The organism is Akkermansia muciniphila ATCC BAA-835 (assembly GCF_000020225.1).
GTDB lineage: Bacteria > Verrucomicrobiota > Verrucomicrobiia > Verrucomicrobiales > Akkermansiaceae > Akkermansia > Akkermansia muciniphila.
This window is the reverse complement of the sequence record NC_010655.1, coordinates 744,663-801,971: the sequence shown is the minus strand read 5'-3', so window position 1 is coordinate 801,971 and position 57,309 is coordinate 744,663. Positions and strand designations below refer to the sequence as shown.

Below are 57,309 nucleotides of genomic sequence, written 5' to 3'. Positions count from 1 at the left end.
GTTTTGGCCACGGTCAGGCCTACATTGCCGGCCTTCCTGCCCTGGGCGTCCTGAAGATGAACGAAAAACCCCGCATTGGTGGGCGCTTCGTAGGCGGTTTTGATGGGAGCGTCCTCCCGGAGCCGGAAAGCCCCCTCCTCAAACAGAATGCACAAACCGGCTACCGTGGCATCCTGCACTTTAGTTCCGTCCACGAACTTCCTCGCCCCGCGGAAATCCGCCTTGGCGACGGCATCCATGAAGGAACTGACGATGCCCATGGGGTCATTCATCGCCATGGGGGCGACTTTGTCCTTGGCCAGATCCTGCTTGCTGGGCAGAGTGAGGGTATCCAGCGTCCACTGTTGCTTGTCATTGCGCTTCATATCCAGGTAGCCGCGCGCGCCGCTGCTGAAATTGAGCGTGTATCTGGCTGTGGGATTGGCCCCCTGGTTGTTCGCGCCGATGCTGGTGATGCCGGGAGAGGAAAGGCGTATATGGCGGGCTTCCATGAGCTCCCGGATGAGGCGGCTCTGGTTCTCCGTCACGGCCTGCTGGATTTCCAGGGATTTCAGGATGTCCTCATCCCGGTCCTGAATGACTTTGGCAATTGCCTGCGCCAGTGTCTGGGGGGAGCTGAGATTGATCAGGGAGGGCGGCGTAGCCGTCTGCCGGCTGATATCTTCCTTGGTAAGCGGGTCGACGGTGGGTTGGGGCGTTACCGTCTGGCGTGCCGGCACTTCCGTTTGCGCCGCCGGTTCAGCGGCGGCGGGTTCCTCTTCCTTATTGTCAAGGAACAGGAAAACCAGGGCCAGGCTGCCTACGACCAGGAAGCTGATGATGAAGGCGGTGATGGTGGATGCGTTTTTCATTGGAAGTGGATGTATGAAGAAGGGTCAGGCGTTCAGTGCTTCCAGCAATTTGGCGTGAATGCCTTCAAAACCGCCGTTGCTCATTACCAGAATAACATCTCCCGGCTGGGCTTTCTTGCAGACGGCAGAGACGATTTCCTGGGCATGGCCGCCAATCAGAGCGTCCTTGCCCAGCGCGGAAAGGTCGTTGGAAAGTTTGGTGAGGTCCAGGCGTTCCTCCAGAGCTACCTTGTCCGGATGATCCACGGCGGCTACCACAGGGAAATCCGCCGTAGCGAGGGACAACGCCAGTTCATTCTGGAAGATATTTCTGCGTGTGGTGTTGGAGCGCGGTTCGAAAATGGCCCAGATGCGTGATTCCGGATAGCGCTGGCGTAGGCCCAGGATGGCCTGTTTGATGGCTGTTGGGTGGTGGGCGAAGTCGTCCACTACGGAAATGCCGTTGACCACCCCCTTGACTTCCTGGCGGCGGGCCACGCCTTCAAAGCGGCTCATGGAATCCGCCAGCTGCTTGACGTTCAGTCCCGCAAATTGTGCGGCTGCAATTGCCATGGCGGCGTTGCGGATGTTGAACTCTCCAATCATCGGTACGTAGTACCGGGTTCCTTCCAGTGTGAAATGGCTGCCGTCCGTGGAGGTCTCCACATCCAGGATACGGATGTTGGAAGAGTCGGAAAAGCCCACCGTCTTGACGGGGCACGGGGCCCCCTTAACCACGTCCAGGCAGTTGGGATCGTCCGCGTTGACCAGGGCCAGGCCGTTGCGGGGGATGATCTGGGTCAGCCGTCGGAAACTCAATTTGATTTCCTCCAGGGAATTGTAAATATCCGCGTGATCAAATTCAATGTTGTTGATGACCACCAGTTCCGGGAGGTAGTGCAGAAATTTGGAACGTTTGTCGAAAAACGCCGTGTCGTACTCGTCCCCCTCCAGTACGGAAAAATCGGAATCCGTAAAACGGCCCCCGCGTCCGAGATTGCGGGCAATGCCGCCAATCATGAAGCTGGGGTTCAGCCCGGAATCCTCCATCAGCCACGCCAGCATGGATGTGGTGGTGGTTTTTCCGTGGGTGCCTGTTACCACATAGTTGCGCTTGCCGCGCAGGAAGTATTCCTTCATCGTCTCCGGGAGGGAAAGGTAACGCAGGCGCCGTTGGAGCACGGCTTCCACTTCCTCATTGCCGCGGCTCATGGCATTGCCGATGACGATGACGTCCGCATCCGGCGGGATGTTGGAGGCCTTGTAGCCTTCAAACAGCGTGATGCCTTCCTCCTCCAGAAAAGTGGACATGGGGGGATAGACGTTGGCGTCGGAACCGGTGACGGTAAAGCCGCGGCGGGCCATGGCGGCGGCTACTGCGCCCATGGCGGTGCCGCAGATGCCGAGAAAGTGGAAATGGCTGTTCATGACGGGGAGAGGAATGGAGCGGGTTTTATTTGGAAAAGGAAGGAGCCGCAATACAGGAATCCGCCAGAGCCCGGTCCCGGCGGCGCACAATGCCGTTGGCGATATCCGTGACCATGCCGGACAGCAGGCGGGTGAGATGGCTGCCGGGCGTGTAATCCGCCGGGGCGATGAAATTCACGCGGTCGGAATTGGAGGCCAGATTATAGCATTTGCGGAAACTGCGGCCGGTTTCATCTTCCGGATTATATACGGCTACGGCGTGGCCTCCGTTCCGGCGCATGACGGTGAAGCAGGGAACGTCCGTAGGGCCGTCGCCGATGTAAATCATGTTGGCGAAAGGAATGGGGCGCATGTCTTCCGGCATGTGGTCGTTTACGTCCTGGTCGTAATCCAGCATTCCCTTGTTGATGCGGAAAAGGTACTGGGTTTTCGTGGTGTGGGAAATGACTCTCTTGGGAAAATTGATGTAGCCGTTCTCCTCGCTGAATTCGCATCCGAATACGGCCTTGAAATAAGGGCGCAGGGCGGAACCGTCAATCAGGGCTTTCAAACCGGAGGAGATGATATAGTATTCAATGCTGATGCCCAGATCCGTATGAAGGGAGGAGAGGGTCATGGACGGGAACGCGTTAAAAAAGTCCGGCAAACCGGGGTAAAAGGTGAGGCGCTCTCCAAGCTGGGTAAGCCGGGCGTTGCTGACGCGGTCCAGGGAAAGGGCGTCCAGCAGGCTTTTCATGTAAATCAGTTCTCCGTCCCAGCCTTCTCTTTCTCCGGTGGCGTTGCACCTGGTCCAGAATTCCTGCGGAGAAATGCCGAATTCCGGGAAGATGGCCTGATCCTGCATGTAGAAGGGACTCAGGGTCTGGTCGTAGTCGAAAACCAGGGCGATCGTATTCTGCGGGGAGGACATGGGAAAGACGGAAAATAAAATTACATGCGGAACTGGTCGCCCAGATACTGCTTGCGGGCGATGGGGTCGTTGGCGATTTCCTCGGAAGTACCGTGCTTGATCACCTTCCCTTCAAACAAAATGTAGGCGCGGTCCACGATGTGGAGGGTTTCCCGCACATTATGGTCCGTAATCAGGATGGAAAGGCCGTCCGTATCGCGCAGTTCCATAACGATTTTCTGAATGTCTGAAACGGCGATGGGATCCACGCCGCTGAACGGTTCGTCCAGCATCAGCAGTTTGGGGCTGGTAGCCAGGGCACGGGCGATGGTCAGCCTTCTCTTTTCGCCGCCGGAAAGCTGGATGGCCATGGAGCGGCGCAGCTTGGTGATGCCGAAGCGGTCCATCAGCTCTACGGCGCGGTCCTTTTGCTGGCGGGAAGTCATGTCTTTGCGGGTCTGAAGAATGGCCAGAAGATTATCCTCCACGGAAAGCTTGCGGAAAATAGATTCTTCCTGCGGCAGATAACCCATGCCGCGCCTGGCGCGCAGGTTCATCGGCAATTCCGTAATATCTTCGTCCGCAAAAATCACGCGGCCTTCATCCGGGCGTACGAGACCCGCTACCATGTAAAAGGAAGTGGTTTTTCCGGCGCCGTTCGGTCCCAGCAGGCCCACAATTTCGCCATGCCCTACCTTCAGGCTGACCTGGTCCACAACGGTTCGCGTTTTGTAGGTTTTACAGATGCCTTCGGCGCTTAGCAAAGGAGAAGAGTGGAACGAACTCACGGTTTGCGGCTGGTTTTCTGGTTTTCCCGGTCGGAAAGTTTTTTGTCTACGTGGCGGAACGTGGTCTTGGTTCCGCGGCTGCCGTACATGTTTCCGTTGGAGTACACTCGAATGAAAGCATCCTTGTTCGGATTTTTCACGATGACGTCCGGAGTGACGATGACCGGGGCACCCGTCAGGATGATTTCTCCGGTTTTGGCGTTGTAGGTGATTTTTTCAGCCTGGGCGTTGCTTGTTTCTCCCTGTTTGTTGGTGTAACTGGCCTTCACATTTCCGGAAGCCGCAACCGTTTTAATGGAATTGTAGTCGAAATTGCCTCCGTTGGGAAGAGCCACCTGAGTCTGATTTTCTTCTTTCCCCTTTTCCTTCTTGACGTCGGAGGGTTTTTTGTCGCCCGGTTTCTTCGGCACGAATTCCGCATAAATTTTCAGATGATCCGCACAATCCATGGAAAGGCCGGGGTTGCGCACCCGGACATTTTTCATGAACACCAGAACGCCTTCTTCCATATCGAAGTACAAGTCTCCGTCACAATCTACGGTGTACAGGTCTTTTGGGGAATTGGCCTGCAGGAAGCCTTCCTCCGGGCCGGATGCTGCGGAAGAGGGAGTAGTTTCCGCAGCCGGGGCGGGGGTATTTCCGGCAACCTGGTGCTGCTGGCGGAATTCCTGAATCCGCCCGTCTACGGTTTTTTCCTGCGCGCTGTATGTTTGAATCGCCTTTTCCCCGTCTTCCTTCAAGCCTGCGGTCGGAACAGGGGCCAGTTCCCGTTCCCTCCGGGCTGTCTCTTCCTCCGTCAGGGGGCGTACAATATGGGGAGGCGGGGTGAGGGGTTGTTCCAGGCGGGGATCCAGTTCCCTGGGCAGGGGCTGGACAATGTGGGAGGGAACGCTGTTGGCGCCGCTGCAGGCAAGGCTTCCGGCCAGGGCCAGCAGCAGGGAGGAAAGTTTTTTCATAAAAAGGAATGGTTACTTGTTGCGTTGAGCCATGCGGATGGTGGTTTGAACGGGACCCAGAATGATGCCCCTCTTGATATTGGTGTCCAGGTAAAGGCCGGTCCCTTTGGCGGAAAGATTCTCTTCCCTGAGGGTGGTTTCCGTATGGGAGACGGCCAGTTTTTTATCCAGAAAATAAGAGGCGGCCTGCGTGAAAAGGTGGGAGGTCTGGTTGTTTTTTCCGTACAAGTACACGTTCAGGATATTCGCGGCAATTTCCTGCGGGGCGGCCACGGTCACGCTTGAAGCCGTCAGCAGCATGGAAAGGCGCGGCCCTTCATATCGTGACAGGCTGACTTTTGGGAGCACCTGGCCTACGGGCAGAAGCTCCAGCATAGGTAATTTTTTATCTACGCCGGCAAAAGGCGTGGCTGCGGGCAGGCTGGTGTCCGCTTGCGCCTCCGTGCCGTACAGGGCGGCTGTCAAAAAGCATGTGGACAATAATTTCATCATGACTGAACCGCCTGGTGGATGGACTGAAGGCGTTTCAGCACTCCTTCAAGCAGGTGGAGAGGAATTTGGTTGGGGCCGTCGGAAAGCGCTTTGGACGGGTCTTTGTGCACCTCCATGAACACGCCGTCAATGCTGCCCGTCGCCATGGCGGCGGATGCCAGCACGGGGGCCAGCTCGCTGTCTCCTCCCGTGGTTCCTCCCAATCCCCCGGGTTTCTGAACTGCGTGAGTGGCGTCGAATACGACGGGAAAGCCTTCCTGTTTCATCCAGTACAGGGAGCGCATGTCCACCACCAGATTGTTATAACCAAAGGTGGTGCCGCGTTCGCACATCATGAATTCGTCACAGCCGAAGGCGCGCATTTTTTCCCCGATGTTCACGGTATCCCACGGAGCCAGGAACTGCCCTTTTTTGATATTCACGGGCCGGCCGCTCTTGGCGCAGGCTTCCAGAAGATCCGTCTGGCGGCACAAAAAAGCGGGAACCTGGAGCAGATCCACGTATTCGGCGGCAATTTCCGCTTCCTGGGCCGTATGCACATCCGTAACGACGGGCAGTTTCAGCTCCCTGCCGATTTCCGACAGAATGCGGCAGCCTTCCTGCACGCCTGGGCCGCGAAAAGAGGTGACGGAAGTGCGGTTCGCCTTGTCGTAGGAAGCTTTGAAGATCAGCGGGACATCCAGGTTTTCCGCGATGGCCTTGATGGAGCGGGCCATCTCCCATACAAAGGATTCGCATTCCAGAGAGCAGGGGCCCAGAAGGTAGAACGGCCGCGGGCCGCCGATTTCAACGGATTGAATGTAAAACGACATAAAACAAAACCTGTATGTCCTTGTATCATGACGGTTTCAGGCCTTTCGGTCAAGCCGCTATCCTGCCTCCGCGCGGAGATTCGGAGGCGAAGGTTTATTTTTCCGGAAGTATCTTTTTATATTCGATATAATGATTTTGTTATAAATATGGTAAATATTTTTTAGATAGGTGCGTGTAAATGGAGGGGAGCATGGATTGGAAAAAAGCGTATGGAGTTGCCGCCCTCCGGACTTTTTGTTACAAACGGCCATCATGCGTTACTTCCGCATGAATAAATGACAGGATGTTCCGAACGCCGTTCCCCCGCAGTGGTCTTACCGAAATGCCCAGGAAGATTTACAAACTCTTTATTTCCTATGATGAAGCAGGGGCTGAATTGCGGCAGCATGTGGCGGAGCAGTTTCACTGTTCAAGCGACTGTGTCTGGCAGGGGTCTTTCCGCAGCCTGACGGCGGCGGATTTGCCTCCGGGCGATGGTGTAGTCTGGGTTTACCCTGTCTTCATGCAGAGCGGCGTGACGGTGACGGAGACATTGCCGGAATTGCTTCGTGCGCTGTATGCCGGGAGCGGGCAGCATCCGGAACTTGTTTTTAAACCCGTATGGGGAGCGGGATGCGGCGGTGTTGGTTTTAGGGCCGCCGCCTTGCAAAAGGAATTGGAGGGGGAGGCTTCCCTGCTGGTGGTAGCCCACGGGGTAACGGGAAGGGAGGCTGCCCCTGAGCCGGCGCAATTCCTCCAGCAGTTGAAGTTCCGGCTTCCGGAAGGAACGGACATGGCACTTGCATACTTTGGCGCATTTCCTTCTGTGGAAAAGGTATTACCCGGATTAAAGGGGCAAAAGGTGGTAGTGCTGCCGTTCCTGATTGGAAAAGGGAAGCATATGCGGGAGGACATGCCCTCTCCGGAACTGGCCGCAAGGCATGGGAAAACGTTAAAAATCCTGCCTCCGTTCGGTGCGTTTTATTTGCAAGCGGAACGGGAATACTGGAAAACGGGCATGGGAGAGTCTGCCGGGAACGGTTTTGACGGGCCTGCGCGGTAAGATATTCTGCGGAAATGGCAAAGTTCTCCATGAGCTTGCTTGCGACAAGGTTCCGCGAACGGCGGAATAGTTTCGTAAATCAATGATTTATGCTTTGACAAGAGAGGGGGCGGGAAGTATATTGCCCGTCCCTCGCGTGATTCGGCGCAACTAAACAACGGGGATCGGAGGGGTAAAAAGCGTCGAAGTCCCCAAAAACTGCTTTTCCTGCCGCAAGGAAAGCCACCTACATACATATATGATTAATGATCTGATTAACCAGATGGTTGAAGCCGGTGTTCATTTGGGCCACCAGACCCGCAAATGGCACCCCAGCATGAAAAAGTACCTTCTCAAGGACAAGGCCGGTATCCATATCATCAACCTTGAGGAAACGGAAAAATGCCTGGACAAGGCCTGCTCCTTCCTGGCTGATCTGGCCCGCCGCAATAAGAAAATCCTCTTCGTCGGCTGCAAGCGCCAGGCTCAGGAAGCCGTCCGCGAAGCTGCGGAAGCCACTGGTCAGTACTATGTCAACCACCGCTGGCTGGGCGGCATGCTCACCAACATGAGCACAATCCGCAAGAGCATTGAACGCCTTGTCTATCTGGAAGGGATTGAAAAGAGCCCGGAATTCAAGAGCATGTCCAAGAAGGAACTGGCCGCTCTGGACCGCGAACGCCAGAAGCTGGAACGCAACCTTCAGGGCATCCGCAACATGGGCGGCGCTCCGGACGCCATGGTGGCCATCGGCGCCGACCATGAAGACATCGCCATCCGCGAGGCCCACCGCCTGAACATTCCCGTCTGCGTTCTGGTTGATACCAACGCCGACCCGAAGGAAATCGACTTCCCGATTCCCGGCAACGACGACGCCGTCCGTTCCATCCGCCTGATTCTTGACTGCATTGTCAAGGCCATCAACGAAGGCAAGGGCGCATCCGCCGAAGCCTAAACCAACCATTTAGAAAGAACAAAAACACTATGGCAGAAATTACTGCAGCTCTCGTCAAGGCTCTCCGTGACAAAACGGACGCCGGCATGATGGATTGCAAGAAAGCCCTCAACGAATGCAACGGCGACATGGATGCCGCCGTAAAGTATCTTCGTGAGAAGGGAATTGCCAAGGCTGCGGCCAAGGCCGACCGTGACGCCAAGGAAGGCGTGATCCGCGCCGCTGTGGCTCCCTGCGGCTGCTCCGGCATCATCCTTGAACTCAACTGTGAAACGGACTTCTGCGCCAAGGGGGACAAGTTCCAGGGTCTGGTGAATGACGTTGCCAACGCTCTCATGGATTCCAAGGCCTCCACGCTGGAAGAGGCTCTCCAGGTCCCCATGGCGGAAGGCTCCACGGAAGAATATATCAAGGCCATGTGCAGCTCCATTGGCGAAAACATGGCTCTGCGCAAATTCGCCCGCCTGACGGCGGACGGCATCGGCGCCGTGGTCTCCTACATCCACATGGGCGGCAAAGTGGGCGTTCTGCTGTCCATCAAGGCCGGCAAGGAAGAAACCGTCAAGTCTGATGCGTTCAAAGCCCTCGCCAAGGATTTGACCTTGCACATCGCCGCCGCCGCTCCCAAGAGCGTCAGCTCCGATAGCCTGGATCCCGCCTTCGTGGCCGAGGAACAGGAAATCGCCAAGCAGCAGCTCATTCAGGAAGGCAAGCCCGAACACCTGCTGGAAAAGATTCTTCCCGGCAAGCTGAAGGCTCTGTACGCCCAGTCCTGCCTGCTGAACCAGGTATTTGTGAAGGACCCTGCCGGAAAGATGACGGTGGAGGCCCTCCTCAACCAGGTCGGCAAGGAACTCGGCGACGATATCTCCGTCGCCTCCTTCGTCCGCTACCAGCTCGGTGCGTAAGCTCTGAGTCAGAGTATCTCTGGAACCGTTCCCTTTGCGGGGAACGGTTCTTTTGTTTGATATGGCTCCATGGGGGGATTTATCCATAAATTTGATTCAGGGAGGATCCGGAAATCCGGATAGGGGATCATCAAAATATGCGGGATAGAAAAGCTCCGGCCCTGCTGCTGGTTGCGGCCTTCATCCTGTCAGCCGTTTTTGGAGCGCTTTTGGGCTGGAGCATGTTTTTTCCTTGTGTGCGGTCCCTGATATTTCCTGGCGGTATTATGGTTCTTCAAAAAGGCCAATGGACGGTGGAAATGGGGGAACAGCCTCTTTTGCTGTTATCAGCCTCGTGTGTGATGATGAACTCTTCTGGTTCCGGGTGGCTCCGGAAGACATGCGAAATGCCCAGCCGGGGCTGGTGTTCATTGCCGGTTCTGGTTTTTCTGTGGGGGGAACGGCATGGGAGGTGCGCATGGATGTCCTGATATTGGAGGAACTGGCGCGGCTGGGGTCTTGTCTTGCATCGGAAGGCTTGTTAGGGTGGCGGCATGGCTTTTCTGGAACTGGATCATGTGAGCGTTGTCTTTCCTGCGGTGCAGGGGCTGCTCTCTGCCCGCAAATCCGCCCCCGTAGTGGCGGTGGACGGGGTGTCGCTGTCCGTGGAAAAGGGAGAAATCCTGGGGCTGGTGGGTGAATCCGGTTGCGGCAAATCCACGCTGTCCCGCACGGTGATGCTGCTCCAGAAGCCTACGGAGGGCCGCATTTTTCTGGAAGGGGAAGAGTTGACGGCTCTTTCCGCATCCGAAGTCAGGAAGCGTCGTCCGGATTTCCAGATGGTTTTCCAGGACCCTTATGCTTCCCTGAACCCCCGTTTTACGGTATATGCAACATTAAAGGAGGCGTTGCAGAGCCGCCGTAAAAGAACTTTTGCCCAGACGAGGGATGATGTGGCGGAACTGATGGAAAAGGTAGGGCTGAGCCCCTCCCTGATGCGCAAGTATCCCCATGAATTTTCCGGAGGCCAGCGCCAGCGCGTCGCCATTGCGCGCGCATTGGCGCCGGAACCCAGGCTGGTTATCGCGGATGAACCCGTTTCCGCGCTGGACGTTTCCATCCAGTCCCAGATTCTGAACCTTCTTATTGCCCTGGCCCGCGACTTGAGCCTGACCATGATATTCATTTCCCATGATTTGTCCGTGGTCCATTACATCGCGGACCGCATTGCCGTGATGCGCAAAGGCCGCATTGTGGAATACGGGGAGGCGGACAAAGTATTTTCTTCCCCTTCCCACGAATACACGCAGGCGCTTCTCGCCGCCGTACCGCGTCTGTAAATGGGGATGGCCCGGAGTCAGTTTGGACGAATACGGGAAAGTTCCGTTTCCCGCGGAGTTATCCGCACAGGTTTAAAAGGGACGGTTTTCCGGAAGATCCATCCCTGAATTTTCAGCGGAACGCGGCTCCCGGCAGTTTGGTTTTCCAGTGCCTTGCAAAGACGATGAATGGATTTGTTCCCAGGGAGGCATCGTGTCCACTGCCTCCGCATTGTTGACGGATGATCTTCTCTTTGAGGTATCCGGCAGGCTGTTCATGCTTTTTCCTTCATCTTCTTTTTGAAAAAGGAGAAGTAACTCCGGCGCGTTATGAAAAAAGGGGGAGTCGCAAAATGGCTTGCATCATGGGATGCCCGGCAGCACATAATAATGCTGCCCTGCGGGAACTGCCGGAACAGGAGGATATGGAGATTGTGGGAAGGAAAAACGTCGTTGTTTTTTTCATACTGCCGTCCGGCTGGTATTTCTCTGTGATACGCCAGATGGCTTCTGCCTGTTTTCTGACGGGGAGGCGGCAAGGAAAGGGCTGTTATTCCTGAACGGAATATCCGGCGGCTTCCTGCATTTCCCGGATGCATTCCTCCATCAGAGCGGCATCTATCTCATGGACGTCTTTTCCCCGGCCTATTCCGGTAAGCATCAGTACCGTCAGGTGGCCGCCGAGGTGTTCGCGGAAGGCCTCCAGACCTTTCAGCACTTCGCAGGCGCCGTTTTCTGTCCTGCGGGAAAGCAGGGGGTGGAATACGGGCAGTTCCAGGGTTTTCAGCACGGAGATGATTCTTTCCGCCTCCGCGGCAGGCAGCCATCCTTTCCGGACGGAATAAAGGATGTCCAGGCACATGCCCACGGAAACGGCCTCCGCGTGCCCCAGCGTGTAGCCGGACATGGTTTCCATGTAATGGGCGGCCCAATGTCCGAAGTCCAGGGGGCGGCTGGAACCCAGTTCAAAGGCGTCTCCTCCGCATGCAATGTGCGAGGCGTGCAGCAGAGCGGAATGCTCCACGGCATATTCCAGAGCATCCCGTTCGCATACAGCCAGCGCGGAGGCGTTCGTTTCCAGCCAGTTGAAGAAAGAGGCGTCTTTCACCACCGCCACTTTCACTACTTCCGCCAGCCCGGCTCTTTTCAGGGGGAGGGGCTGGGAATGGAGGAACAGGAAGTCGTCAAGCGTGGCCCACGCAACGGCGAAGGTGCCCAGATAGTTTTTCCGGCCCATGAAATTGATCCCGTTTTTGACACCTACTCCGGAGTCTGCCTGGGAGAGGGTGGTGGTGGGGATGCGCAACAGCCGGATGCCGCGATGGGCGGTGGCGGCGGCAAAGCCTGCTACGTCAAGAAACGCTCCGCCGCCCACGGCTATGATATAGGAATGGCGGTCAATGCCTGCTTCCACAATGTGGCGCAGGGCCGTTTCCCATGCGGAAAAACCTGTTTTGGCTTCCTCCCCGCCCGGAACGGAACAACAGCCGGCATAGGCCAGTACCCCGGCATTTTTTTCAAAATAGCGGTCAATGTCTGACGGAAGCTGCGGATAAAACTGTTCCAGCCCTTTTTCCAGGAGAACGAGAACGCGGCTTCCGGGCCTCTGTTCCATCAGGCTGGCCAGAGCATCGTTTTCCGGGCGGAAGGCTCCATGGGTAAAGCCTGTCCTGTAGGGAAAATCAAGCCGGATATTCAGCGTGTGAAGTGACATGCCAGGAGGGCTGCAAGTGAACATGGCTCGCGGATTCCTAGTCCCTGCGGAGCACGGGAACGGCCCTCATCTGGATGAAGCGGTCCGCTTTGGCAGCTTCCTTCTGGGACATGTACATGGTGTACGGCTGCTGGGTCACTTCGATGCGGTGCGTGCCGCCGGGAGCGGGAAGGTCCAGAAGCTGGTTGAGGTGCTTGAAGCTTTTCACCTGCACACCGTTGACTTTTTCCACAATGGAGGGGCTCATCTGGGCGTATCCCAGTGTAGCCTGGGTGGGCAGGGCCATCAGGAAGACCACGATTTCATCCACGCCTTTTTTCCGTATGTCCTCTTTCTTTTGAGTGGCTTCCACCAGGTTGAGGGGGGGATGGTTCTTGCTGAGCTTGTTGATTTCTCCCATCAGGGCTCCCGTCAGCGGGACAAATACCAGACCTCCGTAAATGCGGTAGGGCGGATTGGAGATGAAGGGGGCCGGATTGACCAGGTCCCCTTCAAGGGCGCTCCTGTCCAGTTTGACGTCCAGCGTCATGGGCTGGCTGGAGCCGTCCTTTCCCTTGCGGCGGATGCCCAGCGTAATGGTATCCCCCGGTTTGGCGGAGTCTCGGAACAGAAAGTTGGCGGAAACGGGGCCCAGGGCGGGATCCTTAATTAAACCTTTGCTGTCCAGAGGGATGCCGTTGACGCTTTCCACCACGTCTCCGGGACGTACTCCGGCTTTGTAGAAGGAGCCGTAAACAGGCAGTTTCACCACGTAAAAGCCGCCGCCAGTTTCAGGCAGGCCCAGGAATTTGCGGAAGACGGGGTCGGTCAGTTCCGTGACCTGGGTGCCGTCCGCCGGGAAACCGGTGTAATTGCCGGCCCGGGCCTGTTCCAGGAACCGGGAAATCATGGTATGGGTTACGGCCAGCACTTTCTGTGCGGAGGGATCGCAGCTGGCGCTGAGGCCCACAAGTTCATTGCCCCTCATGACGGGGTTGCCTGCGCCGCCTTTCAGGGGAGTGACGGAGGATTTGACGTTATACAGGACGAACGGTTCCCCGTTCGTGAACGGGCAGGCGCTTTCCGTCGCCAGAAGGGTTCCGGAGGTAGTGATGGGAAGGCCGTCGCCATTGAATTGCCAGAAGGTTACCTTGTCGCCCAGGCGGGGAGCCTTCCCCAGCGCAACGGGGACCAGTTTGTCCAGAAAAGCGGCATCTTTTCCGTTTTTCAGGCGCAGAAGGGCAAGATTGGCTTCCGGGTCAAAGGCGGTTACGGTCACGGGAACCGTCTGGGAGCCGTCTGCGGAGGTCACTTCCACGAAGCTGGCGGAATAAACGATGTTGGCTGCCGTCAGGATATTGCCGTCTCCCAGATAAATGCCGAAGCCCTGGCTGTACGCCGGGTTTTCCTTGCTCCACGGCTGAATCATGGCATAGCCCTGATTGGTGGCGTTAATGCCGACCATGGAGCCGGTGGGGGAGGGAAGCGGGGCCGGCGCGGGCGTTTCCTCCATCTGTTCCGCAGGCGTTTCCGTCTGTTGTTCAGGCTGGGGTTCGGGAGCGGTTCGTCCGGCTTCGCGCGGCTGGCAGCCGCCGAGCAACATCAGGGAACCGAGGAAAAAAGTGGAAAGAATTTTCATGGCGGTTAACGGGCGGGAGTGGTGTTGCGGCCAGGCTGGCGGCCGGGAATGGCGCTGTCCAAGCGGGCGTTTTTCGGGATATTGTAGGTTTTGGAGATACGCTTGTTGGCCGTCTCCATGGCCTTGCCTTCAAAGACGAGGGGGCGCTCTCCGTTTTTCAGTTCGATGACGACGTATTCCGGCATGTTTTCCGGGTAAAGGAGTTCGTAGGCGTGGGTAAGGCCTTTAACCTTTACGCCGTTGATTTTTTCCACAATGGAATTGGAAATGGAGCCGGACAGACGCGCGTTTACCTCATCATCCAGCACTTTGGTGATGATGACCATGTCTTCATGGTCCACGCAGCCGCCGTCTTCCTGGTAATTCCGGATGTCCAGTGCAACGTCCAGCATGGAGATGTCCGCCGCCGCGAGCACGTTGCGCTGGATGGGCTGGAACACCAGGCCTCCAAAGACGACGTAGCGGGGCATTTTATCGTATTCCGCCATCAGAAGGTCTCTGGAGGGGGATGGCTTCATCACCATTTCCACCTTCATGGGCTTGCCGTCGCGAATGATATCCAGCGGGAGCCGGTCGTCTTTAAAACAGCGCTCAATGAGTTCTTTCATACTGATTTTCTGGCCGTCCAGTTCAATCATGGCGGAACTGTCCACATCATAGCCGTCCACTTTCATCAGCAGGTCCCCGTTGCGGAGCACGCCGTCGGCGGAGGACCCCTTGAGCACCTTGCCGATCAGGACGCCTTTTTCGTCGTCCGGCAGGCCGAACGCCTTGCGCATGGCCGGGTTCAGGATGGGCGCAGCCTGAATGCCCATGTCCACGTAACCATCATAGACACCGTCCTTGATGTCTTCCAGAAAGTGGCGGATGACGGGGGTTGGAATCACGTACCCCGTGTTATTGGCGTTGTTCAGGCCCTGGAATGCCACGCCGATGACTTTATTCCCCATCAGGACGGGGCCACCGCTGTTGCCCGGGTTAATGGCGGCGTCCACCTGGATGGTCAGGTGTTCCGTGTTGCGGGGGTGGGCGTACGTGGTGAAATCAATGCGGGAGACCACGCCGCGTGTGACGGAAAGCCTGTTGCCGCCGATGGGGTAGCCGATCACCCTTACTTCGTCTTCCAGATGAGGCAGGTTTTTGCTGAATTCAAAAGGCCGTATTCCTTTGAAGGGCCTGGGATCGTCCGCCTCCAGCAGAGCAAGATCCGCGTCATGGGCGATGAATTTGACCCTGGCGGGAATTTTACGGGAATCTCCGTACATGGAGATATAAATGCGTTCCGCGTTGCTGACTACATGGGCGTTCGTCATGAAGGCGTTTTCCCCGATCAGAAAGCCGGTGCCGATGCCCCCCTGGTAGCGGCCGGTATTCCACGGAGTAGCGTAATCCGGAGTCAGGGAATCCATCTCAATTTTCACGACGCCCTTGTACTGATCATTGATGGAAACGACAGGGCCGGACATGACCTTATCTACCCCGAAGTCCGAAATGGAAACAGCCGGCTCATCCGCGTGGGAAAGAGCGGTGCCGGCCAGGACTGCGCACAGCCCTTGAAAACAGGTGTGGGAATGTATCATACGCAAAGATGAAGATTGTGTTGCCAGGGAAGGTTTTGTTGTTACAGGTTGCTTTTGCGGCTTTGTGTTGCCAGGCTTTCCTGGAAGGAATTGACTTCCTCCAGCAGGGATGAGAAACGTTCCGCTATTTCGCCGTCCATCTGGTAGCCGCGGCTGTCCAGCGCAGCTACCGTCTGGCGCGTTTGTTCCACGCACAGGGCCATGCGGGCGGCCATGGTGCAGTAGTCCGCCGCGTCTTCCTTCTCCTGAAGGAGGCAGGAAAGAATGCGTGGGGTGATGTAGCGGATGCAGTAAAAAATCTGGTTCAGGGGTTCCGGCGGCCCCGTCCTGTTCCTCTGGGCTTTGTTGATTTCTCGGCTGAACCGGTGCTGGCACAGATCCGTCAGCTCCATCACCTGCTGGAAGAGGGGATGAAACATGCAGGACTGCACTTCCCGGGCCTCCTGTTCGTTGAGAATGTCAAACAGGCTGAGCATGCCGGCGCTTTTGCAGGAACAGGGCGTCCCCGTTTCTTCCGACTGGGCGATGTTGTCCAGCACTTCATCCCAGCCCATGACAAAGGCCACACGGATGTCTCCGCTGGGGTTCAGCCTGTATTTCTGGAATACCTCCTGGTAGGCGATGGCGATGGCTTCCGCCTCCCGCAGGCGTTTGTCCCAGTGGTGGTCGGGCAGGCTTCCGTCCTCCTGGTGGTTGGAATAGGCCCTGGACCATTCCTTTACCTGGGTCCGCAGCATCTGCTGGTTCGCCATGATCTGGGCCTGCTCTTCGCAGGAATCCATAATCCATTCGGGGAGGGAGACTTTGATGGAGAAGACCGTACTTTCCAGCAGCACCATGTCATGGTGGCTGGTGAACCATTCCAGGTACAGGGCGTTTTCCATGGTTTTCCTGCCTTTGACAGGCATGCGGCGGCTGGCCGTCATGTCTCCCGCCACTCCCTGGATATGTTCCGGGATCTGGGTAAGTTCCGCGGGAAGGGTCTGGGGAGAGGGATTCCTGAAATCAACCACGCAACCGGCCAGATCCTGGAGGCAGTCCCCCTGCAGGGTGATATTTACCGGATGGGGCATCCCCATGAGCTGCAGCGTAAGGCGGACGGTTCCGCGTTCACGGTTGTCCAGCGTGCCGTAGTGGACGTAGTCTGTAATTCTGAAAATCATATGGGGAAGGGGGATAGAAGGGGAGGAAAGAGGTGAATGCTGAATCAGCAGGAGGCTGCGACCTGGGGCAGTTCCTTGTTTTTCTTTTCTACGGCATCCATGTTGACAAGCAGTTCCGCAATGGAATCCCAGCGGCCCCGGGTCAGGGCTTCGCGGGCTTCCGCCGGCATCCGGATGGGGAAGGAGCCTTCCTTCCAGGAAGCTGTCATGTTCAGGAGGTCAATCGTCACTTCCGTTTCCGGGTGATCGGAAATGTGCCGGGCCAGAGCGGCAATGTCGGCGGCAGACGCGCACACGCAGGGCAAACCGATGCCGGTGCTGTTGCCGAAAAAGATTTCCGCGAAAGATTCCGCAATGACGGCTTTGATGCCGGAGCGCCTGATCGTCTGCGGGGCATGCTCACGGGAGGAGCCGCAGCCGAAGTTGGAGCCGCCCAAAATGATGGAAGCCCCTTTGAAGCGGGGATCGTCCACCGGGTGGGATTTGGATTGTCCGTTTTCGTCGAAGCGTTCGTCCCAGAACATGACTCCCGCCAGTTCGTCAAACGTGATGCATTTAAGGAAGCGGGCAGGGATGATGCGGTCCGTGTCCATGTCCGGTCCCGGAACGGGAACGCAGGTGCCGGTGATGGAGGTGAATTGGGTCAGAGACATAAAGGAAAAAATTGGAAAGTTAATTCAGGGAGAACACTTCGCGGGCATCGGAGACTTTCCCGGTCAGAGCAGCGGCGGCCACCATGGCCGGGCTCATCAGCAGGGTGCGTCCGGTGGGGCTTCCCTGCCGGCCCTTGAAGTTCCGGTTGGAGGAACTGGCGCAGAGCTGGTCACCCTGGAGCTTGTCCGGATTCATGGCCAGGCACATGGAGCAACCCGCCAGACGCCATTCAAAGCCGGCTTCACGGAAAATGTCCGCGATGCCTTCCTCTTCACACTGCCGGGCAGTCATCTGGGAGCCGGGAACGGCCAGCGCCCTGATGCCGGGGGCCACATGGCGACCCTTGATGAGGGCGGCCACTTCCCGGAAGTCTGAAATGCGCCCATTGGTGCAGGAACCTACGAAGCACACTTGAACCGGCAGCCCCTTAAGAGGCATGTCCGCGGGGAATTTCATGTATTCCAGCGCTTCATTGATCATCTTCCGTTCATCGTCGTCCGCTGCGTCGGATGGGTTGGGAGTGCTGCCGCTGATGCCCGTATTCTGGTCCGGAGAAATGCCCCATGTCAATGTAGGCTCAATGGAAGCTCCGTCAATTTCCACGATTTCATCATATTCCGCATCTGCGTCGGAAGCAAAGCCCAGCCAGCGTTCCACGGCCTTGTCCCAGTCCGCGCCGGTGGGGGCGAACAGGCGTCCTTTGATGTATTCCACCGTGGTCCGGTCAGGGTTCACGTAACCGCAGCGCGCCGCGCCTTCAATGGACATGTTGCAGAGGGTCATGCGTTCGTCCATGCTCATGGCGTCAATGACCTCGCCTCCGTATTCGTAGGCGAAGCCCAGGCCGCCCTTGGCTCCCAGAAGGCCGATGATGTGCAGGGCTACATCCTTGGCGCGCACGCCGGGGGCCAGCTTTCCGTTCACATTGATGCGGCGCACCTTGAGCGGGCTGAGGGCCAGGGTCTGCGTAGCCAGCACATCGCGCACCTGCGTGGTGCCGATGCCCATGGCAATGGCACCGAAGGCTCCGTGGGTGGCCGTATGGGAGTCTCCGCATACGATAGTCATGCCCGGCTGAGTGATGCCGAGTTCCGGCCCTACCATATGCACGATGCCCTGGAGCCCGGTAGGGAGGTCGAAAAAGCGGATGCCGTTTTCAGCGCAGTTCCGGCGCAGTTCCCTGATCATGGCGTCAGCCGTGGCGTCCGCGAACGGTTCCGCCTGGTTGTCTGTGGGAATGATGTGGTCCACAGTGGCAAAGGTGCGTTCCGGGTGGCGCACAGTCAGGCCCAGGTCCCGGACCATTCCGAAAGCCTGCGGAGAGGTGACTTCATGCAGCAGGTGCGTAGCGATGAACATTTGCGTTCTCCCATCCGGCAGGATGCCGACGGTATGAGCGTCCCAGATTTTTTGGAAAAGCGTTTTCCCCATAACTGACATAAGCATCCGTCCGTTCGGGAACCGCGTCAAGATGCAAGGACGTATTGCTGACACGGTCTGTGTCTTACATAAGGAGTTTTTTTGAACATTTCCTCTGCATTCATGGTCTGAACGGGCCTCTCTCCAGCCTTTGGGGCCTTTCCGCCTTTAAGGAAAGGATGGTTTTCATGCCCTCCGCACGTTCCGAATCCCCTTAAGACCGGTTAAATTTTTCTTCCCATAGTGCTGCAAAAACGTCTCCGAAACATTTCAACAGGTTTCCTTCCGGCAGGGGGGAGGACATTTCATCCTCCAGGCAGGTCATTTGCACGCCCTGGATGCCGCATGGGGTAATAGCAAGGAAGGGAGGCAGGGATTTCCGGGTTATATTGAGGGCGAAGCCGTGCATGGCAATCCACTTTTTCACCCCGACGCCGATGGAGGCTATTTTGCGGTTTTCCACCCAGACCCCTACCAGCCCTTCCCGGATGCGGGCCTGCACGCCGAACCGGGCACAGGTTTCAATCAGGGTGTTCTCCAGGGTGGTGACGTAACGGTGCAGATCCCTGCCGCAGCGGTTCAGGTCCGTAATGGGGTATCCGACCAGCTGGCCGGGGCCGTGGTAGGTAGCCTGGCCGCCGCGGTTGATTTCATGAACGGGAAAGGGAAGTACGGAACCGGGGTGCAGGCTGGCGTGGTTCCGTGTACGCCCGATGGTATAAACTCCGGCATGTTCCAGCAGCAACAGTTCGTTTTCCCTGTCCGGGTCTTCCTGATGGGCCCGGACCAGTTGTTCCTGGAGCCTCAAGGTTTCCTGATAATCTGCCAGGCCGGGAATGCGGATGATGTTCATGCTGCTGAAGGGAGGCCCCGGGACAGTTAGGGAACTCAGCGCGTTCTGCGCACTTGCTGGCCCAGGGCGGTGCGGTACTGGTGCACGGCGGCGGCCAGGGAAGAGGCCATGAAATTCTGATAACGCTCCGTGGCGATGAGCAGGGCCTCCTGCGGGTTGGACATGAACCCGCCTTCCACCAGAATGGCGGGATGCTTGATGGTACACAGCACGGAATAGCGCGCGCGCTTGATGCCGCGGTCAACCATGGAAATGCCCTCCTTAATGGCAAGCGGTCCTTTCAGCATGTGCCCCTGGACGGCTGTAGCCAGGGCGATGTTCATGCTGTCCTGGGCGTTGCCCTGCAGGGCGTCGTGGCGGATATTGCGGGACATGGAGGAGGAAGTGCCCGCGGGCGCCAGCGTGAAGGTTTCCACCCCGCGGGCAGAAGAGCCTCCGTCATTGAAGTGGATGCTGATGAAGATGGCATTATTGTGCCTGTTGGCAATGCGGACGCGGTCCTGAAGGGCAATGAAGTTGTCCGTGTCACGGGTCATGACCACCTGGTAGCCCATGGCCTTGAGGCGGTCGCGCAGCTTTTTGCCCACAGAAAGGTTGATGTCCGCTTCCCTGCTGATGCGGTTACGCGTGCCGCTGTCATGGCCGCCGTGGCCGGGATCAATGACTACTGTGTTGAAACTGCGGCGGTTGGCGATGTAAGTGGGGCGCAGAACCGGGTCAATGATTTTGTGCAGGTCCATATTGGAAACCATCAGCCCCTTGGAGGGATGGTCAGCCACAGGATAGGATAGCACGAACTTCATGTTGTTCATGAACATCTCCTGGCTGCGCGCCTGGATACGGATTTGAATCTTTTCCGGCACCTCGTAAACTTTCTGCCGCCCTTCCGTGCGTTCCCTGGTCAGTTTGTAATGGGTGCGCACTTCGGACATCGGAATATACTGCACTCCATTAATGATTTCCGGATTCCATCCGAAGGCCGTGGACAACGTCAGCAGAAACATGCCCACAATGCCGAGCACGGCTGCAAATGATGTGCGAGAGGTCGGATACATAGGACGATATCGCATCCAGACTAACGGATTTTTCATGACGCACAAGGGAAAAGTTTCCGTGAAAGATTCTTTTGCGCTTCTGTTTCCGGAGAGAAAAAAGCGGCTCCCGGGAAGGGGAGCCGCCCTGAAATGGCAGTGAAGGAACGGGATCAGGCGGGATTATTTGGCGGTCTTCTCGTCCATTTTGGCCTTGACCTGTTCTTCAATTTCCGCGTACAGCTCCGGGTTGGATTTGAGAGCTTCCTTGGCGGCGTCGCGGCCCTGGGCGATCTGGCTGCCGTTATAGCTGATCCAGGAGCCGCGCTTCTGGATGATATCATATTCCGTTGCCAGATCCAGCAGGCTGCCTACGGAGGAGATGCCTTCATTGTACATGATGTCGAATTCGCATTCCGTGAAGGGAGGAGCCACTTTGTTTTTGACTACCTTGATTTTGGTGCGGTTCCCGGCTATGACGCCGTCGCTGCCCTTGATCTGGCCGATGCGGCGGATGTCCACACGTACGGAGGCGTAGAATTTCAGGGCGCGGCCGCCGGGAGTGGTTTCCGGATTGCCGAACATGACGCCGATTTTTTCACGGATCTGGTTGGTGAAGATACAGACGGTACGGGCCTTGGAAATGAAGCTGGTGAGCTTGCGGAGGGCGGCGGACATCAAACGGGCCTGGGCTCCTACCGTGGAATCCCCGATTTCTCCTTCCAGCTCCTGCTTGGTGACCAGTGCGGCCACGGAGTCCACCACGATGACGTCAATGGCATTGGAGCGGACAAGAGCCTCACAGATTTGCAGGGCTTCTTCACCGGAACTTGGCTGGGAAACCAGCAGGTCGTCCAGGTTCACGCCCAGGCGGGCGGCATACTGAGGGTCCAGTGCGTGTTCCACGTCAATGAATGCAGCCAGGCCTCCGGATTTCTGGGCCTGGGCGATGGCCGTCAGGGTCAGGGTGGTTTTACCGGAGGATTCCGGTCCGTAGATTTCCACAATGCGGCCGCGGGCAAAGCCGCCCACACCCAGAGCGCGGTCAATCAGAAGGTTGCCCGTGGGAATGACGTCCACTTCCATTTTGACGTTGTCTCCAAGGCGCATAATGGCGTTTTCTCCGAAGTCTTTCTGGATTTGGGAGAGGGCCAGGTCAAGGTTGCGCTTGCGGGCTGCCGCCAGTTTTTCCGCTTCGGGGGATAAAGGTGTTTCGTTGCTCATATATCGTAGCGCAGTATAACCGGGACAGCCTTATTGGCAAGTGTTCTGTGGGTCTTCGCAGACTCATTCCCCATTGAGAAAGAACAGAATTCTGACATGGGAAGAATCTTGTGAAAACCGGGTGTTCCGTTCGGCGGGAAATTAGGGGAAGCAGGGGGAACGAGACCGGAAAAGAAGTTTGGAGTCGGAGAAGAACACGGCTTTTCCGGAGAACGTCTGGGCGGCGTTATTCTTCAATCGGCTCCGCAAGAGGAATATCCTCGTAGGAATCGTCAAAGATGACGGGAATGTTGTGCTCCGGAATCAGGTTGATGGAACTGATTTTGCGGTGCGTCTGGCGTGCGTGCCGGAGGGCGCGGGACAGTTTTTCCACCTGGTGTTCCAGGCCGTAATGGCTGAAAGTAGCCTGGCAGTCATTGGTAAAACGCACACAGAAAGACCAGTCGTTGGGCGTCGTTATGGAGACGATGCTGGGAAGGTATTCCGTTACCGTGCCGGAAAGCAGTTCAATCAGTTTCATGGGCGCTTCCAGTTCCCGGATGCTGACGCCGTAGCTGAGTTTGCCGGAACTGGGCGGCCTGAGCGTGACGGAGGGCATGCGCTTTTCCCGGATATAAGGCATGTGGACCTGCTCCATGCAGGGGAAGATGACGCCTTCCTTGTCTGCCAAAGCGCCGTACGTGGCATCTCCCGGGTGAATTCCCAGTTCCGGGCAGTCAATCCAGGCCACGGGGATGCGCGCGTCAATGTCCACCAGCAGCGTGGGGTTGGAGGATATCTGGCGTTTGACGGAAGCCCGGCGGATGGCGGGACATTTTTTCAGGCGCTGCTCCAGCTCCGCGGCGTCTATGGAAAAAATGTTGTCCTGCGGCCCTATGCCCATAACGGAAAAGGCCTGTTCGGAGTTGAAAATGCCGTTGCTTTTCAGGGTGACGGTGTCGATGGAAAGCCAGTCGTATTTGAGGATGTAATCTTTCCAGAGAAAAACGATAGCCCCGATTAAGCCGAAAATAAGCGCGTAAATGGTGACAATGTGGTACAGCTTGCGCCGGAAGAGCCAAAAACGGTAGTTTTTGCCCTTGCGTTCGATGGTCTCTTTTCTGGCCTCCCGTTCCAGAAGAAGCATTTCCGGCCTTTTGGCGGAACGGGGGACTGGCGTTGTGGCTTTGTGCGACATCGGGGGGTGCGGGAGGGGCGACTCCCCGCCCTCTGTCAGATATTACGTTATTTACGGGGGGTGGCTAGCGATAATTCCGCTATTTTTTCGCAGAGGTCTTCATAGGGCCATCCGGAGGCCGCCGCCGCCTTGGGAAGCAGGCTGGAAGGGGTCATGCCGGGAATGGTGTTGATTTCCAGCACGAAGGGGGCGCCGTCTTCCTCGCGCAGCAGTACGTCCACGCGGCCATACACTTCCACGCCGGCGGCCTTGTAGGCTTTCAGGGCCGCCTCCTGCACGTTGGCGGCGGTTTCTTCCGGAAGATCCGCCGGGCAAATATAATCCGTGCCGCCGCCCATATTCATCCACGGGTATTTGTTGCTCAGGTCATAGAAGCCGGAACGGGGGCAGATATGAATAACGGGAAGGGCTTTCCCGTCCAGAATGCCGACCGTCAGTTCCTTGCCTTGAATGAACTCTTCCACCAATACGGTGGTGCCGTGGGTTACGGCTTCCTCCATGGCGGGGAGCACATCCTCCTGCCTGCGGACGATGTGGACGCCCACGCTGGAACCCTCGCAGGGAGGCTTGATGACGAAGGGCAGGGGGAGGGACGGCATCACGATGCCATTGGAACAGTCCAGAATTTCCGCATGCGGCGTAGGAACTCCGGCTTCCAGAAAAACTTTTTTGGATTCTGACTTGTTGAAGCACAGGGCGCTGGAACGGGAGCCGGCCCCTGTGTACGGAACGCCGCGTTCTTCCAGAATGGCCTGGAGGGTTCCATCCTCACCGAAAGTGCCGTGGATAATGTTGTAGGCCAGCTCCGTGCCTTCCGGCAGCCGGAAATCCGGGCCGTGCACGTCCACCTTCGTTACATCGGTGAATCCGGCCCGGCACAGGGCGTCGTAAACGGAGTTGCCGGAAACAAGGGATACTTCCCGTTCTGCCCCGGGACCTCCGAGCAGGAGGGCGATTTTGAGGTCGCGCTTGAGAGTGTTCATATTGGAATAAATAATGAATGGGTTAAAACTGGGGGTCCCGGTCTCCGATGACCTGGGCTTCCGATTTCAGGTCGATGCCGCGGTTTTCCTTGGCCTCCTTGCGGATCATGTCGATCAGGATGGTGATGTCCCTCGCTCTGGCATGACCCCGGTTGATGATAAAATTGGCGTGCACGTCTGATACGCAGGCGTCTCCCACGCAGGCGCCTTTCAGCCCCAGTTCGTCAATGAGCCTGCCTGCCGGGATTTCCGGCGGGTTTTTGAAGATGCAGCCGGCGCTGGCTCCGACGGGCTGGGAAAGCTTCCGCCTGGCCCGTGCCGCCTCCAGAAGACGCTCCATTTCTTCCGCAGGGGCGGGCTGCGCCTCAAACACGGCCTGAAGCACAAAATTGTGGACCAGGTCCGGAATGGAACGGTACTGGGCGTTCAATTCTTCCCTTGTATGGCTGCGGATTTCCCCGTCTTCATCCAGACAGGTGACGGAAACGAGGTTTTTGACCATATCCATGCCCATGGCTCCGGCGTTCATGCGGAGGCTTCCTCCCACATTGCCGGGAATGCCGTCCATCCATTCCAGGCCGCCAAGGCCGTTCTGGACGGCGGTGGAAACCAGTTTTTTCAACCGCACGCCCGCTCCGGCGGTGAGGCGGTTCCCCTGGATTTCCAGCACATCGAATTCTCCCCCAGAGGGGTGGATGACGGCGCCGCGCAGTCCGCCGTCCCTGACAATGATGTTGGAACCGCGGCCAATGACGTGTACGGGGATATTCCTGTCCCGGCAATAGTTGACGGCCGCCTGCATTCCGGAAAAGGTGGAAGGCTCCAGCCAGTACTGGGCGCATCCGCCTACTCCCATGGTCGTATGGCGTGACATGGGTTCGTACAGCTTGCCTTCCAGAGAACCGCCCGCAGTGCGTTCCAGATCCTCCAGCAGGGCCAGGTCGCGCGCGATGCGCATGCCGCATTCATGGACGTTCCCGGCTCCCAGCGTCAGGAACAGGTCTCCGGGTTTCAGCGCGTTGCCGATGGTGTGGTGGGCTATGCCCAGGTCGGGAAGGTAACGGGTTTCCACGGGGCCGTGCCTGTGCATGGCGTTGATGATCGTCTGCCCGCTTACCCCTTCAATAGGCAGTTCGCTGGCGGGATACACGTCCGCTACGAAAACGAGGTCCGCCTCCTGGAGCACCTTGCCGAAGTCATCCGCCAGAAGCTGCGTGCGCGTGTAGCGGTGCGGCTGGAAGTAAACTACCAGGCGGTTCGGCTGGAGGGAACGGGCAGTTTGGAGCGTGGCGGCTATTTCCGTTGGGTGGTGGCCGTAGTCGTCCACAATCCGGATGGAGGAGGAAAGGTATTTGGTTTCAAAGCGCCGTTTGGCTCCCGCAAAGGAGGCCAGGCCCCGCGTCACCGCCGGGAAATCCACGCCCAGTTCCGTTGCCAGAGCAATCGCGGCCAGGGAATTCAGGACATTGTGGCGTCCGGGTATGCCCAGCTCCACGCGGCCCAGTTCCTCTTTCCCCTTCAACACGGTGAACAGGGTGCGTCCGCGGCGTTCCAGCACGTCCGTAGCGGTGTAGTCCGCATCGGACCAGCCGTAGGAAACGGAATTGGGGTACTTGGCGCAGACATCCTCAGCGCCGGGATGCGCGCGGCAATAAATAATCTTGCCGCGCGTCTGGGAGCAAAGCCGGTCGAACACGGCCTTGATTTCATCCAGATCCTTGTAGTGGTCCAGGTGTTCCGGTTCAATGTTGAGGACGATGCTGTGCTCCGGAATGTAATTTACCAGCGTGCCGTCGCTTTCATCCCCTTCCGCCACCAGGTATTCGCTGTCTTCATTCCAGTGGGCGTTGGTTCCCAGCACGGGGATTTCCGCCCCCACGTAGTGGCACGGACGCATGCGGCCTTCCCTCATCAGGTGCGCGCAGAGGGCTGAAGTAGTGGTTTTTCCATGCGTACCGGAGACCACGACCCCTTTCTTCCCGTTCAGGATGGCTGCCAGGCATTCCGCGCGGCGCATGCAGGGAATATTCAGCTTGCGTGCTGCCGCCAGGGCCGGATTGTCCGCCCGGATGGCACTGGAATAAATGACAATTTCCGCATCGGAAACGGCGTCTGCGGAATGCGGGCAGGAGAAAGACAGCCCCAGGCTTTGAAGCCGTTCGGTCTCTGCGCTGGTCACCCGGTCGCAGCCGCTCACCCGGTGCCCCATTTCCATCAGCATGAGCGCCAGGCCGGACATGCCTGACCCGGCTACCCCGATGAGATGTAGGCGTGCCGGGTGTTCCCTGTCTGTCAGTCTTTTGCGTAAGGTTTCAATCATGGGAGGCTGCATGGTCCGTATGTTCAATGACATTGGCGATGCGGGATACTGCATCAGGCATGTCCAGACGTAAAGCACATTCATTCATGGAGGCCAGCAGGGAGGAATCCTTGAGTACTTCATTCAGGAAAGCCGCAATATCGTCCGGCGTGAGGGTGTTTTCACGCATCATGCGCGCCGCGCCGTGGGCCGCGAAAACGCGTGCGTTGTGTGCCTGGTGATCGTCTGCGGCGAAGGGGTAGGGAACCAGCAGGGCGGCCTTCCCCATATGGGCCAGTTCCGTAAGGCTGGACGCCCCGGAACGGGAAATGACCACATCCGCTGCGGCATAAGCGGCAGCCATGGCGGAACAGAATTCAATGACGTGCACGTGGGGCATGTCCGCCGTCAGCTGGCTGACGCGTGCAAAGTCCGCGGAGCCGGTGATGATGAGAAAGTCGCACAGGTCTGCGCATTGCCGGGCGGCTTCAATGACTAGGGAATTCAGATTCCTGGCCCCCTGGGAACCGCCCATTACCAGGGCCACGCGGCGGTCCTGGGGCAGGTTGAGCTCCGCCCTGGCTTCGTTTTTGTCTTTCCGGGCCACCATTTCCTGGCGTACCGGAGTGCCGGTGACAATGCATTTGGCGGGATTGAAGTAGTGCCTGGCTTCCTCAATGCCCAGCAGCACGTTCGTGCAGCATTTGGCGGTCATGCGGTTGGCCTTTCCGGGCAGCGCGTTGGAATCGTGCACGTAGGTGCGGATTCCCTTGCGGTGGGCGGCGTAAACGGGAGGGAATGAAGTGAATCCTCCCATGCCGATGACGACGTCCGCTTCCACCTCGTCCAGAAGATGGCGGCTGAAACGGATGGCTTTGTACAGCCTGACGCCGAACCCCAGCAGGGACAGGGATGGGATTTTGGGCATCGCGATGGCCTCAATGGTGCGGAAGTCAAGATCCCCGTAATTTTTGCTGGCCTGGGCGTCCACTTTCTTCTGGGAGATGAGGAGCGTGACGCGGTGGCCGCGCTTTTTAAGTTCCTGGGCTACGGCTATGCCGGGAAAAAGGTGCCCCCCCGTGCCGCCGCAGGCGATCACGATGTTCAGGGAGGGATGTTTGAGAGAGGGTTCAGTCATAATCTTACGTCAATGGAGCGTTCGTCTTTGCGGGTGATTTCACAATTGGGCTGGGCGCCGGTGGAAAACCTCTGGATGCTGGTGAGCATGCCCAGGGCGGCCAGCGTAAAGACCAGGTTGGTGCCCCCGAAGCTGATGAAGGGCAGCGGCAGGCCGGAATTGGGCACGGCGTTGGTTACCACGGCGATGTTCAGGATGGCGGGACAGAAAATGATGGCGACAATCCCCACGGCCAGGAACCGTCCGTAGGTGTCCCGGCACTGCATGGCCACGCCGATGCCGGCATACGTCATCAGGAAATAGCAGAGCAGGACGAACATGGTCCCGTAAAAACCGAATTCCTCTCCCAGCGGCGCGAAAATGAAGTCCGTGTGGGCAAAGGGAAGCGTGCCGTGTTTTTCCGCGCTGTTTCCCAGGCCCACCCCGTCCAGCCCCCCCCGGGACAGGGCGATGGAAGCACGGTACTGCTGGAGGCCGGCGCCCAGGCGGTGGGCGTCCAGGTCTTTCCAGGCCAGGAAACGTTCCAGGCGGTTGGCGTTGCTCTGCACCAGAACGTACAGGGCCGTTCCGGCCAGGGCGAAAGCCCCGCCCAGGTAAATTTTGCGCGTTCCGGCCACAAACATGACGCAGAACGCGGCCAGGGCCAGGGCTACGGAGGTGCCCATGTCCTTTTCAAAAAGAATCAGGGCAAGAGGAATGCCGAAGATAAGGCCGGGCATCACAAAACCCCACCAGAAAGAGGTGGTGCGGTCCCGGTACAGGGCCAGCCAGTTGGCCAGGGCCATCATCATGCAGAGCTTGGCGCATTCGCTGGGCTGGAACTGCATGCCGATGGTGATCCAGCGGCGTTCCCCGTTGATTTCTTTTCCGATGCCGGGCACATAGCACAGCACCAGCAGAAAACAGGCCCCCCCAAGGATCCACCAGATATACTTCCTCCATATCCGGTAGTCTATCCGGGAGAGAATCATGGCCCCCACCAGACCGGCGCAGGCAAAGGCGGTCTGCTTGAACAGGGGTTCATACGGGTGCTTGGTTTCCTCCGCCCACGCCGCCGTGCTGGATACCATCACCAGGCCTACGACCAGAAGGCAGATGACGAAAAACCAGACCAGAATCATGCAGACTTTGGAAGACATGGCGGCGGAAGGGCAGGAAGAGGCCTACTTTTTGGGGATCATGATTTTTTGCCCGATTTTGAGACGCGCTACGTCCCGGTCATTCATCTTGTTGAATTTCTGAAGGGTGCGCCAGTTCATTTTGTATTTGCGGGCGATTACGGAGAGGGTTTCCCCTTTCTTCACAATGTGGGGCACGCCTTCCGGCTCCAATTCCTCCGCGGCGGACTTTTCCGGTTCAAATTTGTCTCCTGGCCGGGCCGGAATGACGAGCGTGCTTCCGCTGACAAGGCGCTGCACTTTGGGATTGACGGCTTTCAGGTCATTGACGGCCACCTGGTTGTCACGCGCGACGCGTTCCCAGGTATCTCCCGTGCGCACGATGTGGCGCGCAGGACCTGCCACCGGGGCTGCATCCGGAATGTGTTCCTCCACCGCAGGGGCCGGCTGCCTGTTGGGGCGAGCGTCCACTACCTGTTCCGGCTGCGTGATGGTGACCGGGGCTGCGGGGGGGGCCTGGGGAACCTGGGGCAGAGCGGCCGGGGGCGCTGCGGGAGCGGGGCGTTGCGGGACGGTGGGCGGCGCGGGCAGGGCGGCTGCCATTTCTACGGTTTCCGCCGTGTTTCTGAACCAGGTGCTGCGGACGTAAACGCCGCCGATGACGAGAAGGTGAAGAAGAAGAAGGACGACGAGCCAGCGCACGACGGTGCTGCTGGGCGCGTCATCTTCAAATTCGGAGACGCGGGCGCGGTATTTGCTGAGTTTGGCGCGGAGTACGGTGCCCATTTTGCGTTTCGGACGGGTGCGTCCGGTCGGATTGTGATCAGGTGTCTTGGTCGTTTTCATGATGGTCGTTTTCTGGTGAATTGTCAGGAAAGGGGGGGAAGGGCGTTCACCGCGTCCCTGAAGGCCTGGCCGCGCTGAACATAACCGGTGAACATGTCAAAGGAAGAAGTGCCGGGAGAGAACAGGACGGTGTCTCCCGGCCGGGCGAGAGAGCGTGCTTTCGCCACGCAGGCCTCTACATCTGCGGCTTTTTCCGTGGGGACCGCAGGGGAAAAAGCGTGCTGGAGCTGGTCCGCAATCTGGCCGAATACCACGCAGGCGCGCACTTTTTCTTTCAGCATGGGCCGCAGGGGTACGTAATCCAGCCCTTTATCCTTGCCTCCGGCAATCAGGATGACGGGGGAATGTTGTGATTTCAGAGCCGCTTCCAGCGCATGCAGATTCGTGGCTTTGGAATCGTTCAGCCACAGCACGCCGTCCAGTGTGCGGACGGTTTCGCAGCGGTGGCCGGGGGGCGCGAACTCCTTCAATACTTCTGCGGCTGTTTCTGCGGGAATGCCCAGGTGGCGGCATGCCAGGACGGCGGCCATGGCGTTTTCCGCATTATGGCGCTGGTTCAGGGTGGTCCCTTCCAGGTTCAGCAGGGGAGCGCCGCCCTCCAGGATCAACGGTCCGCGGTAATAAAGATCAGCCGCCGGATCTTCCGGGCTGAAGGTGAGCACGGAGGCTTTCAGGTGCGGAAGCCGTTCCCCAGAGCGAACGACGGCCAGGTCTTTTTCCGTCTGGTTGTCGAAGATATGGAGTTTGGCGCGGTGGTAATCCTCCACGGATTTGTAGCGGTCCATGTGGTCCGGCGCAAAATTGAGCCATACGGCCACATCCGGGTGAAAATCGCGGATGGTTTCCAACTGGAAGGAGCTGACCTCCAGTGCCAGCACGTCCGGCACGGAATCCCGGAGCAGGATTTCCGCTACCGGCACGCCGTAATTGCCGCAGGCAACGGCGGTCTTTCCGGCGCGCAGCAAAATCTTTTCCACCAGGGATGTGGTGGTGGTTTTGCCGTTGGTTCCGGTGATGGCGATGATGCGGCCATGGTAAAAGCGGCATGCCAGCTCCATTTCACCGATGGTTTCCACGCCTTCCCGTCCAAAGGATTTGACAAAGGGGCTATCCGTCTCAATGCCGGGGGAGATGACCACCATATCCGCATGAAAGGCGCGTCCGTCTTCCTCCGTGGCAGCGGTATGCAGGGGAATGTCTTCCGGCCATCCGTCAATGGAGGAGGAAGCGTCAAACACGCATACCCGTGCGCCATGCTTTATGGCGAGGCGCGCCGCGGCGCGTCCGCTTCTTCCCGCTCCCAGAACGGCGATGTTGAGGTTATTGAGCTGCATGTTCGTGGTTTGTCAGGCGGTGGTAATCAGGAAAAGGCCCAGGAAAGCCAGCAGGAGGCTGATCATCCAGAAGCGGGCAATCACCTGCGTTTCCTTCCAGCCTTTGAGTTCAAAATGGTGGTGGATGGGAGCCATGGCGAAGATGCGTTTGCCGTGGCGCAGCTTGTAGCTGCCTACCTGCAGCACGACGGACGCGGCCTCCATGACGAAGACGCCCCCGATGACGATAAAGAGAAGCTCCTGCGCCGTGCAGACGGCAGCCATGCCGAACGCTCCGCCCAGGGCCAGGGAGCCGGTGTCTCCCATAAATACCCTGGCCGGGTAGCAATTGTGCCAGAGGAAGCCCAGACAGGCCCCTACCAGGGCCATCATGAAGACGCTGATTTCTCCCGCGCCGGGGTGGAAGGGAATATCCAGGGAATCAGCCGTCAGCCAGCTTCCGCAGAGGACGGCAATGATGGCGTAAGTAATGCCCGTGGCGACGGAGCAGCCGGAGGCGAGGCCGTCCAGGCCGTCTGTCAGGTTCACCGCATTGGAGGCGGACATGACCACCACGACGCCGAAAGGAATATAAACGAACCATGGCAGGTTCACCTGGCCATAGAACGGAATGAACAGGGAGGATATGTAGTCGTGAAGTTCCACGCGGGGATTGCCTTCCGGGTACAGGTACAGGAAGGTGACGCCGGCCAGGCCGGCCAGGAACTGGACGAGGAGTTTTTTACGTGCGGAAATGCCGTCCGAGGTTTTTTTCGCCACCTTCAGGTAATCGTCCCGGAATCCCAGCAGGCCCAGCGCCAGGGTGACGATCAGGCAGGCAATGATAAAGGGATTGCCCATTCTGGCGCACAACAGGGTAGCCGCCGTCATGGACCCTACGATCAGCACGCCGCCCATGGTGGGCGTTCCCGCCTTGGCCCCGTGGAGTTCCGCCAGCTTGTGCACCTCTTCTGCCGTCCTGATGGGCTGGCCGATTTTCAGGGAAATCAGCGCCCGGATGACCCGCGGGGCGAATATCATGGTCAGGGCAAAGGAAACCAGGCAGGCCAGGAGGGCCCTCCCTGCCGGTTCTGCAAATGCCCCCGAGGGGCTGAACTGTTCAATAACGGAATGCATAAAATTTACTGTGGCGGAAAGGTGAGGTTCATGACTTGCTCCATCCGGGCGAGGCGGCTGCCTTTGAAGAGGACGATGTCTCCCGGCGCCGTATGGCTGCGGAGCCATTCTGCCGCTTCCTCCGCAGAGCCGAAATGCAGGCTTTGAGTGAAGGCGTTCGGAGAAATAGCGTCCGTAATCCGGGCGGCATCCGTTCCCACGCTGACGACGCAGTCAAGACGGAGCTCTTCCGCCGTGCGGCCCACCAGAACGTGCCCTTCCTCGGAAAACGCGCCCAGTTCCCCCATTCTGCCCAGCACCGCAAAGCGTCTGCCGGTGCAGGAAAGCCCCGCTACGGTATGCAGGGCGGCCTGCATGGAATCCGGGTTGGCATTGTAGGTGTCATCCACTACCAGAATGCCGTTGATCCGGGTGCAGTGAAGCCTGCCGCCCGTGAGCCGCGCCTGATTGAGGCCGGAGGCGATTTGCTCTTTCGCAAGACCTGCCGCCCAGCCGGCGGCGGCGGCCAGAAGCGCATTGGTTACCATGTGCCGGCCGTGGACGGGCAATTCCACCTCTTCCCGGCAGAAATCCGGGATGGAAAGGATGAAGCGTGTCCCGTTCTCGGTAGAGACGGGATTTTCCGCGCGAACGGTTCCGGCGCCAATGCCGCAGTCAATACAGGCGGCGCGGGTGGATTGACGGATCATATCCGCATAATCGCAGTCCGCCGGAAAAATCATGAAGCCGTCTTCCGGCAGGCAGCGTGCCAACGTGCATTTTTCCCGGGCGATGTTTTCCCGCGAACCCAGATATTCCATGTGGGAGGTGCCGATGCTGGTGATGATGCCGATTTTCGGGCGCGTCATTTCACACAGGGGAGCCAGTTCCCCGGAGTGGTTCATGCCCATTTCCCATACGGCGGCTTCGTCGGACGGGGTGGCCCGGAGGATGCTGAGGGGGACGCCGATGTGGTTGTTCAGGTTGCCCTGCGTGGCGATGGTGCGGAACCCCTGTGAAAGAACGGAGGCCGTCAGATCCTTGGTAGAGGTTTTTCCGTTGGAGCCGGTCAGGCCGATGACGGTGAGGGTAAGCTCTGAACGCCACCAGGAGGCCAGCTTCTGAAGGGCTTCCAGCGTGTCTTCCACCAGAATGACGGCGCAGGAGGGGTCCATGCCTTCCTCCACACGGCTGACGACGACGGCGGCCGCAGTACGGGATGCCTCCGGGGCAAACAGGTTTCCGTCAAATTTTTCTCCCCCCAGCGCGAAGAAAACGGCATGGGGCGGCAAATGGCGGCTGTCCGTGCACACGCCGCCGGAAGCGACCCTGTCGAAGGGGCCGCTGACCAGTTTTCCGCCGATGACGTTGCTGATGCCGTGTGCCGTGAGGGAAATCATGAAAGAAAGACGGAATAACGTGTTATGCCTGGGGGAATTCTTCCCGTTCCTTGATGAACATGTTGCGGCGCACTTCCTTGGCATCGCTGAAATCAATGCGGCCGGTGGAAAGTTCCTGGTAATTTTCATGGCCCTTGCCCGCAATGAGGACGATGTCCCCCAGACGGGCCTGCTCGATGGCCGTGGCAATGGCTCTGGCCCGGTCCGGGATGATGGCGTATCTGCCTTCCGGCATGCCCGCCGCAATCTGGCTGATGATGGAGAGGGGTTCCTCGCTTCTGGGATTGTCGGAGGTGACGATGCAGGCGTCTGACAGGCGCGCGGCAGCGGCTCCCATCAGGGGGCGTTTTCCCCTGTCCCGGTCCCCGCCGCAGCCGAACACGGTAATCAGGCGGCGGGAGCACAGTTCCTTGAGCGTCTTGCAGACGTTTTCCAGGGCGTCCGGCGTGTGGGCGTAGTCAATGAAAATCTGGGCGCCTCCGGGGTGGGTGAACAGTTCCAGCCTGCCGGGGACCTGCGGAATATTCTGAAGGTTCGCAATGGCGTCCCGCACGGGGATGCCGGCGCAAATGACGGCGGCCAGCGCGGCCAGGCTGTTGTACATGTTGAACTTGCCGATCAGGGGGACACGGACCAGGTAGCTTTTCCCCTTGTATTCCAATTCGTACTCGCTGCCTTTGGCGGTGGCGTGGTGCACCAGCATGCGGAAATCCGCCCCCAGGGCGGACCCGTAGGTCTTTACGGTCATGCGGCCGGAAAACATTTCCGCCAGTCGGCGGCCGTAAGCGTCGTCGATGTTGATGACGGCCACGGGTTTTCGCCGGGATTTGGTGTCCTGTGCCATCTGTTCGAACAATTTCGCCTTGGCCTGGAAATAATTCTCCATGGTGTGATGGTAGTCCAGGTGGTCCTGGGTCAGATTGGTGAAAATGCCCACGTTGAAATTGATGCCGGCCACGCGTTCCTGGTCCAGCGCGTGGGAAGAGACCTCCATGGAGACGCCGCGGCAGCCGTTTTCATACATTTCCTTCAGCAGGTGTTCCAGTTCCAGCGGTCCGGGCGTGGTATGGGTGGAAGGAGTGATTTCCTCCCCGTTGTCATAGGCGATGGTGCCGATCAATCCAGCGCGCAGCCAGGACTGCTTGAGCAGGGAATGGGCGATGTAGGCCGTTGTGGTTTTTCCGTTCGTCCCCGTCACGCCGATCATGGTCATGTGGCGGGAAGGGCGTCCGTTCCAGGCCGCGCCCATCAGGCTGACGGCCAGGCGGGAGTCGTTCACCTCCACCCAGCTGACTCCGGCTTCCCTGGCTTCCTGCGTGCAGGGCATTTCCGCGACGACGGCGCAGGCTCCGCGGCGAATGGCCTCCGGGATGAATTCATGGCCGTCCGCCCGGGTTCCCTTCAGGGCAATGTAGCAGGAACCGGGCAGAATGCGCCGGCTGTCGCATTCCAGATGGGAGATTTTCACCTGGGGGGAGCCGGTGAGCGTATGGGAGGGAAGGTCTTTGAGTAAGGTAAGTAGCTTCATGACGGGATTATCTGCGCGGCGGTTTGGATGGGGTGGAAGAGGCCTGGGCACGGGAGGCTTTTTTATTTGCCTCTGCGGAAGGGACGTTCTTAGGAATGTTCATGGCGGCCGCCAGGCGGGTGGCCAGTTTCTGGAAGACCGGGGCGCATACGGTTCCGCCTCCGGGATGGCAATGCTTGGAAGTGGGGTCGTCAATGACGACAAGGCAGACGAAGGCCGGGTCCTCCACCGGGAGCATTCCTACAAAGGAGACGGTGTAGCGGTTTTCAAAATAGCCGCCTGTAGGCTTCACCTTGTGGGCGGTTCCGGTTTTGCCTCCCACGTTATAGCCTTCAACCCGCGCTCTTTTGGCGGTCCCGTCCAGATCCGTAACGTGGAACAGGGCGTTCCGAAGGTCCCGGGCCGTCTTGACGCTCATGACCCGGCATACCTCCACGGGGGGGGAAGGCTGGAAGTTTCTGTCATCCACATAAATGCCGTCAACCAGCCGGGGGCGCATGCGCACGCCGTCATTGGCTATGGCGGCATAAGCCATGGCGACCTGCAGGGGGGACACCATCAGGGAGTAGCCGAAGCTGATGCGGGAAAAGTTGACAAAATTGCTGCCGTCCTGGCACTGGCTGTTGGTTTCCCCCGGCAGGTCGATACCCGTTTTGGAGGAAAATCCGTACAGGTCAAAGTATTTTTTATACGTGGGCCAACCCGATTTCAGTGCAATGCGGAAGGCGCCCGGGTTGCTGGATTTTTTCAGCACGCCCGCTACGGTCAGGCCGCCATAGGAACGGGGGGCGTCCGTGACGGGGCGGGAACCGGGCACCGGATAAGGGGTGCAGTTGATCATGGTGTCGAACGTGGCCTTTCCGCTGTCCACGGCGGATGTGACGGAAACTATTTTAAAGGTGGAACCGGGTTCGTACAGGGACTGCACGGCGAAATGGTAGGCGCCTTCCTGAAGGCCCTCGCGCGTATTTAAATTATAGTGGGGCCGGCTGGCCATCGCCAGAATGCTGCCGGTCTTGGGTTCCACCACAATAATGCAGCCGCGGGGTTTGTGGGTCTGGTCCGTGTAAAAAGAGATGGCGGCGTCCAGCTCCTCCTCCACGATCGTCTGGTATTCCATGTTTACCGTCAGGCGCACGTTCAGCCCGTCCACGGCATCCTTGAAGCGGGAATCCGCGGAGGGAATGATGCGCCCGCGGCTGTCTTTCCGGTATTCCCTGATGCCGTTGTGGCCCAGCAGCTGGTCGTCCAGCTGCTTTTCAAGGCCGGAAAGGGCTATGGGCCGGGGGCCGCTGTCCTTCGTCTGGGCGATGTAGCCCAGAATATGCACCATGCATTCCGGCACGGAATAGACGCGTTTGGAGGAGGTCTCAAAACGGAACCCCTGGACGCGGGCGTTCTGGATAGCCTGCCGCAGCAGTTCCGCTTTTTCCTCGGACAGGTTTTTGGCAATGACGATGCGCTTCTTGGGAATCGCCCCGTCTTTTTCCACCGTGTTGATGATGTCCTGCACGCTCATGTCCGGCAGGAAAGGGGCAATCACTTTGGCGGCGTATTCCAGGTGCGCCTGCACGTATTCTTTCACCATCTCCGGCTCATAAAGCTCTTCCAGCTTTTTTCTGGCCATATCTACCCCTTCCGGTCCGTCTTCAGGCTCTTCCAGCAGGATTTTCGCCAGATTATGTTCCTTGCTGCCGTCCTTTTTGCTGGCGGCCTGGCCCAGAATCTTGCTACGGAAGCCGGAAACGAGCTTTTCCTTTTCCTTATCCGTTGCGGCTTTCTCCCAGAACGGGGAATGGACGGCCTTGGAATAGGCCAGAGCCCAGCTGATGGTCTTGGGGTCGTTCAGATGATAGCCGTCCGCAATCAGCTCGGAGCTCTGCATGTTGCTGGTGAGGATTTCCTCATTGGCGTCCATGATGCGGCCGCGCTGGGGCAAAAGAACCTCCCGTTCAATAATGCCGCCGCTGGAAACGCCGCTCGTTTTCCGGGGGGAAACCAGCTGGAGATTGACCAGCGACAACATCAGCCAGATGACCGCCGCGCCCGCCAGGCCGCACAGGACGAGGCTTCTTCTGGCAAATCTGGACTTCGTGATCGTGATCATGAACGGCTCAACGCAGTTAATGGCCTGCCGCAGCGATGCGGGAGGCGTTTTCGGAAGAAATGTATTCTACGGCTGAGGGCTCGATAGGCTGCAGGTTGGACTTGTCCTGGGCCAGCCTGTCGCGGATGGCCCAGCGGCTGGTCAGGGAGGAAGTCTTGGAACGGTAATATTCCTTTGTGAGTTCGCAGGAGGCGATCTCTTCGTTCATTTGCTTGATGTCGCGCGCGACCTGGATCTGGTCGTTTTTCAGCACGGCATAAGTGATGCCCGCTCCGCAGGTGAGGGCGGCGAAGGCAATGAGCCACATGATCATGCTCACGCTGATCTGGTGGCCGGTGAAACGCTGTTTGAATCTTTTCATGGCGGTGGCGGAAGAGAGATGGTCAGATGATTTTTTCCACGCCGCGCAACTTGGCGCTGCGGGAACGGGGGTTGGTTGAAAGTTCTTCTTCTCCCGCAGTGACGGGTTTGCGGGAAAGCGGGCGGAAGCAGTAATCCGGGTTGGGACGGGGTGCCGGCCATTCCGGGCGGTCTATTTCCGGACGGCTCCGGAGGTCGAAGAACTGCTTGACCCTGCGGTCTTCCAGGCTGTGGAAGGTGATGACGGCCATGCGCCCCCCCTGCCCGAGCAGACGCACGGAGGAATCCAGCAGAGCGTCCAGGGCATCCAGCTCGCCGTTGACCGCTATTCTCAGGGCCTGGAACGTGCGGGTGCCGGGGTGTTGTCTTCCTTTGCGCGGCAGGACGGATTCCACGATGCGGGCAAGCTGTGCGGTCGTGGTGATGGGTGCCTGGGCACGGGCTTTCACCATGGCGCGGGCAATGGCGCGGGAAGCGCGTTCCTCGCCGAATTGCCAGAGGATATTTGCGATTTCTTCTTCCGGGGCCTCATTCACCAGGTTCCGGGCAGAGAGAGCGGCGCGGGTATCCATCCGCATGTCCAGAGGGCCGTCTTCCCTAAAGGAAAAGCCGCGGGAGGCGGTGTCAAGCTGGTGGGAGGAAACGCCCAGGTCCGCCAGCAGCCCGTCCACCCGGGAAACCCCCTGCTGGGAAAGAATGCTTTCCACGTCCTGGAAGTTGCCGGCGAGGACTTTGAAACGGGAACCGAAGCGCGCCAGCCTGAGCATGGCGGCGCGGCGGGCGTCCGCATCGCGGTCAATGCCCCAGACAGTGGCTCCCTGCTCCAGCAGAAGTTCCGTATGGCCGCCTCCGCCAAGCGTGCAGTCCACGATGAATTTGCCGGGTCCTGCCTTCAGCATGTCCACCGTCTCATGCAGCAGCACGGTAATGTGCCGGAAGCCGTTTCCGGAGTCTGCCCCGTCCGCTTCCGCATCAACGGCGGCAGCGGCGTCATCCCCCAGTTCGGAAATCAGGGCGTCTACCCTGGCCGCGGCTTCCCGGGCTTTCAGGGCTTCCGTGTGGTACGCGTCTTCCCAGTTCATGGAGGGGGCCAGCGCCTTCCAGGAGCAGACCAGTTCATCCACTCCTTTTTCCTCCGTCAGCTCCGCAATCACATGCACATGGTTGCGGCAGACGCTCCACGCCAGCACGCGGCAGGACGTTTCTTCCGCGAGCCCGTTTGCCAGGGCCTGCACCTCCTCCGTGCGGACGTGCGTACCCGCGCCCGCGCGTAAAGAAAGCTCAATATGGTCGTCAAAAGCCCGGGTCAGGCCGGAAGACAATGCGCCCAGCTTGCCATAGGCGCCCTTTTGCCCGGCCAGGGACATCTCCGCCATGAGGCGTGCCTTTTCCTGCTGCCAGGCAACCATATCCTGCGCCGGAAGGGCATCGTGCCCCCAGAAAACGATGGAATAAGCCGTGAGTTCCGCATGCAGCCCGGTTCTGGCGCCGACGCCCAGGCCGGAAGCAAGCCAGCCCGGGCGCAATGCAAGCGTTGCGCAGGGGCGTGCCTGGGGATTGGGCGTAATGGAGGAGTCTGGGGGCATGAAGGAAAGCTAGAGAATGCCGTAGGATTGGTTGATGTCGGAGATGCTGGCGTTTTCACGCCGGGAAACTTCTTCGTAGAGAGAGGGTTCCCACAATTCGAAATATCCTCTCCGTGCGGCGAGCCGGACGGAGGAACTGAGCTGTGCGTGTTCGCACATTTGTTTGGGTATCAGCAGCTTGCCTTGGGCGTTGATGACAGCCTCCACACAGTTGGCGTATAATTTGCCGATGAACAGGTCGATTTGCGCTTCCGTGTAGCCGGGCGTTGTTTCTATCTTGTCAATGAGTTGCTGGAATTTTTCCCGCGTATAGGCTTTGACGGTCGGCAAATCAAGACGCCGGCCGGATAACAGGAGCAGGGCGCAACCTTCGGAGGGCCTCCATTCGGCCGGAATGGCAATCCGGTTTTTGGGGTCCAGCTTGTGCGTGTATGCACCAAAAAGGTTGTCTGATACACTGCTCATCGCATGCAAGTACACTACGTAGTGACTTCAATACACTTTAATGCACCTGAAATGTCAACCCCGTACTGGAAAAAAGTATTTTTTCATGTGCTCATGTCATAAAAAAAGCATGGATACGTTCTTGCTCCCTTCCGGGGGCGGTATTATATTCCGCGCATGATGCAGTTTTGCGTGTTGGGCAGCGGCAGCGGGGGAAATGCCACCATTGTCAGGGCGGGGGAAACCGTCCTGCTGGTGGATGCCGGGTTCAGCGCCGCCAGGCTGCGGGATAAGATGAAGTCCGCCGGAGTGGAGCCGGATGAGCTGGACGCCATTCTGCTTACCCACGAACACGCGGACCACATGAAAGGCGTGCACCAGTTCACCAGAAAGCATGCCGTGCGTGTTTACGCCACCCGCCATACGGCCATGTGCGTCCAGGAAAAAGCGCCGGAGGCTCCCTGGGCCTATTTTGAAAAGGGGCAGTCTTTCAGAATAGGGGATATCGTCATTACTCCCTTCCCCACTTACCATGACGCCGTGGACCCGGTGGGATTCAAATTTGAAACGGAGCGGTCCAGCCTGGGTTTCATTTCCGATACAGGGCAGGCTCCCGGCTGCATAGCGGAATACCTTGCCATGGTGGACAGCCTGGTGGTGGAATCAAACTATGATCCGGACATGCTGGCGGCCACTCCCAGAAGGCCCTGGCCGCTGAAGCAGCGCATCGCTTCTGCGCACGGTCATCTCTCCAATGGGCAGGCGTGCGACCTGCTGAGGCGGATTGCTCATGGAGCCTTGAAAAACGTGGTGCTGGCCCATCTGAGCGCAGAAAGCAATTCTCCGGCATTGGCAGAAAGCCTGATGCGTGATACCCTGCATGACATGGGGCTGGCTTCCACCTCCCTGTTCTGCGCCAGCCAGGACTCCTGCCTGCCGTGGATACGGGTCTGCTGAATATGCCTTTTTTCCTGTTCCTCCCGCCATGTTCCTCTCCACCTGTGAAATCATGAGCACGATTATTGGAGCCCTGGCGGGTTCCATCGCTTCCTCGCGGGTGAAAATGGATTTGTTCGGCGTGATTGTCTGCGGCACCCTGGCTGCGCTGGGCGGCGGAACCGTGCGCGACATCCTGCTGGACATACCGGTGTACTGGACGCTCCCCTCCGGGGAAATTTTTGTCCTGGCCTCCGTCGTCACCAGTCTGGCAACCTTTTATGTGGCCCAGAAATATCCGCCTCCCATGGGCACTATCCGCGTGGCGGATGCTATCGTTCTGGCCCTTTTCGGCATGATCGGCACGGAAAAATCCTATCTCCACGGCTATACGCCTACTGTTTCCGTGATGATGGGCATTTGTACCGGCGTGGCGGGCGGCCTGCTGCGCGACGTGCTTACCGGCAACGTTCCCTACGTGTTCCGTCCCGGAGAACTATACGCCACCGCGGCCCTGCTGGGAGGCGTGGCGTACGCGGTGCTTTACTATGCCGGAATTGATTCTTCCTCCTGCTTTGTGACGGGCTTCATGGTCACGCTTTCCGTACGCCTGGCGGCCATCCGCTGGAACTGGAACCTGCCTTCCTACATTCCGTTATTCACCTCAGATACCGATTCGCCTCCTGAAGAGCCGGAAACTTGACAGGAGGGAATGTTTTCGTGAAGCCTTAAGAGCGTCGGCGCCTGCGGCGGCAAAAGGCAGTTCCCGCCGCGAGGGTGGTGAGAACTGCCGTGGAAGGTTCCGGAACATTATAAAAGGGCAGCATCAGGGCGTCGTATGCGTTGATTCGAGGGCCGTTCTCGCTCCCCAAGTGCAGGGTTCCATCCGTTTCATGATAATAAACGTCCCGTTTTTCCAGACCTTGTCCGTTGTCGGAGTCTGTGACGTACAGGGATTTGGCCATGCCGGTAGTGTCGTCAACCTCAATTCCCCAGCAGGTAATGGCATGACCCGGACCTGATGCAGGAGCAATGGAAAGGCCCACTACGCCGCCATTCTGGAAAAATGAGACGAGGTCTGTACCGAACTGGAGGGGAAAATCGCTTTGCGTGAAGTATTTGCTGCTGATGAAAGGGCAGTCGCCTTCCCAGGTGGAAGAGGACAATCCCAGAGATGTGATATATCCCTCCCAGTATCGGCCAGTATTCTGCGGTTCAGTGATGGTTTCCTTAAAATCGTATAAATAGTTGTTGGGATTGAGGGGTTTCCCTCCCAGATACCACCGCAGGCCTATTTCTATGCCTTTCCCGGTATTGGCCCAATTATTGCAAAACACATCGTAAATTTCCGTTCTTCCGCTTTCATTCTGGCCGTTGGGAACGAAAGCCGGAATGCCGGAGGAATTATTCTGCCACCATTGCAGCATATTGCTGGCTGTGGCCGCCCAGCATAAATCGGAATCTCCGTTCCAGTATTTTTTGGTATTTATGAACCCCGAATCTTCGGAAACATTATGGGCAAAATAAATGGCGGCTTGGACAGGAACCAGAGCGAAAAGGAAAAAGAGGGAAAGGGTGCGCAACATAAAAACATGATATCGATAGCGAATTAACAAGCCGGAATCAATGAAAATATCCGCAAATAAATTTTTGGATGATTGCCATCCTTCCACAGAATGGAGAGGAAAGAAGATTCCGGAATCAGAAAAACCTGTTGATGGAAGCTTCTTCTTATTTCCCCAGGCAGAAGGAGGAAAAAATGGCGCCCAGCACGTCCTCCGTATCCACGGCTCCGGTGATTTCTCCCAGGTGCGTCAGGGCCTCTCTCAGTTCCAGGGCTGTGAATTCCGGACTTTCCTGGCGGGAGATGGATTCCGAAGCCAGCCGGACATGCTCCCGGCAGAGGCCCAGTTCATGCTGGTGCCGGGCATTGATGGCTACCAGGGAGCTGCCCGTTTCACCGGGCAGGGAGGAGGAAAAGGCCTGGATAATGGCTTCCTCCAATTCCTTTCTTCCTTCCCCGGTGGCGCAGGAAAACCGGATGCCGGGCACGGCCTTCCAGTCCGGATGGATTCCCAGGTCGCACTTGTTCAGAATAAGCAGCCGGGGCGCGGTGAGAACAGGGGCGGGGAAGTCTTTGACCCGGGGCGTGGAGGCATCCGCCACTTCCAGAACCAGATCCGCGGTTTCAAGAGCCCTGTTGGTGCGGGTAATGCCTGCCTGTTCAATGACGTCGGAAGATTCGCGGACACCGGCCGTATCAATCAGCCGCAGGGCCAGCCCGGCCAGCTGAATGGATTCTTCCACCGTGTCCCGCGTGGTACCGGCAATATTGCTGACAATGGCCCGGTCATATCCCAGCAGGGTATTCAGCAGGCTGGATTTTCCCACGTTGGGAGGTCCGGCGATCGCCGTGCGGATGCCTTCCCGCAGCAGGCGTCCGCCTTCGGCAGTTTTGAGGAGAGTGTCCAGTTTTTCCTCCATGTTCCGGAGGCGCGCCAGCAGATCGGAGGCGGTGTCCGGGGAAATGTCTTCATCCGGAAAATCAATATAGGCCTCAATGTGGGCCAGCACATGAACCAGGTTGTCTTTCAGTTCGTCCACCTGGGCGCCGATGCCTCCGTCCAGCTGGCTTTGCGCGGCTTTCAGGGCCAGGTCGCTCCCGGCGGAAATCACATCCATCACGGCTTCCGCCTGGGTCAGGTCCATGCGCCCGTTCAGAAAGGCCCTTTTTGTAAATTCTCCCGGTTCCGCTGGGGAGGCCCCGCATTGGTAGAGGCGTTTCAGCAGGCGGTCCGTCACCAGCATGCCGCCATGGCAGGAGATTTCCGCGGTATCTTCCCCCGTATAACTGGCCGGGGCGGGGAACCAGGTGACAAGCGCCTGGTCAATGGCGGCACCTTCCGCGTCCCGGATGCAGACCAGCGTCGCGCGGCGCGGCCGGAGGCGTTCCGTGAAAGCCGCAGGGGTGCATTGTTTCAGGATGTCCATGCAGCCGGGACCGCTCATGCGGATGACGGCGATGGCCCCCTGTCCTGCGGCGGTGGCCTGTGCGGCTATGGTGCGTTCCGGGTCAGTCATGGTTCTATGGATTCAAAAAAGCCGCCCCCGAGCAACTTGCCTCCGTCGTAAAAGGCGCAGACCTGTCCCACGGCCAGGGCCCGGAGGGGCGTGTCAAAGCCCAGGCGCACCTTTCCTTCTTCCAGATATTCGCAGGAGGCCCATTCCGCCTTGGCCCGGTAGCGGGGCTGGGCCATGACGCGGGCCGGCAGGGGAGCGAGCGTATTGGAAATGCCGCCGACCACGGCGCGGGACGCGTACAATCCCCGCGTGGACGCGTCTTCGTATCCCAGAATCAGGCGGTTGCGCCGGACATCCTTTCCCACCACCACATAGGCGACTCCCTCCCGCGGGGAGGCGACGCCGTGCCCTTTCCTTTGGCCCATGGTGAACAGATGCAGGCCGTTGTGCGTGCCGAGCGTCCGGCCTTCCGTGTCCACGATGTTGCCGGGCTTGTCCGGCAGGTAGTGGCGCAGGAAATCGCTCATTTTTACCTGGCCGATGAAACAGATACCCTGGCTGTCTTTCTTGCGTGCCGTGGGGAGGCCGTATTTTTCCGCAAGAACACGCACTTCCGGTTTTAGCAGATCCCCAAGGGGAAAGACGGCGCGGGCTATCTGGTCCGGGCGCATCAGGGACAGGAAGTAGGATTGGTCCTTGTTCGGGTCCCGCCCGCGCAGGATGAAAGCCCCTTGCGGCGTGTCCATCCTGCGGGCGTAATGGCCGGTGGCGACGTAGTCGAACCCCTGTTCCAGGGCATAATCCAGAAAGACGCCGAATTTCATTTCCCGGTTGCACAATACGTCCGGGTTGGGCGTATATCCGGCGCGGTAGCCTTCAATCAGATAATTCACGATGCGGGCGCGGTATTCGTCCACCAGGTCAATGACCCGGAATTCAATACCTGTTGTTTTGGCGACGGCCAGCGCGTCCTGAATGTCCTGTTCCCACGGGCATTCGCCGGGAATGCCTTCGTCATTCACCCAGTTTTTCATGTAGGCCCCCACTACGTCATGGCCCTGCTCCACGAGCAGGGCCGCTGCCACGGAGCTGTCCACTCCGCCTGATAAGCCTACAAGTATGCGTGCCACGATGCTGGAAAAGATATGGGGGTGATAAGGCGGACCGCTTTGAGAAAGGCTTTGCCGCCTGACCCTGTAAACCAAAGATGTTTCCGTAAGCCAAGACAAAAAGCGTGGAAATGGGGCATCCGGTCCCTGATGCGGAATATGATTCGGTCGATCCGGGAGGCTTTTGATTTTTAATCACATTCCCTGAAATCGAATTTGGAATCCGTAGTCAATATAATAAATTAGAAAAAAGTATTATAATTAATTTACCACCTCTTTAAACAGGAAGCTGGAATATGGAGAGGTAAGGCCCTTCATTTTTTTTCAGGAGGTATTTCCGTGATGAGGAAAGATGAGGAGGTATTAACTAAAAAATTGTTGTTCAATGGCATATTCAGTTTTTCAGAATGCGGTGGTCTGATGATTTCAGTCTGCCGGAGAACGGAGGCCACCTGGAAAAAAGCTACGGATTCCAAATCCGTACCCATATAAAAATGTTTCGTTGTAATAGGGTAAATGGATGTTGTATTGCATGGTGGTCTATTTTCTCATTTCTGATTTGTTATTATTCCAGTTATGTGTCTCCCTATTATGAAATTCCCGTAAGTTGTGATCCCATTATTTATCATCTCATGGGACGCGGAATGATGGAAGGGTTGATGCCTTATCGGGATTTGTTTGATCAAAAGGGGCCCTTCATTTTTTTGATATATGGCTTTTCCTACGCCTTGTGTGGTTCTTACTGGCTTGTATTCGTTCTTGAGGTATTCGCAGTGACGGCCTCCATGATCTTTTGTTACAAGGCGGCACTTCTCTTCGTATCTGGAAAAAAAGCGTTTATCGTTTCGCTGCTCATCCTTTATTCCATGTGCAGTTTCCACTATTATGCAGGAGGAGGTCATCCCTCCGAATTTATTCTGCCTTTCCAGTTTGCCGCGATTTATGGAGTGTGCCGCCTGTATCGGGATCCCGATCGCTTCGTAAGAACGGGCGTGGTGTTTGGCGCGGGCATCGGGATGGCGCTTCTGTTGAAATTCAACTTGGCCGCTTTTTGGTTCGTTCCCTTCCTGTATGTCCTGTATCGTGCGCGGATGACCGGGAAGGCATGGATTTTTACAGGAAGCGTGGGAGGAACGCTCCTGTTGATGCTGACGCCCTGCCTCTGGTATTTTTACAGCCGCGGCGCGTTGCTGGATTTATATGAAGGATACATTGTTTTTAATGCCGGTTACGGCGCCGATGCGGTATCGTTCAAGGAGATGTGCCGGAATTATTCCCAATGGGTGAAAAGGGATATCATGTATCCTAGCATGTTGATGTACATCGTGGGAGGAGCGGGGGTGATTTTAAGCCGGATGCCCGCCAGGGAAAAGATTTATTATACAGCCGCTTTTCTGATTACCTGCATGGGCGTCCAGGGAAATGGAAAGACGCATTTCAACCATTACGCCCAGACACTTATTCCCTTCGCTGCTGTGGGATACCTGGTGGTGGCCAGGATGATCCATGTGGAAGAGGTTGTTTCCCGAAAGTGGCGCCGATGGCTTTTTCCTCTGGTTGTTGCGGGAGTGATGGCTTGCACCTTCCTGAATTGCGTGGATTTTTCATGCAGAAGCCGCGCCCGCGAATGGATGTCCGCTTTTGCTCTTCCAGATACCAGTGATGAACCGGAGGGGGAGAATGCTTGTGCAGTCCTTGGGCGGCATGCCGTATGGTTTTACTGTGTCAATGGTTTGGTGCCGCCCATACGCACGTTTACGATTTGCGCTTCCGACAAACAGGGTGCAGAACGGGAAAGGATGCGTCAGTATCAGGAAATCCGCCGCGGAAAGATAGACTATGTGGTGATAGCGGGAGAATACTTCAAGCCGGACAACACGGAATCTCCCTCCCTGAGGGCTATGCGGGATTTGCTAAGTACGGAATATTGCCGGGAACGATCCTTTTTCAGAGAAGTGACGAACTTGGATATTTACCGCCGTGTGAAGAGGGATTAATGCCCCAGTTCTTCCATGATGCGTTCTGCAAGAGCCCGGGGAGAGTCGGAAGGGGAAGCCGGAAGTTTCCGGAGCCATTGTTCGCGTTTCAGCCAGGTGCGCTGCCGTTTGGCGTATTGCCGGGTGGCGAGGGCCAGCTGGCCCTGGCAGTTTTCACGGGAGATTTCCCCGCGCAGCATGCTTCGTATCAACGCCAGGCCCAGGGTGCGTTCCGCTGTGGCGGAGCATGGGCCGAGGGAAGCCGTTTCCTCCACGGCCCCCTCCTGCATCATGCGTGCGGCACGGTGGGCTATTCTTTCGTCCAGTTCAGGAACATCCCTGCTGATGACCCAGCCGGGCCCGCGCGGCGGGGTCAACCAGTTCCTCTTCCAGAAGGAAAGAGGTTTTCCTCCGGCAAGGACGATTTCCAGATTGCGTTCCACATAACGCCGGTTGGAGGCATCCGTCGAGGCCGCTCCTTCCGGATCCAGGGAAGAGAGTCTGGCGTATAGCGCTTCCGTGGAACAGTTCGCGAAAGCGGCGCGGAGAGCAGCGTCCCCCGGCGGCGCTTCCGACAGGCCGTGGGAGAGGAATTTGAAGTACAGGCCGGAACCGCCCGTGACGATGGCGATTTTTCCGCGTGCGTGAATTTCTTCCATGCAGCGCATGGCGCGGTGGTAGTGTTCCGTGGCATTCCAGTTCTTTTGGACCGGAATGATGGAAACCATGTGGTGGGGGACCCGTTCCCGGTCTGCCGGGGAAGGCGCCGCCGTCAGGATGGGCAGCTCCCGGTACACCTGGTAAGCGTCGGAACTGACGATTTCTGCGTCCAGCATCTCCGCCAGTTCCACGGCTACCGCGGATTTGCCCGATCCGGTGGGACCTGCCAGAAACAGGGTCATGGGAAGTGTTGCCTGATGGGGTGGAGAAGATTCAATCATCACGTGGAGTAATGGCGGATAAAGTTTGTTGTTCCTGTGAAGCCCTAAAAGCTGCTCCTGCTTAAAAGCTGTTGGAGGAAGCGGAAAAGCGGAGGCGAAATGGCTTCATATCCCAGGGCGTTGAGATGGAGGCCGTCCCAAGTATAAAGGCTGGCGTCTTTTCCCGGAAGGAAGAAATGGAGGGGGAGGACATGGACATTTTCTCCAAAGTCGTGTTGCAGCAGACAATTCCTGAAGGTTTCCATGCGCGACCCTTTTTGTGCGATGAGCGGGGGAATGACAATGATGGCGGTCGTTTCCGGGCTGTAAATCTCCCTGATTTTTTTGACGATGGCCACGTTTCCCTGAAAAGCCGTCCATCCCAGGCTTTTTTGTACTCCCAGATTGTTGACTCCCGAATACAGGACGATGATTCTGGGCGCCAGCGGGCTTGTCAGGCCGTCATTGAGGCGCCAGAGCAGGTTGCCCGTGGTCTCGCTCCTGGTTCCCAGGTTGAGGCATCCCAGAGGGGAAAACCAGGTTTCCCAGGAATGTTTCCCTTCTTTCAGCCAGAATTCCATGGTGGAGGAACCCAGGAACAACACGGGGGCATGGGGATTCAGCCGGGCATTGCGTTTGTCCTGCCGGTGTTTTTCCAGCAGGGCGCCCTGTTCCGGGGAATAGGGAAGGGGATGGACAGCCAAATGGTAGCGGTAGGCGTGTTTGGCGCACCAGACGGCGCCTAATGCGGCCGGAACGGTTAAAAGAAGAAAGAGGATACAGGCCTTAATTTTTTTTGGGAACATGGGTGATGCGGTCGTTGGCGACGTAGGGCAGGCAGGCCGGGAAGAATTTTCTCAGGAAAAGATAGAATGCGACGATCAGGAAAATGATGGCCGGTATTAATACAAAGGGAGCGAAAAAGGATTGTTTCCAGATGTGGGAGGGGATCAGCATGATCAAAGGATAATGAAGAACGAATATCAGGAAACAGGCGGGAGCATAGTTGGACAGCTTTCTGGCAACGGGAATTTTCTTTTCCAGCCAGATTCCAAGGGTCATGAGAAGAAGCGCCCCGAAGACTGGGCAGAGGGAATTCAAACGGACAGCCGGCCAGGAGATATTCCATACTCCATAGGATGCCAGTATTTTGTGCATGTTCCATTCCGGGTTATTCTGGCAAACGCTCAAGTAATTGGTGATGCTGAGCAGAAACCCGGTTCCTACGGCGAGCAGAACGAGGGGAGTAAAGGAATTTTTGTAAACGTGTTTTACTTCAGCCAGTTTGATGGAAGACAGGAAAAGGCCCAGACTGAACAGGGAGACGGTGGATGGAGCAAGGGTAATCTTGTTGGCCGGCACGGGGTATTGGAGCCAGTCCGTGCTGAAGCAGATCAGGATCAGGACAAAAACCGGATATTTCAATTTCAGCAGGATGGGGGAAATGAGGGAACAGAGAATGATATCCCTCAAAAACCATGTGGGAGGGGAAAAGGGTTCTCCCGTCAATCCATTGATGGAAAGAGGAATAAAATCGGGAGTGAAAAGGGAGCGGAAGCCTGCAAGGTTGCATAAGTATTCCGGCAGTCCCATATTCATGATTCCCGGATGGAGGAAAGAGATGACTATATTCCAGAACAGAAAGGGAATGAGAAGCGTATAACCCCGTTTGAACGCTTTGTTCCAGGAATTATTCCGGCCCATGAAATAGCCTGCCAGAATCAGGAAAAATGCCACGCGGCCGTTGAAAACCGGAAGCTGGAACAGGCTGGCGAAAGAGAAGGCCGGCGCGTGGACGCATACAATCAGGCATGCCGCGAGGAATCGGGATATGTCAATCCAATGTTCCCGGGATGAGGGTAATAAAATTGTAGGATTTTGCGGTGTCATGAAAGAGTCTGCCTTTGGAGCCCCCTGAGGCAGGCAGGGGAAATGCTCAAGGGCAGATGGCTTTTTGTGTTTCCCGGGGATGTTTGAGACGTTCGGGGAGCGGTTTATTTACTGCGGGATTTCCGATGGCCAGGCAGCCGGGAGGCACATCCCGGGTGACGACGGCTCCTGCGGCGACTACGGAACCGGAGCCGATGGTGACTCCTTTCAAGATGGTGGCCCTGGCGCCGATGAAGCATCCTTCCCCGATGGAAATGGGTTGTCCCTGTTCGGGCTGTCCCAGGGTTGATCCCCACCTGGCGCCGCTCCGGGGATAGTGCATGTCGTTGTCCAGAATCAGCGCGTCTGCTCCTATCAGCGTGTGGCGGCCGATGCGGATGCCGTTGACGCAGACCAGGGTGGCTCCGCTGATGCCGCAGCCGTCCTCCAGAATGATGCTTGCCTGATTGGAAAGGGCGGCCAGGCAGGTGTGATGGGAAAGTACCGGATTCATCCGGGTCAGGGAGTGGATGGTGACTCCGTTGCCGATGGTGATGGACGCTCCCGGGAATTTTTTAATGAGGGGAAATCCGGAAAGAATGATGCCTGTTCCGGTGCGCACCCCCCTGAGCCTGAGCAGCAGGCGGCCTATCCCGGAAAGCAGATGGATAAGGAATAATTTCATCAGCGTGGATACAGCATGGTATGATAACGTGACAGGCACCCGGTTACTGTCTGCTTTACGTCCAGCAGGCGGCGGCATTCCTGATGCCGCTCCATTCCCATGGACATGGCTTTATCCAGGCTGACGGAAAGTTTCTGCGCGGCTTCCCTGACGGCGGCGCTGTTGCGGACAGGGACAATATAGCCGGATACGCCGTCCTGAACATATTGAGTCTGTCCGCCTTCTTCCGTGGTGATTACCGGAAGGCCCATGACTCTTGCCTCCTTCACGATGTTGGGGCAGCAATCCCCCAGGGTGGGATGCACCAGGAACCACGCCGTGGAAAGGTGCTGCTGAAGTTCTGCGCGGGAAATGCTGCCCAGCCAGTGGATATTGGGAGTGGACAGGGCTTCCAGCCTTTCCCTGAGGGCTCCGTTGCCCGCAATGAACAGCTGGACATGGGAAAGGGACGGATGCGTAAAGGCCTCCACCAGGTAGGAAATGCCCTTCAACTCGTAAATGGTTCCGGCAAAGAGGCAGGAAGGTTCCGGGGAAGGTTTTCTGGCAAGATGGTAAAAGGAAGGTTCCACGCCGTATTCCATGCAGGATAGACGGGCATGGGGGGCAATTTCCGCAACGCGGCCGCACGCCCAGGGGGATTCGCACGTGATAAGATCATAATGTTTGACGGCCATCCGTTCCCAGAGGGCCTGCATATGGAGGAGGAAGGCCTGCGGAGCGCGCTGGCAGTAGGCGGTGAGGGCTCCCTGGTAGGAAAGGAGCTTCTTTCCCCGGAAGGCAATCCCCGCCAGAGCGTAAGCCTGCTCCACGCCCCATACGTGCAGGAGGTCCGGCTGGATATCGTTCAGGGTCTTGCGTATTCTCCGGACGGTCAGGAAATGGGCCGTCAGGATATTCCTGCCCATGCTGCCCAGGGGAAGAATGTGGATGGTCTGGTTGCGCATCCGGATGGTTTCCGGGGCAGAAACGGCTTTGCTGAGGGTGATCCAGTGGATGTCAAAATCTTCCTGAGATTCCAGAGCATGAAAAAGGGAAAAAATCCAGGGAATCGTACGCCGGTCCTTATTACGGAAAGACGTCAGCAGCCGGCCCAGAGGGAGGTCCGCTGCTATGGCTAATACGGGACGGAGGCGTTTGATCGGCATGGATTGGAAAGAGGAGGCAAGGTTAGCAGGTGGGTAAATGCTCCCGGACGATGGAAGACGCGAACGGAGGCTTTCCTTCCGGGCGGATGGAGGAAAAAAGCAGTTGCTCCCATTCCTGGTTTACTGCGTCGGGGGCGAAACAGGCTTCCCATTGCCGGCGGCCTTTACTCCCCAGTAGTTTGCGTGTTTTTTCGTCCGTCAACGATTCCACGGCTTTTTCCAGCACGGAGGGGGAAGTGTTTTTCAGGACGATTCCCCCCTCCAGGGTGGAAAGAGCTCCTGCGTCCGGAGCGAACCAGGGAACGCCGCATGACATCGCCTCCAGAATGGAGAGGGGCTGCTGTTCCTGATAAGAGTAAAGGAAAACGGCATCGCTTTCCATAATGGCGGCTTCTACTTCCAAACGGGGGAGCCTGTAGAGAATCCTGAATCTGGGGTCATCCCCGATGGCTTGTTCCATTTGTTCCGCGTAGGCATTGTGCTGGGGAATCAGAAAAAGAAAAATGATATGCCGCAGACGGGAGCGTTTCACATGGCGGATGAAGAGAAGCTGCCGTTTCCTCATGCTGGCGCCGGCAGGGCAGGTAAAAACGGGGGCGGAGGAAAGTCCGTATTTTTCCCGGAAAAAAGGAGCGGTTCTTTTCAGAGCCGGGAATGTGTTGGGAATGCAGGAGTAATGGGCAAGTTTGCTTCTGGATGCGCAGTAATAATCAAAGCTCTTGAACAGTGTCCCGTAAGGATCGAGAAAAACGAGACGGTTTAACGGTGATTTCCGGCATACGTTGAGGATATCCCTGCGTACTTGAAAAAAGGAGCAGAGCCATTTTTTCAGGCCGAAGAAAGGAGGGTAATTGAAGCGGAAAAAAGAGCGGAAATTGGTAGCTGCACCATGGGAGCGGAGGAAAAACGGAATGCCTGAATCCCGTGCCGCGTCCAGCAATTCTTCCCGGCACCAGTCCGCCCAGGAGTGGTAGATAATAACATCCGGCCGGAAATCTTTCAGAAACCCGTCCAGGTATTCCCTTAAACGGGCACTGTCCTTCGTCAGGGTGTCCGGCAGGGTTGTGAGAGGGCTGTATTGGTGGGAGCGGAAGGACTCATCCGGTGAATCCAGCGGGCGGGTGAGGACGTGGATATCCCAGTCCAGGGAGCTCAGGCTGCAGGCCATTTCATAGGCAGCCATGCCTACGCCTCCTTCCTCCGGAGGAAAAACATATGTAACGATGAGAACCCTGCCCTTGCTCACGGGCGGTAATGTAGATGAAAAGAAAAAATAAAACAAGGACACTTTATGGAACTGTTCCGGTCCATGGAACCTGTAAAAATGAGGAATTTGTTTTTTATCCGGTGAGCGATAAGGAGGCGTCATGGGAACAGGCGATTCTGCCAGGTTTCTATCCCCTGTGGAAGCCTGTTGGCTGAGGCTTCATAAAAAGATATTGATGCGGCAGGATGTTGTGCTAGATTGGCACCGCTTTCCGTACCCGTATAGCCGCAATATGCCGTTGGTATATTGCCGGTTGAATAAATAATCCGGTTATTAATAAAACAGATATTTTTAACTTCTCCCGGGAAAGGATAAGGTTGATGGAATAAATAACATGGAAGAATCCCGCGTAAAGAAAAGCCTGTTGAACGCCAGGGTCAATCTCATTTTTTATGTTTTGATTCTTCTCATTTCCTTTTTTTCAAGAAAGATATTCTTGAATTGCCTGGGTGCCGATTTTGTCGGTTTGACGGGAACATTAATGAGTCTGCTGAATTTCCTCAATTTGGCGGAACTTGGTATAAGCACGGCTATCGGGTATGTGCTTTACAAGCCGATCTTTGAGCATGATGAGACCAGGATTAATGAAATTATCTCCGTGCTGGGATACATGTACCGGTGGATAGGGCGGATAATCATTGCGGCTGGAGTAGCGCTTTCCTGTTTCCTGCCGGTTATTTTCCCTTCCACAGGTTTTTCCTATGGAATCATCTATTTTGCTTATTATTCCTTTCTGGCCTCTTCCCTGATCGGGTATTTTGCCAACTACAGGCAGACCCTTTTGGGAGCGGACCAGAGGAATTACGTAGTGGCGTTTTATTTCCAGACGGCATCCATCATCAAAATCATATGCCAGATGCTGTCTGCATGGTATACGGGAAGCTATTATTTATGGATAGGGATAGAGCTGTTCTTCGGCATTATTTATTCCTTCATCCTGAATTGGAAGATCAATCAGGTCTATCCCTGGCTGAAGAGCAATGTGGCCCTGGGAAAGGAGCTGTTCAAAAAATATCCTGAAGTCACTAAATACACCAAGCAGTTGTTTATGCATCGGCTGGGAAGCTTTTTCCAGTTCCAGGTGACGCCGTTTCTGGTATATGCCTTTGTTTCCCTCCAGATGGCGGCCTACTTCGGCAACTATTCCACCATTGTGGAGAAACTGCACCTTCTGGTCAATAACCTGCTCGGCAGTACGGAAGCCAGTGTGGGCAACTTGATTGCGGAGGGAAATGCGGGAAAAATCCGCAAGGTGTTCAGTGAATTGTTTTCCCTGCGCATGCTGATTGCCGGGACGGTATGTTTCCCCCTTTACCAGCTTTTGGAGCCATTCATCACGCTTTGGCTGGGAGCGGGCTATATCCTTCCCCGGGAAATCATGCTGCTGCTCGTTATCAGGCTGTTCATCACCATTACGCGGGGGGTTGTGGATCAGTTTTTATACGGTTACGGTTTGTTCTGGGATGTATGGGCTCCTCTTGCGGAAAGCGTGATCAACATTTCCGTGGCGATCATCGGAGGTTATTTATGGGGATTGCCCGGCGTTTTGCTGGGGGGCATCTCCAGCCTGATACTTATTGTGGGCATATGGAAGCCTTTCATGCTGTATAACTGGGGATTCAGGAAAAATGTGATGAACTACTGGTTCCAATTCGGTTACCAGCTGGCGCTGATTTTGATTTCGGCCGTGTTCATGGGCTGGATCTGGAAATTTGTTCCTCTGCAGCCTTCCGCGTCTTTCTTTTCCTGGTTTTTATGCGCCTTCCTCATGGCCGCTTCTTATGGAGGTGTGACGGTTCTTTTAATGTATTGCGGTACGCAGGGCATGCGCGGAATGGTGCGCCGTGCGCTGGAGATGGCGGGAACCCGGTTGCCGTGGCGGAAAAAAACTGAATAGGGACGCAGAGGTGTTGCTGGGTATCGGGAATGGGGAGGCTGCGTCATTCATGCTCAATCTTCGGTAATTGTTTCGGCTTCCGGGTCAACAAAATCCTCCACCGCCTCGGAGACAATGATATTGCTCTCCATGGAGGAAAAACCGTAATACGCCGGATTGACGTTATTGCAATGCAAGTGCATCGTCGCAGGTAGGAAAGCTCCGGCCAACGCCCAGCTGTTGGTATTCTCCATATCAAGATAGTACCCGGAAAATGGATAAATACTCTCAAAGCAATGGACTCCCTTCACCGTGGCGATTTTGACGCAGCTGCGGGAGGAATTCCCGCCATGCAGCAGCCACAGCGCACCCCTGTCTTCAGTATCATATCCTCCGTCCTGGTATTGTTCGTAAACCACCGCGTACACGCAGACGGGATAACCGTTATTGGAAGACGTCTCTTGCGCGAAGGCCTGCGTCGTCTTCATCTTCCATTTCTGCTCGGCATTGGAATAATAGATCTCCCGGACGCGAATATGATACCCTCCCGCGTCCGCGTCCCGGACATGATCAAACGTAATATCGATAATCTCCCCAATCTTGTAGCCGCCAGCCGCCTGATCCGGCACCAGCGTAAACGCGTCCCTGTCCCGCCCCATGCGCGCAACCGTTGTCATCTGGCCGAACCTGGCCGTGAATTTCGTGCTGACAGACGGCAGTCGCAGCGGGGCCACCCAACCCCGGATGCTGGAATAATTGTGCATGGGCCTCGCGTTGGTCGCGAGGCCGCATTTCACGGTAAAGGCGGAATTGGGAGGGACATTGAAATAAAGGGAATTGGGTTCCTTGTCCGTTTTGAAAACCGTCCCATTGGAAGACGAGCAATCCGCCAGGAGCGGATAACACCTGACGGAAAAAGCGTCAGTGACGGCAGCCAGCCCGGCGGCGTACAGGCGGTTGACCGCTGACGTATCCGTTGCCGCCCCCACGGCCAGCGGGATGTTGATGCCTCCGTTGGCGTTGACGGCCCCTGCAAAAGTCCCGGACTCAGCCGTCAGGTTTTTTAATTCGGCATTTTCTCCTTGCCTGATGCCGTTCTGGCCTGGCAACCCTGGAACGGCTGTTTTGAAAACCTGGGTGATCAGGGCGTCTTCATCGGATACTTCGACGGCGTCCGTCGGGGCTGCAAAACCGTATTGCCCTTTTTTCTCTGCTTCCAGAATAAGCATGGACGTCTCTCCGGAATTGAAGATGGCGCTTACAGTACAAGCTTTTGTACAGGTCATGACATAGGAACTTCCCTTAATAGTATCAACTTTCATAAATAAATTATTTTTTTAACTATTGATAAAACTCCGGAAAGATCATCAGGCATAAAACGTTGAGACGTTTCTGAAGAAGTATGCGGGCGGTTCTTTCCGGATTCGGGAAAATTCCGGAATGAAGCTGAGCCGGCTTGTTAAAAAAAATAGCCAGCTCCGGTATTTCCCCATAAAAGGCGGTTTTGTAAATGGCCGGATGTCAGAAAAATAAGGCCTTCCTCCGTATTTCTACTGATGCCTGCCTTGTAAAAGCCGTTTACCCTTTCCCAGGAGGCATCTCATTTTGGAGATGAACATCCGGCCGGGATCGTTTTGCTTCCGGAAATCCCTGATGTCATCTTTCCACGGAGATTTCTTCCAATACTTGTAGAACAATCCGTAATCCTGGCGAATGCTGTTGGGATGCCAGGGTTTGGGATGGCCCCAGTAGTGGATAATGCCCGGCCGCCTGGCGGCTTCCAGCAGGTCTGCCGGCTTTAGGGGATTATTCCTGAAGCTTGTCACGCCTTCCCAGCGAATGGACCAGATAGCCCCGTCGCAAATGTTCCACATGGGGTGAAGCAACAAGATACGCTGCTGATAGCATACATTCAAAATATCCTGATCCTGCCAGGAAAGGCGGTGAATATTGTTTTTCGCCCAGGATAAAACCTGGGATTCAAAACATTCTTCACGTATTCTTCCGATATGGTAAAGAATGACGCCGGCATTGATGTAAATGGAGTCCCGGCCCAGATTCATTTCTCTCTTCCAGCGTGAAAAAGACTCCTCGGATAAATCTTCCGTGGTGAAAACGCCGGCAATGAGGCAATCTCCGAATTCGGATTCATACATGGGGCTTATGTCCCTGTTGAAAATGGTATCAATATCCACGTAAAGGGCGCGTTCTACCGTGGCGGGAAGTTCCCCTGCGAGGCCAAGGCGGTAATACGTCGCCGCCGACCATTTGGAACCGACGGGGAAATCCGTATATTTATCCTTCATGTCAATGAAGTGCAAATGGAGATTGTAGCCCTGTTGCAGGGAATGGAAACGGGCCGTATTATCCCCGCTTAACCCGCCAGTCATGATGTAAATATCGGCATGAACGCCGGGCGGCAAATTCTCCATGAGGGACACAATGCTCACGCCCGTTCCCAGCGCGCCGTTATCGTCTGTAGCGTATACGATATTCATGAGCGTGAACGGACTGGATCTTGGTGTTTGCCCCCCATTCCGTTATTGGTTTGCAGCCGGAAAAACAGGGAGCGGCCCATCCTTTCCAGGCGGTCCAGCCATTTGCAGGAGAACATGGTTCTGTCCATGAGCGCGGAAAATGACTGTTCCATGCCTGCCCTTGCGGAACACGCTTTCATATAGGAGTCCAAAAACGGCCGGTTCAGGCATGGGTGCATGATTTTCCTGATCCTGCCCGTCAGGGAAATCCGCTCCTCTGCGTTGAGCGATAACAGTCTTTTGGGATGCAATTCCCTGATGACCAGATAATGGACGGCAAATTGCCATTTGGGATTTTTCATGGCTTCAAGCTCATTCAGCAGAGGCGCAATGAGCGAGTGGAGGGAGACATGCTGGTAATGCTCGTCATGCATGGCGGAAGAAGCTCTCTGCCTGTAGATGGAGGTGACGGAGCCTCCCAGCCCGATCAGGCCTGTCCCCCGCATGCACCGTGTCCAGTACAGGCCGTCTTCCCCATAGGGCATCGCTTCTTCCCAGGGGGGAAGCCGGGACGCAAGAGACGAATTCAGGATTACGCTGCTGGAATTCATGAAAAGCACTCCCCGTATCCCCAATCTCCGGATAGATTCGGGATAAGATGGAGGGCGCGGCGGGATGGCCTCCAGTTCATCCCTCATGTAGCGGTTGGCATAGGCCAATATCTCCGGATGACGGTTGAAAAAATCGGCTGCCAGCTCCAGATGCTCGGGATACCAGTAATCGTCTCCGTCCAGGAAAGCGATGTAAGCCCCCACGGCCTTCTTCATCCCTGCGTTTCGCGCTCGCGATACGCCGCCGTTAACTTGGGAAACCAGGCGAATTCTGGGGTCATGAAAAGATTGGATGATGGAAACAGTCTCATCGGAAGAACCGTCATCCACGATGATGATCTCAAAATCCTGAAATGTTTGAACCAGTA

General features: G+C 57.0%; 50 protein-coding genes (2 of these 50 running past the window's edge). 8 read left to right on the top strand and 42 right to left on the bottom strand.

What is annotated here, in order from left to right; translation table 11 throughout:
* The 7 genes in view from AMUC_RS12860 to kdsA are tightly spaced (at most 25 nt apart) and all read right to left on the bottom strand, a layout consistent with a single transcriptional unit that may run on beyond the window.
* Positions 1–851, bottom strand: partial view of an OmpA family protein gene (locus AMUC_RS12860; protein ID WP_012419734.1) — the 5' portion only. 469 nt of this gene lie to the left of the window's left edge; 851 of the gene's 1,320 nt are visible here — the first part of the coding sequence; it begins with the start codon at positions 849–851; its stop codon lies beyond the left edge, outside the window.
* Positions 852–875: 24 nt separating this feature from the next.
* Positions 876–2,258 (bottom strand): UDP-N-acetylmuramate:L-alanyl-gamma-D-glutamyl-meso-diaminopimelate ligase, encoded by a 1,383-nt coding sequence (gene mpl, locus AMUC_RS03705; protein WP_012419733.1) that lies wholly within the window; start codon positions 2,256–2,258, stop codon positions 876–878.
* A 25-nt stretch (positions 2,259–2,283) separates the two neighbouring features.
* Positions 2,284–3,168 carry an HAD family hydrolase gene (locus AMUC_RS03700; protein ID WP_012419732.1) on the bottom strand — a complete coding sequence of 295 codons (885 nt, stop codon included), beginning with the start codon at positions 3,166–3,168 and terminating at the stop codon, positions 2,284–2,286.
* Between the two features lie 20 nt (positions 3,169–3,188).
* Positions 3,189–3,935, bottom strand: coding sequence for an LPS export ABC transporter ATP-binding protein (lptB, locus tag AMUC_RS03695; protein WP_012419731.1), 747 nt, complete (start codon positions 3,933–3,935; stop codon positions 3,189–3,191).
* Entirely contained in the window at positions 3,932–4,891 is a 960-nt protein-coding gene (locus tag AMUC_RS03690) for an LptA/OstA family protein (protein ID WP_012419730.1), read from the bottom strand. The genes lptB and AMUC_RS03690 overlap by 4 nt, the downstream gene beginning before the upstream one ends.
* 12 nt (positions 4,892–4,903) lie before the next feature.
* A complete protein-coding gene (locus AMUC_RS03685) occupies positions 4,904–5,383 on the bottom strand; it encodes an LptA/OstA family protein (protein ID WP_012419729.1) in 480 nt (159 codons plus the stop codon).
* On the bottom strand, positions 5,380–6,195 hold the full coding sequence (kdsA, locus tag AMUC_RS03680) for a 3-deoxy-8-phosphooctulonate synthase (RefSeq protein WP_012419728.1): 816 nt from the start codon (positions 6,193–6,195) through the stop codon (positions 5,380–5,382). The genes AMUC_RS03685 and kdsA overlap by 4 nt, the downstream gene beginning before the upstream one ends.
* 323 nt (positions 6,196–6,518) lie before the next feature.
* Between kdsA and AMUC_RS03675 the strand changes: the two genes are divergently transcribed.
* The 4 genes from AMUC_RS03675 to AMUC_RS03655 all read left to right on the top strand — a co-directional run bounded on the left by AMUC_RS03675 (position 6,519) and on the right by AMUC_RS03655 (position 10,399).
* Positions 6,519–7,238, top strand: coding sequence for a hypothetical protein (locus AMUC_RS03675; protein ID WP_012419727.1), 720 nt, complete (start codon positions 6,519–6,521; stop codon positions 7,236–7,238).
* Between the two features lie 238 nt (positions 7,239–7,476).
* The gene (rpsB, locus tag AMUC_RS03670; RefSeq protein WP_012419726.1) at positions 7,477–8,172 is read left to right on the top strand and encodes a 30S ribosomal protein S2; all 696 of its coding nucleotides are present in this window, start codon (positions 7,477–7,479) and stop codon (positions 8,170–8,172) included.
* Between the two features lie 29 nt (positions 8,173–8,201).
* Positions 8,202–9,080, top strand: coding sequence for a translation elongation factor Ts (tsf, locus tag AMUC_RS03665; RefSeq protein ID WP_012419725.1), 879 nt, complete (start codon positions 8,202–8,204; stop codon positions 9,078–9,080).
* A gap of 533 nt (positions 9,081–9,613) precedes the next feature.
* Positions 9,614–10,399, top strand: a complete 786-nt coding sequence (locus AMUC_RS03655) for an ATP-binding cassette domain-containing protein (protein ID WP_012419724.1) — start codon at positions 9,614–9,616, stop codon at positions 10,397–10,399.
* 529 nt (positions 10,400–10,928) lie between these two features.
* On the opposite strand, the gene AMUC_RS03645 is transcribed toward AMUC_RS03655, so the two are convergent.
* The 23 genes from AMUC_RS03645 to AMUC_RS03535 form a co-directional block, all read right to left on the bottom strand.
* On the bottom strand, positions 10,929–12,092 hold the full coding sequence (locus tag AMUC_RS03645) for a 3-dehydroquinate synthase (RefSeq protein WP_012419723.1): 1,164 nt from the start codon (positions 12,090–12,092) through the stop codon (positions 10,929–10,931).
* A 37-nt stretch (positions 12,093–12,129) separates the two neighbouring features.
* Positions 12,130–13,710: a S1C family serine protease gene (locus AMUC_RS03640; protein WP_012419722.1), complete on the bottom strand. Its 1,581-nt coding sequence runs from the start codon at positions 13,708–13,710 to the stop codon at positions 12,130–12,132.
* 5 nt (positions 13,711–13,715) lie between these two features.
* Positions 13,716–15,290: a S1C family serine protease gene (locus AMUC_RS03635; protein ID WP_012419721.1), complete on the bottom strand. Its 1,575-nt coding sequence runs from the start codon at positions 15,288–15,290 to the stop codon at positions 13,716–13,718.
* A gap of 41 nt (positions 15,291–15,331) precedes the next feature.
* Positions 15,332–16,453, bottom strand: coding sequence for a hypothetical protein (locus AMUC_RS03630; RefSeq protein ID WP_012419720.1), 1,122 nt, complete (start codon positions 16,451–16,453; stop codon positions 15,332–15,334).
* A gap of 44 nt (positions 16,454–16,497) precedes the next feature.
* Complete coding sequence (locus tag AMUC_RS03625) at positions 16,498–17,106, bottom strand: 3-isopropylmalate dehydratase small subunit (protein ID WP_012419719.1); 609 nt, start codon at positions 17,104–17,106, stop codon at positions 16,498–16,500.
* Positions 17,107–17,125: 19 nt separating this feature from the next.
* Positions 17,126–18,538, bottom strand: a complete 1,413-nt coding sequence (gene leuC, locus AMUC_RS03620) for a 3-isopropylmalate dehydratase large subunit (RefSeq protein ID WP_012419718.1) — start codon at positions 18,536–18,538, stop codon at positions 17,126–17,128.
* Positions 18,539–18,740: 202 nt separating this feature from the next.
* A complete protein-coding gene (gene lipB / locus AMUC_RS03615; RefSeq protein ID WP_012419717.1) occupies positions 18,741–19,379 on the bottom strand; it encodes a lipoyl(octanoyl) transferase LipB in 639 nt (212 codons plus the stop codon).
* A gap of 35 nt (positions 19,380–19,414) precedes the next feature.
* On the bottom strand, positions 19,415–20,434 hold the full coding sequence (locus AMUC_RS03610; RefSeq protein ID WP_012419716.1) for an N-acetylmuramoyl-L-alanine amidase family protein: 1,020 nt from the start codon (positions 20,432–20,434) through the stop codon (positions 19,415–19,417).
* Between the two features lie 159 nt (positions 20,435–20,593).
* Positions 20,594–21,634, bottom strand: a complete 1,041-nt coding sequence (recA, locus tag AMUC_RS03605; protein WP_012419715.1) for a recombinase RecA — start codon at positions 21,632–21,634, stop codon at positions 20,594–20,596.
* Positions 21,635–21,860: 226 nt separating this feature from the next.
* Positions 21,861–22,760: a cell division protein FtsQ/DivIB gene (locus AMUC_RS03600; RefSeq protein WP_012419714.1), complete on the bottom strand. Its 900-nt coding sequence runs from the start codon at positions 22,758–22,760 to the stop codon at positions 21,861–21,863.
* A 98-nt stretch (positions 22,761–22,858) separates the two neighbouring features.
* Positions 22,859–23,794 carry a D-alanine--D-alanine ligase gene (locus AMUC_RS03595; RefSeq protein WP_012419713.1) on the bottom strand — a complete coding sequence of 312 codons (936 nt, stop codon included), beginning with the start codon at positions 23,792–23,794 and terminating at the stop codon, positions 22,859–22,861.
* 22 nt (positions 23,795–23,816) lie between these two features.
* Positions 23,817–26,114 carry a UDP-N-acetylmuramate--L-alanine ligase gene (murC, locus tag AMUC_RS03590; RefSeq protein WP_012419712.1) on the bottom strand — a complete coding sequence of 766 codons (2,298 nt, stop codon included), beginning with the start codon at positions 26,112–26,114 and terminating at the stop codon, positions 23,817–23,819.
* On the bottom strand, positions 26,107–27,231 hold the full coding sequence (gene murG, locus AMUC_RS03585) for an undecaprenyldiphospho-muramoylpentapeptide beta-N-acetylglucosaminyltransferase (RefSeq protein WP_012419711.1): 1,125 nt from the start codon (positions 27,229–27,231) through the stop codon (positions 26,107–26,109). Before murG ends, murC begins: the two co-directional genes overlap by 8 nt.
* Positions 27,228–28,370, bottom strand: a complete 1,143-nt coding sequence (locus AMUC_RS03580; RefSeq protein ID WP_012419710.1) for an FtsW/RodA/SpoVE family cell cycle protein — start codon at positions 28,368–28,370, stop codon at positions 27,228–27,230. The genes murG and AMUC_RS03580 overlap by 4 nt, the downstream gene beginning before the upstream one ends.
* A gap of 24 nt (positions 28,371–28,394) precedes the next feature.
* Complete coding sequence (locus AMUC_RS03575) at positions 28,395–29,195, bottom strand: LysM peptidoglycan-binding domain-containing protein (protein WP_012419709.1); 801 nt, start codon at positions 29,193–29,195, stop codon at positions 28,395–28,397.
* Positions 29,196–29,218: 23 nt separating this feature from the next.
* Positions 29,219–30,529 carry a UDP-N-acetylmuramoyl-L-alanine--D-glutamate ligase gene (gene murD / locus AMUC_RS03570; protein ID WP_012419708.1) on the bottom strand — a complete coding sequence of 437 codons (1,311 nt, stop codon included), beginning with the start codon at positions 30,527–30,529 and terminating at the stop codon, positions 29,219–29,221.
* Between the two features lie 12 nt (positions 30,530–30,541).
* A complete protein-coding gene (gene mraY / locus AMUC_RS03565; RefSeq protein ID WP_012419707.1) occupies positions 30,542–31,645 on the bottom strand; it encodes a phospho-N-acetylmuramoyl-pentapeptide-transferase in 1,104 nt (367 codons plus the stop codon).
* A 5-nt stretch (positions 31,646–31,650) separates the two neighbouring features.
* Positions 31,651–33,024, bottom strand: a complete 1,374-nt coding sequence (locus tag AMUC_RS03560) for a UDP-N-acetylmuramoyl-tripeptide--D-alanyl-D-alanine ligase (RefSeq protein ID WP_012419706.1) — start codon at positions 33,022–33,024, stop codon at positions 31,651–31,653.
* A 22-nt stretch (positions 33,025–33,046) separates the two neighbouring features.
* Entirely contained in the window at positions 33,047–34,552 is a 1,506-nt protein-coding gene (locus AMUC_RS03555) for a UDP-N-acetylmuramoyl-L-alanyl-D-glutamate--2,6-diaminopimelate ligase (protein ID WP_012419705.1), read from the bottom strand.
* 7 nt (positions 34,553–34,559) lie between these two features.
* Entirely contained in the window at positions 34,560–36,659 is a 2,100-nt protein-coding gene (locus tag AMUC_RS03550) for a peptidoglycan D,D-transpeptidase FtsI family protein (RefSeq protein WP_012419704.1), read from the bottom strand.
* Positions 36,660–36,675: 16 nt separating this feature from the next.
* Complete coding sequence (locus AMUC_RS03545; protein WP_012419703.1) at positions 36,676–37,020, bottom strand: hypothetical protein; 345 nt, start codon at positions 37,018–37,020, stop codon at positions 36,676–36,678.
* A 22-nt stretch (positions 37,021–37,042) separates the two neighbouring features.
* The gene (rsmH, locus tag AMUC_RS03540; RefSeq protein ID WP_012419702.1) at positions 37,043–38,605 is read right to left on the bottom strand and encodes a 16S rRNA (cytosine(1402)-N(4))-methyltransferase RsmH; all 1,563 of its coding nucleotides are present in this window, start codon (positions 38,603–38,605) and stop codon (positions 37,043–37,045) included.
* 9 nt (positions 38,606–38,614) lie between these two features.
* Positions 38,615–39,070 carry a division/cell wall cluster transcriptional repressor MraZ gene (locus AMUC_RS03535; RefSeq protein WP_012419701.1) on the bottom strand — a complete coding sequence of 152 codons (456 nt, stop codon included), beginning with the start codon at positions 39,068–39,070 and terminating at the stop codon, positions 38,615–38,617.
* Between the two features lie 156 nt (positions 39,071–39,226).
* Between AMUC_RS03535 and AMUC_RS03530 the strand changes: the two genes are divergently transcribed.
* Positions 39,227–40,006 carry an MBL fold metallo-hydrolase gene (locus AMUC_RS03530; RefSeq protein WP_012419700.1) on the top strand — a complete coding sequence of 260 codons (780 nt, stop codon included), beginning with the start codon at positions 39,227–39,229 and terminating at the stop codon, positions 40,004–40,006.
* 52 nt (positions 40,007–40,058) lie between these two features.
* Entirely contained in the window at positions 40,059–40,688 is a 630-nt protein-coding gene (locus AMUC_RS03525; RefSeq protein ID WP_162610412.1) for a trimeric intracellular cation channel family protein, read from the top strand.
* Positions 40,689–40,713: 25 nt separating this feature from the next.
* On the opposite strand, the gene AMUC_RS03520 is transcribed toward AMUC_RS03525, so the two are convergent.
* The 3 genes from AMUC_RS03520 to mnmA all read right to left on the bottom strand — a co-directional run bounded on the left by AMUC_RS03520 (position 40,714) and on the right by mnmA (position 44,136).
* Positions 40,714–41,571, bottom strand: a complete 858-nt coding sequence (locus AMUC_RS03520; protein WP_012419698.1) for an IdeS/Mac family cysteine endopeptidase — start codon at positions 41,569–41,571, stop codon at positions 40,714–40,716.
* A 145-nt stretch (positions 41,572–41,716) separates the two neighbouring features.
* Positions 41,717–43,066, bottom strand: a complete 1,350-nt coding sequence (gene mnmE / locus AMUC_RS03515) for a tRNA uridine-5-carboxymethylaminomethyl(34) synthesis GTPase MnmE (RefSeq protein ID WP_012419697.1) — start codon at positions 43,064–43,066, stop codon at positions 41,717–41,719.
* Positions 43,063–44,136: a tRNA 2-thiouridine(34) synthase MnmA gene (gene mnmA / locus AMUC_RS03510; RefSeq protein ID WP_012419696.1), complete on the bottom strand. Its 1,074-nt coding sequence runs from the start codon at positions 44,134–44,136 to the stop codon at positions 43,063–43,065. The genes mnmE and mnmA overlap by 4 nt, the downstream gene beginning before the upstream one ends.
* Before the next feature lie 764 nt (positions 44,137–44,900).
* Between mnmA and AMUC_RS03505 the strand changes: the two genes are divergently transcribed.
* Complete coding sequence (locus AMUC_RS03505; protein WP_128153447.1) at positions 44,901–46,112, top strand: hypothetical protein; 1,212 nt, start codon at positions 44,901–44,903, stop codon at positions 46,110–46,112.
* Here AMUC_RS03505 and miaA read toward each other — a convergent pair.
* From miaA to AMUC_RS03475, 6 genes are all read right to left on the bottom strand, one after another.
* On the bottom strand, positions 46,109–46,993 hold the full coding sequence (gene miaA, locus AMUC_RS03500) for a tRNA (adenosine(37)-N6)-dimethylallyltransferase MiaA (protein WP_012419694.1): 885 nt from the start codon (positions 46,991–46,993) through the stop codon (positions 46,109–46,111). The two genes, AMUC_RS03505 and miaA, sit on opposite strands and share 4 nt — an antisense overlap.
* Positions 46,994–47,076: 83 nt before the next feature.
* Positions 47,077–47,817, bottom strand: coding sequence for a GDSL-type esterase/lipase family protein (locus AMUC_RS03495; RefSeq protein WP_012419693.1), 741 nt, complete (start codon positions 47,815–47,817; stop codon positions 47,077–47,079).
* Complete coding sequence (locus AMUC_RS03490; protein WP_012419692.1) at positions 47,798–48,901, bottom strand: acyltransferase family protein; 1,104 nt, start codon at positions 48,899–48,901, stop codon at positions 47,798–47,800. Before AMUC_RS03490 ends, AMUC_RS03495 begins: the two co-directional genes overlap by 20 nt.
* Positions 48,902–48,947: 46 nt before the next feature.
* Positions 48,948–49,565, bottom strand: a complete 618-nt coding sequence (locus AMUC_RS03485) for an acyltransferase (RefSeq protein ID WP_012419691.1) — start codon at positions 49,563–49,565, stop codon at positions 48,948–48,950.
* On the bottom strand, positions 49,565–50,710 hold the full coding sequence (locus AMUC_RS03480) for a glycosyltransferase family 4 protein (RefSeq protein WP_012419690.1): 1,146 nt from the start codon (positions 50,708–50,710) through the stop codon (positions 49,565–49,567). Before AMUC_RS03480 ends, AMUC_RS03485 begins: the two co-directional genes overlap by 1 nt.
* Before the next feature lie 22 nt (positions 50,711–50,732).
* A complete protein-coding gene (locus AMUC_RS03475) occupies positions 50,733–51,956 on the bottom strand; it encodes a glycosyltransferase family 4 protein (RefSeq protein ID WP_167525137.1) in 1,224 nt (407 codons plus the stop codon).
* 355 nt (positions 51,957–52,311) lie between these two features.
* On the opposite strand from AMUC_RS03475, the gene AMUC_RS03470 reads away from it, so the two are divergent.
* Positions 52,312–53,874: a lipopolysaccharide biosynthesis protein gene (locus tag AMUC_RS03470; RefSeq protein ID WP_012419688.1), complete on the top strand. Its 1,563-nt coding sequence runs from the start codon at positions 52,312–52,314 to the stop codon at positions 53,872–53,874.
* A gap of 53 nt (positions 53,875–53,927) precedes the next feature.
* Here the strand turns inward: AMUC_RS03470 and AMUC_RS03465 are convergent, their stop codons facing one another.
* From AMUC_RS03465 to AMUC_RS11830, 3 genes are all read right to left on the bottom strand, one after another.
* Positions 53,928–55,175, bottom strand: a complete 1,248-nt coding sequence (locus AMUC_RS03465) for a hypothetical protein (RefSeq protein ID WP_012419687.1) — start codon at positions 55,173–55,175, stop codon at positions 53,928–53,930.
* A gap of 228 nt (positions 55,176–55,403) precedes the next feature.
* The gene (locus tag AMUC_RS03460) at positions 55,404–56,351 is read right to left on the bottom strand and encodes a glycosyltransferase family 8 protein (protein WP_012419686.1); all 948 of its coding nucleotides are present in this window, start codon (positions 56,349–56,351) and stop codon (positions 55,404–55,406) included.
* On the bottom strand, positions 56,348–57,309 hold the 3' portion of the coding sequence (locus AMUC_RS11830) for a glycosyltransferase family 2 protein (protein WP_012419685.1). 76 nt of this gene lie beyond the right edge of the window; only the last 962 of its 1,038 coding nucleotides appear in the window; its start codon lies off the right edge, out of view — the gene reads right to left on this strand; the stop codon is at positions 56,348–56,350. Before AMUC_RS11830 ends, AMUC_RS03460 begins: the two co-directional genes overlap by 4 nt.

Bases quoted from the DNA above. Each gene is read 5' to 3' on its own strand.
- mpl (WP_012419733.1), bottom strand. From the start codon at position 2,258: ATGAACAGCCATTTCCACTTTCTCGGCATCTGCGGCACCGCCATGGGC.
- AMUC_RS03700 (WP_012419732.1), bottom strand. From the start codon at position 3,168: ATGTCCTCCCCGCAGAATACGATCGCCCTGGTTTTCGACTACGACCAG.
- AMUC_RS03690 (WP_012419730.1), bottom strand. From the start codon at position 4,891: ATGAAAAAACTTTCCTCCCTGCTGCTGGCCCTGGCCGGAAGCCTTGCC.
- AMUC_RS03685 (WP_012419729.1), bottom strand. From the start codon at position 5,383: ATGATGAAATTATTGTCCACATGCTTTTTGACAGCCGCCCTGTACGGC.
- kdsA (WP_012419728.1), bottom strand. From the start codon at position 6,195: ATGTCGTTTTACATTCAATCCGTTGAAATCGGCGGCCCGCGGCCGTTC.
- AMUC_RS03675 (WP_012419727.1), top strand. From the start codon at position 6,519: ATGCCCAGGAAGATTTACAAACTCTTTATTTCCTATGATGAAGCAGGG.
- rpsB (WP_012419726.1), top strand. From the start codon at position 7,477: ATGATTAATGATCTGATTAACCAGATGGTTGAAGCCGGTGTTCATTTG.
- tsf (WP_012419725.1), top strand. From the start codon at position 8,202: ATGGCAGAAATTACTGCAGCTCTCGTCAAGGCTCTCCGTGACAAAACG.
- AMUC_RS03655 (WP_012419724.1), top strand. From the start codon at position 9,614: ATGGCTTTTCTGGAACTGGATCATGTGAGCGTTGTCTTTCCTGCGGTG.
- AMUC_RS03645 (WP_012419723.1), bottom strand. From the start codon at position 12,092: ATGTCACTTCACACGCTGAATATCCGGCTTGATTTTCCCTACAGGACA.
- AMUC_RS03640 (WP_012419722.1), bottom strand. From the start codon at position 13,710: ATGAAAATTCTTTCCACTTTTTTCCTCGGTTCCCTGATGTTGCTCGGC.
- AMUC_RS03635 (WP_012419721.1), bottom strand. From the start codon at position 15,290: ATGATACATTCCCACACCTGTTTTCAAGGGCTGTGCGCAGTCCTGGCC.
- AMUC_RS03630 (WP_012419720.1), bottom strand. From the start codon at position 16,453: ATGATTTTCAGAATTACAGACTACGTCCACTACGGCACGCTGGACAAC.
- AMUC_RS03625 (WP_012419719.1), bottom strand. From the start codon at position 17,106: ATGTCTCTGACCCAATTCACCTCCATCACCGGCACCTGCGTTCCCGTT.
- leuC (WP_012419718.1), bottom strand. From the start codon at position 18,538: ATGGGGAAAACGCTTTTCCAAAAAATCTGGGACGCTCATACCGTCGGC.
- lipB (WP_012419717.1), bottom strand. From the start codon at position 19,379: ATGAACATCATCCGCATTCCCGGCCTGGCAGATTATCAGGAAACCTTG.
- AMUC_RS03610 (WP_012419716.1), bottom strand. From the start codon at position 20,434: ATGTATCCGACCTCTCGCACATCATTTGCAGCCGTGCTCGGCATTGTG.
- recA (WP_012419715.1), bottom strand. From the start codon at position 21,634: ATGAGCAACGAAACACCTTTATCCCCCGAAGCGGAAAAACTGGCGGCA.
- AMUC_RS03600 (WP_012419714.1), bottom strand. From the start codon at position 22,760: ATGCTTCTTCTGGAACGGGAGGCCAGAAAAGAGACCATCGAACGCAAG.
- AMUC_RS03595 (WP_012419713.1), bottom strand. From the start codon at position 23,794: ATGAACACTCTCAAGCGCGACCTCAAAATCGCCCTCCTGCTCGGAGGT.
- murC (WP_012419712.1), bottom strand. From the start codon at position 26,114: ATGATTGAAACCTTACGCAAAAGACTGACAGACAGGGAACACCCGGCA.
- murG (WP_012419711.1), bottom strand. From the start codon at position 27,231: ATGACTGAACCCTCTCTCAAACATCCCTCCCTGAACATCGTGATCGCC.
- AMUC_RS03580 (WP_012419710.1), bottom strand. From the start codon at position 28,370: ATGTCTTCCAAAGTCTGCATGATTCTGGTCTGGTTTTTCGTCATCTGC.
- AMUC_RS03575 (WP_012419709.1), bottom strand. From the start codon at position 29,195: ATGAAAACGACCAAGACACCTGATCACAATCCGACCGGACGCACCCGT.
- murD (WP_012419708.1), bottom strand. From the start codon at position 30,529: ATGCAGCTCAATAACCTCAACATCGCCGTTCTGGGAGCGGGAAGAAGC.
- mraY (WP_012419707.1), bottom strand. From the start codon at position 31,645: ATGCATTCCGTTATTGAACAGTTCAGCCCCTCGGGGGCATTTGCAGAA.
- AMUC_RS03560 (WP_012419706.1), bottom strand. From the start codon at position 33,024: ATGATTTCCCTCACGGCACACGGCATCAGCAACGTCATCGGCGGAAAA.
- AMUC_RS03555 (WP_012419705.1), bottom strand. From the start codon at position 34,552: ATGAAGCTACTTACCTTACTCAAAGACCTTCCCTCCCATACGCTCACC.
- AMUC_RS03550 (WP_012419704.1), bottom strand. From the start codon at position 36,659: ATGATCACGATCACGAAGTCCAGATTTGCCAGAAGAAGCCTCGTCCTG.
- AMUC_RS03545 (WP_012419703.1), bottom strand. From the start codon at position 37,020: ATGAAAAGATTCAAACAGCGTTTCACCGGCCACCAGATCAGCGTGAGC.
- rsmH (WP_012419702.1), bottom strand. From the start codon at position 38,605: ATGCCCCCAGACTCCTCCATTACGCCCAATCCCCAGGCACGCCCCTGC.
- AMUC_RS03535 (WP_012419701.1), bottom strand. From the start codon at position 39,070: ATGAGCAGTGTATCAGACAACCTTTTTGGTGCATACACGCACAAGCTG.
- AMUC_RS03530 (WP_012419700.1), top strand. From the start codon at position 39,227: ATGATGCAGTTTTGCGTGTTGGGCAGCGGCAGCGGGGGAAATGCCACC.
- AMUC_RS03525 (WP_162610412.1), top strand. From the start codon at position 40,059: ATGAGCACGATTATTGGAGCCCTGGCGGGTTCCATCGCTTCCTCGCGG.
- AMUC_RS03520 (WP_012419698.1), bottom strand. From the start codon at position 41,571: ATGTTGCGCACCCTTTCCCTCTTTTTCCTTTTCGCTCTGGTTCCTGTC.
- mnmE (WP_012419697.1), bottom strand. From the start codon at position 43,066: ATGACTGACCCGGAACGCACCATAGCCGCACAGGCCACCGCCGCAGGA.
- AMUC_RS03505 (WP_128153447.1), top strand. From the start codon at position 44,901: ATGATCTTTTGTTACAAGGCGGCACTTCTCTTCGTATCTGGAAAAAAA.
- miaA (WP_012419694.1), bottom strand. From the start codon at position 46,993: ATGACCCTGTTTCTGGCAGGTCCCACCGGATCGGGCAAATCCGCGGTA.
- AMUC_RS03495 (WP_012419693.1), bottom strand. From the start codon at position 47,817: ATGTTCCCAAAAAAAATTAAGGCCTGTATCCTCTTTCTTCTTTTAACC.
- AMUC_RS03490 (WP_012419692.1), bottom strand. From the start codon at position 48,901: ATGACACCGCAAAATCCTACAATTTTATTACCCTCATCCCGGGAACAT.
- AMUC_RS03485 (WP_012419691.1), bottom strand. From the start codon at position 49,565: ATGAAATTATTCCTTATCCATCTGCTTTCCGGGATAGGCCGCCTGCTG.
- AMUC_RS03480 (WP_012419690.1), bottom strand. From the start codon at position 50,710: ATGCCGATCAAACGCCTCCGTCCCGTATTAGCCATAGCAGCGGACCTC.
- AMUC_RS03470 (WP_012419688.1), top strand. From the start codon at position 52,312: ATGGAAGAATCCCGCGTAAAGAAAAGCCTGTTGAACGCCAGGGTCAAT.
- AMUC_RS03465 (WP_012419687.1), bottom strand. From the start codon at position 55,175: ATGAAAGTTGATACTATTAAGGGAAGTTCCTATGTCATGACCTGTACA.
- AMUC_RS03460 (WP_012419686.1), bottom strand. From the start codon at position 56,351: ATGAATATCGTATACGCTACAGACGATAACGGCGCGCTGGGAACGGGC.